Origin of the sequence: Pseudomonas sp. XWY-1 (assembly GCF_002953115.1) — a bacterium.
GTDB classification, from domain to species: domain Bacteria; phylum Pseudomonadota; class Gammaproteobacteria; order Pseudomonadales; family Pseudomonadaceae; genus Aquipseudomonas; species Aquipseudomonas alloputida.
On record NZ_CP026333.1, the window covers coordinates 1 to 57,671 of the forward strand.

General features: G+C 54.1%; 49 protein-coding genes (1 of these 49 running past the window's edge). 29 read left to right on the top strand and 20 right to left on the bottom strand.

Annotated elements, in window-relative coordinates; translation table 11 throughout:
• Positions 1-24: 24 nt before the first annotated feature.
• The 3 genes from PRJ_RS27605 to PRJ_RS27620 all read right to left on the bottom strand — a co-directional run bounded on the left by PRJ_RS27605 (position 25) and on the right by PRJ_RS27620 (position 2,905).
• A complete protein-coding gene (locus PRJ_RS27605) occupies positions 25-645 on the bottom strand; it encodes a thiol:disulfide interchange protein DsbA/DsbL (RefSeq protein WP_256597979.1) in 621 nt (206 codons plus the stop codon).
• Complete coding sequence (locus PRJ_RS27610) at positions 551-2,185, bottom strand: GspE/PulE family protein (RefSeq protein ID WP_104962929.1); 1,635 nt, start codon at positions 2,183-2,185, stop codon at positions 551-553. Before PRJ_RS27610 ends, PRJ_RS27605 begins: the two co-directional genes overlap by 95 nt.
• Before the next feature lie 288 nt (positions 2,186-2,473).
• Positions 2,474-2,905, bottom strand: a complete 432-nt coding sequence (locus PRJ_RS27620) for a lytic transglycosylase domain-containing protein (RefSeq protein WP_104962931.1) — start codon at positions 2,903-2,905, stop codon at positions 2,474-2,476.
• A gap of 48 nt (positions 2,906-2,953) precedes the next feature.
• Here PRJ_RS27620 and PRJ_RS27625 point away from each other — a divergent pair, with 48 nt between their 5' ends.
• The 12 genes from PRJ_RS27625 (at position 2,954) to PRJ_RS27680 (ending at position 17,244) form a co-directional block, all read left to right on the top strand.
• The gene (locus PRJ_RS27625; protein WP_104962932.1) at positions 2,954-3,913 is read left to right on the top strand and encodes a tetratricopeptide repeat protein; all 960 of its coding nucleotides are present in this window, start codon (positions 2,954-2,956) and stop codon (positions 3,911-3,913) included.
• 663 nt (positions 3,914-4,576) lie between these two features.
• On the top strand, positions 4,577-4,993 hold the full coding sequence (locus PRJ_RS27630; RefSeq protein WP_104962933.1) for a hypothetical protein: 417 nt from the start codon (positions 4,577-4,579) through the stop codon (positions 4,991-4,993).
• Positions 4,990-6,177, top strand: coding sequence for a hypothetical protein (locus PRJ_RS27635; protein WP_104962934.1), 1,188 nt, complete (start codon positions 4,990-4,992; stop codon positions 6,175-6,177). The genes PRJ_RS27630 and PRJ_RS27635 overlap by 4 nt, the downstream gene beginning before the upstream one ends.
• 63 nt (positions 6,178-6,240) lie before the next feature.
• Positions 6,241-7,872 carry a conjugal transfer protein TraN gene (locus PRJ_RS27640; RefSeq protein WP_256597980.1) on the top strand — a complete coding sequence of 544 codons (1,632 nt, stop codon included), beginning with the start codon at positions 6,241-6,243 and terminating at the stop codon, positions 7,870-7,872.
• Between the two features lie 272 nt (positions 7,873-8,144).
• Positions 8,145-8,609, top strand: a complete 465-nt coding sequence (locus PRJ_RS27645) for a hypothetical protein (RefSeq protein ID WP_104962935.1) — start codon at positions 8,145-8,147, stop codon at positions 8,607-8,609.
• A gap of 271 nt (positions 8,610-8,880) precedes the next feature.
• Positions 8,881-10,674, top strand: a complete 1,794-nt coding sequence (locus tag PRJ_RS27650) for a helicase-related protein (protein ID WP_256597981.1) — start codon at positions 8,881-8,883, stop codon at positions 10,672-10,674.
• A 101-nt stretch (positions 10,675-10,775) separates the two neighbouring features.
• The gene (locus tag PRJ_RS27655; RefSeq protein WP_177429919.1) at positions 10,776-11,330 is read left to right on the top strand and encodes a hypothetical protein; all 555 of its coding nucleotides are present in this window, start codon (positions 10,776-10,778) and stop codon (positions 11,328-11,330) included.
• 80 nt (positions 11,331-11,410) lie between these two features.
• Positions 11,411-12,313 carry a hypothetical protein gene (locus PRJ_RS27660; RefSeq protein WP_177429920.1) on the top strand — a complete coding sequence of 301 codons (903 nt, stop codon included), beginning with the start codon at positions 11,411-11,413 and terminating at the stop codon, positions 12,311-12,313.
• Between the two features lie 293 nt (positions 12,314-12,606).
• Positions 12,607-14,162, top strand: a protein-coding gene (locus PRJ_RS27665; RefSeq protein WP_371928160.1) for an IS3 family transposase whose coding sequence is annotated in 2 segments (ribosomal slippage) — positions 12,607-13,063 and positions 13,063-14,162 — 1,557 coding nt in all. Because the reading frame shifts where the segments join, the coding sequence is not laid out codon by codon here.
• Positions 14,163-14,219: 57 nt separating this feature from the next.
• Positions 14,220-14,816, top strand: coding sequence for a VWA domain-containing protein (locus tag PRJ_RS27670; RefSeq protein WP_177429921.1), 597 nt, complete (start codon positions 14,220-14,222; stop codon positions 14,814-14,816).
• A 126-nt stretch (positions 14,817-14,942) separates the two neighbouring features.
• Positions 14,943-16,007 carry an AAA family ATPase gene (locus PRJ_RS27675; protein ID WP_158682584.1) on the top strand — a complete coding sequence of 355 codons (1,065 nt, stop codon included), beginning with the start codon at positions 14,943-14,945 and terminating at the stop codon, positions 16,005-16,007.
• Between the two features lie 115 nt (positions 16,008-16,122).
• A complete protein-coding gene (locus tag PRJ_RS27680) occupies positions 16,123-17,244 on the top strand; it encodes a DUF3150 domain-containing protein (RefSeq protein WP_104962940.1) in 1,122 nt (373 codons plus the stop codon).
• A gap of 48 nt (positions 17,245-17,292) precedes the next feature.
• Here PRJ_RS27680 and PRJ_RS27685 read toward each other — a convergent pair whose 3' ends face one another.
• Positions 17,293-17,988 (bottom strand): XRE family transcriptional regulator, encoded by a 696-nt coding sequence (locus PRJ_RS27685; RefSeq protein WP_256597982.1) that lies wholly within the window; start codon positions 17,986-17,988, stop codon positions 17,293-17,295.
• 286 nt (positions 17,989-18,274) lie between these two features.
• Here PRJ_RS27685 and PRJ_RS27690 point away from each other — a divergent pair, with 286 nt between their 5' ends.
• From PRJ_RS27690 to PRJ_RS27700, 3 genes are all read left to right on the top strand, one after another.
• Complete coding sequence (locus PRJ_RS27690) at positions 18,275-19,267, top strand: hypothetical protein (protein WP_256597983.1); 993 nt, start codon at positions 18,275-18,277, stop codon at positions 19,265-19,267.
• Positions 19,268-19,408: 141 nt separating this feature from the next.
• Positions 19,409-21,943, top strand: a complete 2,535-nt coding sequence (locus PRJ_RS27695) for a DNA topoisomerase (RefSeq protein WP_104962943.1) — start codon at positions 19,409-19,411, stop codon at positions 21,941-21,943.
• Positions 21,940-24,474: a hypothetical protein gene (locus tag PRJ_RS27700; RefSeq protein WP_104962944.1), complete on the top strand. Its 2,535-nt coding sequence runs from the start codon at positions 21,940-21,942 to the stop codon at positions 24,472-24,474. Before PRJ_RS27695 ends, PRJ_RS27700 begins: the two co-directional genes overlap by 4 nt.
• 60 nt (positions 24,475-24,534) lie before the next feature.
• Here the strand turns inward: PRJ_RS27700 and PRJ_RS27705 are convergent, their stop codons facing one another.
• The 3 genes from PRJ_RS27705 to PRJ_RS27715 form a co-directional block, all read right to left on the bottom strand.
• Entirely contained in the window at positions 24,535-24,996 is a 462-nt protein-coding gene (locus tag PRJ_RS27705; protein WP_104962945.1) for a hypothetical protein, read from the bottom strand.
• Between the two features lie 109 nt (positions 24,997-25,105).
• Positions 25,106-26,134 carry a DNA-binding protein gene (locus PRJ_RS27710; RefSeq protein WP_104962946.1) on the bottom strand — a complete coding sequence of 343 codons (1,029 nt, stop codon included), beginning with the start codon at positions 26,132-26,134 and terminating at the stop codon, positions 25,106-25,108.
• A 439-nt stretch (positions 26,135-26,573) separates the two neighbouring features.
• Positions 26,574-27,146 carry a hypothetical protein gene (locus PRJ_RS27715; RefSeq protein ID WP_104962947.1) on the bottom strand — a complete coding sequence of 191 codons (573 nt, stop codon included), beginning with the start codon at positions 27,144-27,146 and terminating at the stop codon, positions 26,574-26,576.
• A gap of 720 nt (positions 27,147-27,866) precedes the next feature.
• Here PRJ_RS27715 and PRJ_RS30140 point away from each other — a divergent pair.
• The 4 genes from PRJ_RS30140 to PRJ_RS27735 all read left to right on the top strand — a co-directional run bounded on the left by PRJ_RS30140 (position 27,867) and on the right by PRJ_RS27735 (position 32,309).
• Positions 27,867-28,535, top strand: coding sequence for a hypothetical protein (locus tag PRJ_RS30140; RefSeq protein ID WP_177429922.1), 669 nt, complete (start codon positions 27,867-27,869; stop codon positions 28,533-28,535).
• Positions 28,532-29,683 (top strand): tyrosine-type recombinase/integrase, encoded by a 1,152-nt coding sequence (locus PRJ_RS27725; protein ID WP_104962948.1) that lies wholly within the window; start codon positions 28,532-28,534, stop codon positions 29,681-29,683. Before PRJ_RS30140 ends, PRJ_RS27725 begins: the two co-directional genes overlap by 4 nt.
• Before the next feature lie 470 nt (positions 29,684-30,153).
• Positions 30,154-31,275, top strand: coding sequence for a ParA family protein (locus PRJ_RS27730; protein WP_104962949.1), 1,122 nt, complete (start codon positions 30,154-30,156; stop codon positions 31,273-31,275).
• A 110-nt stretch (positions 31,276-31,385) separates the two neighbouring features.
• Complete coding sequence (locus PRJ_RS27735) at positions 31,386-32,309, top strand: ParB/RepB/Spo0J family partition protein (RefSeq protein WP_177429923.1); 924 nt, start codon at positions 31,386-31,388, stop codon at positions 32,307-32,309.
• A gap of 1,698 nt (positions 32,310-34,007) precedes the next feature.
• On the opposite strand, the gene PRJ_RS27740 is transcribed toward PRJ_RS27735, so the two are convergent.
• A complete protein-coding gene (locus PRJ_RS27740; protein ID WP_177429924.1) occupies positions 34,008-34,277 on the bottom strand; it encodes a hypothetical protein in 270 nt (89 codons plus the stop codon).
• A gap of 383 nt (positions 34,278-34,660) precedes the next feature.
• Between PRJ_RS27740 and PRJ_RS27745 the strand changes: the two genes are divergently transcribed.
• Together PRJ_RS27745 and PRJ_RS27750 are read left to right on the top strand one after the other, a co-directional pair.
• Entirely contained in the window at positions 34,661-35,128 is a 468-nt protein-coding gene (locus PRJ_RS27745) for a hypothetical protein (protein ID WP_104962951.1), read from the top strand.
• A gap of 1,836 nt (positions 35,129-36,964) precedes the next feature.
• On the top strand, positions 36,965-38,422 hold the full coding sequence (locus PRJ_RS27750; RefSeq protein WP_177429925.1) for a RepB family plasmid replication initiator protein: 1,458 nt from the start codon (positions 36,965-36,967) through the stop codon (positions 38,420-38,422).
• Positions 38,423-38,424: 2 nt separating this feature from the next.
• On the opposite strand, the gene PRJ_RS27755 is transcribed toward PRJ_RS27750, so the two are convergent.
• The 3 genes from PRJ_RS27755 to PRJ_RS27765 all read right to left on the bottom strand — a co-directional run bounded on the left by PRJ_RS27755 (position 38,425) and on the right by PRJ_RS27765 (position 40,977).
• Positions 38,425-39,372, bottom strand: a complete 948-nt coding sequence (locus PRJ_RS27755; RefSeq protein ID WP_104963128.1) for a hypothetical protein — start codon at positions 39,370-39,372, stop codon at positions 38,425-38,427.
• 116 nt (positions 39,373-39,488) lie between these two features.
• The gene (locus PRJ_RS27760; RefSeq protein ID WP_104962953.1) at positions 39,489-40,145 is read right to left on the bottom strand and encodes a hypothetical protein; all 657 of its coding nucleotides are present in this window, start codon (positions 40,143-40,145) and stop codon (positions 39,489-39,491) included.
• Between the two features lie 16 nt (positions 40,146-40,161).
• A complete protein-coding gene (locus PRJ_RS27765; protein ID WP_104962954.1) occupies positions 40,162-40,977 on the bottom strand; it encodes an HDOD domain-containing protein in 816 nt (271 codons plus the stop codon).
• A 306-nt stretch (positions 40,978-41,283) separates the two neighbouring features.
• Here PRJ_RS27765 and PRJ_RS27770 point away from each other — a divergent pair, with 306 nt between their 5' ends.
• Entirely contained in the window at positions 41,284-41,901 is a 618-nt protein-coding gene (locus PRJ_RS27770) for a hypothetical protein (RefSeq protein WP_104962955.1), read from the top strand.
• Positions 41,902-41,938: 37 nt separating this feature from the next.
• On the opposite strand, the gene PRJ_RS27775 is transcribed toward PRJ_RS27770, so the two are convergent.
• Positions 41,939-42,262, bottom strand: a complete 324-nt coding sequence (locus tag PRJ_RS27775; protein WP_104962956.1) for a hypothetical protein — start codon at positions 42,260-42,262, stop codon at positions 41,939-41,941.
• Positions 42,263-42,373: 111 nt separating this feature from the next.
• Here PRJ_RS27775 and PRJ_RS27780 point away from each other — a divergent pair, with 111 nt between their 5' ends.
• The gene (locus PRJ_RS27780; RefSeq protein WP_104962957.1) at positions 42,374-42,742 is read left to right on the top strand and encodes a histone-like nucleoid-structuring protein, MvaT/MvaU family; all 369 of its coding nucleotides are present in this window, start codon (positions 42,374-42,376) and stop codon (positions 42,740-42,742) included.
• Between the two features lie 82 nt (positions 42,743-42,824).
• Here PRJ_RS27780 and PRJ_RS27785 read toward each other — a convergent pair whose 3' ends face one another.
• The 8 genes from PRJ_RS27785 to PRJ_RS27820 all read right to left on the bottom strand — a co-directional run bounded on the left by PRJ_RS27785 (position 42,825) and on the right by PRJ_RS27820 (position 50,655).
• Complete coding sequence (locus tag PRJ_RS27785; protein WP_104962958.1) at positions 42,825-43,997, bottom strand: hypothetical protein; 1,173 nt, start codon at positions 43,995-43,997, stop codon at positions 42,825-42,827.
• 23 nt (positions 43,998-44,020) lie between these two features.
• Positions 44,021-44,305 (bottom strand): hypothetical protein, encoded by a 285-nt coding sequence (locus tag PRJ_RS27790; protein WP_104962959.1) that lies wholly within the window; start codon positions 44,303-44,305, stop codon positions 44,021-44,023.
• A gap of 704 nt (positions 44,306-45,009) precedes the next feature.
• Entirely contained in the window at positions 45,010-45,555 is a 546-nt protein-coding gene (locus PRJ_RS27795) for a hypothetical protein (RefSeq protein WP_104962960.1), read from the bottom strand.
• Positions 45,556-45,649: 94 nt separating this feature from the next.
• A complete protein-coding gene (locus PRJ_RS27800; RefSeq protein WP_104962961.1) occupies positions 45,650-46,651 on the bottom strand; it encodes a lambda-exonuclease family protein in 1,002 nt (333 codons plus the stop codon).
• Positions 46,652-46,851: 200 nt separating this feature from the next.
• Entirely contained in the window at positions 46,852-47,490 is a 639-nt protein-coding gene (locus PRJ_RS27805; RefSeq protein WP_104962962.1) for a hypothetical protein, read from the bottom strand.
• Between the two features lie 895 nt (positions 47,491-48,385).
• On the bottom strand, positions 48,386-48,910 hold the full coding sequence (locus PRJ_RS27810; RefSeq protein ID WP_104962963.1) for an RDD family protein: 525 nt from the start codon (positions 48,908-48,910) through the stop codon (positions 48,386-48,388).
• A 25-nt stretch (positions 48,911-48,935) separates the two neighbouring features.
• Entirely contained in the window at positions 48,936-49,625 is a 690-nt protein-coding gene (locus PRJ_RS27815; protein WP_104962964.1) for a hypothetical protein, read from the bottom strand.
• Positions 49,618-50,655 carry a ParM/StbA family protein gene (locus PRJ_RS27820; protein WP_104962965.1) on the bottom strand — a complete coding sequence of 346 codons (1,038 nt, stop codon included), beginning with the start codon at positions 50,653-50,655 and terminating at the stop codon, positions 49,618-49,620. Before PRJ_RS27820 ends, PRJ_RS27815 begins: the two co-directional genes overlap by 8 nt.
• A 224-nt stretch (positions 50,656-50,879) precedes the next feature.
• On the opposite strand from PRJ_RS27820, the gene PRJ_RS27825 reads away from it, so the two are divergent.
• The 6 genes from PRJ_RS27825 to PRJ_RS27850 all read left to right on the top strand — a co-directional run.
• Positions 50,880-51,407 (top strand): hypothetical protein, encoded by a 528-nt coding sequence (locus PRJ_RS27825; protein WP_104962966.1) that lies wholly within the window; start codon positions 50,880-50,882, stop codon positions 51,405-51,407.
• A gap of 2,125 nt (positions 51,408-53,532) precedes the next feature.
• Positions 53,533-53,820, top strand: a complete 288-nt coding sequence (locus PRJ_RS27830) for a hypothetical protein (protein WP_104962967.1) — start codon at positions 53,533-53,535, stop codon at positions 53,818-53,820.
• Positions 53,821-53,850: 30 nt separating this feature from the next.
• Entirely contained in the window at positions 53,851-55,722 is a 1,872-nt protein-coding gene (locus PRJ_RS27835; protein ID WP_104962968.1) for a UvrD-helicase domain-containing protein, read from the top strand.
• A 33-nt stretch (positions 55,723-55,755) separates the two neighbouring features.
• Positions 55,756-56,157, top strand: a complete 402-nt coding sequence (locus PRJ_RS27840; RefSeq protein ID WP_104962969.1) for a hypothetical protein — start codon at positions 55,756-55,758, stop codon at positions 56,155-56,157.
• Between the two features lie 356 nt (positions 56,158-56,513).
• Positions 56,514-56,999, top strand: a complete 486-nt coding sequence (locus PRJ_RS27845) for a DUF2726 domain-containing protein (protein ID WP_256597984.1) — start codon at positions 56,514-56,516, stop codon at positions 56,997-56,999.
• 51 nt (positions 57,000-57,050) lie between these two features.
• On the top strand, positions 57,051-57,671 hold the 5' portion of the coding sequence (locus tag PRJ_RS27850; RefSeq protein WP_177429926.1) for a hypothetical protein. It continues 45 nt past the right edge of the window; only the first 621 of its 666 coding nucleotides appear in the window; the start codon lies at positions 57,051-57,053; the stop codon falls past the right edge of the window.

Sequence of the window (57,671 nt, forward strand, 5' to 3'; positions counted from 1 at the left end):
TTGGCCGACAAGCCGCGGACTGGGCTATTGCTCCTGCATCACCTTGGAAATCATGCCGTTGGCCAGGTTCATGTAGAGCGCACTATCACCAGAAACATCATCAGGCGTGATCACATACTTACCACTGATGACCATGGACGGCGTGGCATCAACCCCATACGTGAGGAGCTTGGCAAATGCTTCCTCCAGCCGTTGCTGAGTGACGTTGTGCCAGGCTTCATTGAATCCCTCGACCTTTGCAATTGCTACAGCTTTCGTCCACGTATCAGGACTCTCCATCGGCATGCCATTCTGCTGGATCAATGTAAAAGCCGCAGACATGAATGCATCGAGGCGAGCTGGATCTGCATCCTGGACAGCGAAGAATGCACGAGCAGCAAAATAGTTCCCTTTATCGGGGACCGCTACGGGAAGAAACTCAGCGGACCAGCCAGGAGGCATCGTTTTGGCCCACCGAGCAAAGGTCTGATCGTATGAAGCACAGACAGGACACGCAAAGGAAAAGAACACGATGACTTTGTGACTGTCCTCAGCCTGGGCCGCAACCTCTCTATACGGCAGCGACTGCAGTGACTCCTGCGCTGAGGATAGAACTGGAGTTGCCAGAAGGGCTGCCATAGCCATCCACGCAATAAACTTCTTCATATAAACGTTCCTTGCTGATCAGGTTCTGCTCGATGAGCATGTCGAAGATTGACTCTTGATTTCGTTCGCTACGCCACAGCTCGACAGTTTCCTTCAGTGCCCTGAAGTTGATTTTTCGGATCGCAGCCAATTCATTTAGAAATTCCACAGCCCCCTCGGTGTAACCAAGAGCGTTCACCACATCATCTTGTGATACAAGGCCTAGATCAATTAAAGCTTGCCCAAATTTTTTAACCTTGCCTTCAATGGTGAAACGCAGCTGAAGTTCAGCTGCCTGATTTGCTTGTGTAAAGGTAATGAGACCCTGTGCAATGAGGACATCACCAATACGCCTTACAGTTGGCTTAACAGAATCATCTTTAATTAGCGACCTTACCCGAGCCATAGTGGTAAAGCCATCAGTCACCATCCTTACCGCAGATTGGCCCAACGTGTCGAATTGGTTTTGCCGAGCAGCCGCGTTCAGGACTGTCATCTCGCCACCGCCACTGACAATGGCTGTGCGTACGGACTTATCTGTTCTGATAAGTTCAATGATTGGACATTTACCTGAGAATGAATCTTTCGATGGCGCAACAGGTACCTTGCCCGTGATAGCCGGCAGCCCATTTTTCTTTAACCACATGCGTTCAATATCGTTAATGGCTGCCCATTCGTGAACAATATCAGGCCGCAGAGTTGGAACAAGTCTCTGCGCAATCACGCCAATCAGTACCGAAGCAAGGGTTTGGGCATCGACCCCAAGGTCAATGATGCGAGGGACAGCTTGCGCTGCACTGTTGGAGTGCAATGTGGCAAAAACAAGGTGACCCGTGTTCGCAGCCTGAATGGCAATCTGCGCGGTCTCCTGGTCACGAATTTCCCCAATCAAAATTACATCAGGATCTTGCCGCAGCAGGGCTCGCAGACCCAATGCGAAACTGAGTTGGGGCGTAACGTTGATTTGGACAAAACCCTTAACTACATACTCAACAGGGTGCTCGATCGTACAGATGTTGAGAGTTCCGTCGTTGATGGCATTCAAAGCGGCGTAAAGGGTGGTGGTTTTTCCTGAGCCAGTTGGGCCAGTGACGAGGATCAACCCTTGGGGTTCGTTTATCATCTCGCGGAAAGCATGCTCGACCAAGGGTGGCATTTTGATGCGTTCGAGACTCATCGAAGCGTTTTCTTGGTCCAGCAACCGGCATACGATTTTCTGACCATTATGACTTGGAACCAAGCTCACACGAACTTCCAACTCCAGTCCGGGGTATCTTAACCCGATGCGGCCATCGAGAGGGATTTGATGCTGCGAGAGGTCCATGGTGGCACGCGATCGAATTTTCGTATCGATCATTTTGCCCATAACTGGCTCTACGGTGTCAAAGTGTTTCAGCTTACCGTCTTCTCGCAACTGAATATTTACGTGACCTTGAATCCACTGGAAATGAATATCAGGAACTTTATTCTGGGCAGCCATCATGAACAAATCGTTCAAATATTCGGCCGCAGGCTTATCTGATGGGGAGTTGTAAATAAAAAGATCGGGTTCTTTTGCCACAGTCAGCTCCTATTTAGTCTGGCCGCTAGTGCATTTGAGTTCCGGGCCATAGAACAAACGCGAAATGAAATTTTGCACGGATTTATCAGCTGCAATGCTCCAGATCAGCAAGTCAATCCGCGAGTCTGTACTGAGATAGTTTGTGCCCGCCCAACGTACCGCGTCGAAAACTACTCGAACAGGTAAGGCGCCACGCTCTACTCGTTCACACGGTTCCTCCGGGGATACCGTGTACAAAATCCAGCCAAATAGAAGAACAGCAAAAAAACTGCTGAATAGCTGCTTCATTTACAAACCACCGTAGTTACTCATGACCTTCTGAATATATATCCGCTGACTTTTCTCATTCGGACTATTGTATGCACCGACCGCTTTCCAAACATGGCCATATGAGGCGATATTACTCGCTAGGATCCAAGCTCCAACATTCGCGCTAATACAACGATCCAATAGTTCTTTCTCACCGATACCGTATTTCGAAAGCTTTGGAAGCCAAGTGGAATTGATCTGCATCAACCCAATATCCCAGCTCCCATCGCTGTTTTTTGGACTCACTACGTCTGCTTTGCCCGGTCGGTTCTCAGTGACCTGGATGGCGCGGAGCAGCTTCTCGCTGACCCTATAGCGTGCAGCCGCCTCAGCAAAGCAGTCCGCGTGCCCGGCCGCAGGAAGCCCGGTCAAAGCGCATACCAGGAGAAAGGGTAGGGATAGTTTTTTCATGCGGTAAAGAATACATTACGCGTACCAATAAACAAGGTGTATCCGAAAATGCAATTATTGAATCGACTGCCGGCCATGTTGGCTCTCCCCCTTGCTTTTGCGAGCTCCGCGAGTGCTGCCGGCACCCCCCAAGACACCTCCGCAGCCGCATACTTCAGCAATCAAGCAACAGAAGGGGTCGATCTTCCCGACATTTCCTCCGCAATGAAGGGGATCCTTTCAACCGCCCGTGAGGGTGGAGACGTCCTTCGAACCTGGGCAGCCTACAAAGCTGGGGACAAAGCTGCATTGCCCAAGCTATTCGAGCTTGCCCAGGGCGGGAATAGTCGAGCACAGAACGTGGTGGGCTATTTGCTGGATCACGGAGAAGGCGTCAAACAGGATAGCTCCGCCGCGGCTTCATATTTCTCCGCTGCCAGCGCTGACTACCCCCTTGCTCGGTACAACCTGGGCGTCCTCACCTTGCTTGGCCGGGGTGTAGCGAAAGATGAAGCCAAGGCGATGGGGATGTTCGAGTCTTCTGTGAAGGACGCATCCGTCGACCTCGCAGCGGTGCGCCTCTCCCTCTATTACCTCAACAAAGGCGACCATGAAAGGGCCTGGACATGGGCAAACGAAGGTGCCAATCGAGGCAACGTGACAGCCTACTATTTACTGGGACGGATGCTCTATGAGCGCGGGGGATACCAAGAGGCGTACAACTGGCTGACGAAGGCAGCTCAAGCAAGCGAGCCCAATGCACCAGCCATCCTTTCGGCCATGTACAAGAATGGCCATGGCATGGACCAAAATATGAAGATGGCGGCATCCTGGTGGTTGATCTACGTCGGTCTGAACAAGGGGAAACCGGGCATGAACTCAGCTGGCTTGTCTTCCTTTGGACTCACCAACAAAGAGCAGAACGACGCAACCAGCTTTGCAACCAACTGGCTTTCGACACACAAGCACATGAAACGTCCCGACTACGACGCCACACTGCTCCAGGCCAATAGGACCGACAAATCTTGAGCCCAGACGTAAAGCGCCGCCGATAGCAGAGTCAGGCAAAGAATCGGCCACGAGATGAGGGCCAGTCGCCAGTCTGCCCTCGATGGCCAGCAGTGCAGGATGATTGGACCTGCAAGAGTCCATAGGACCAGATCCTGCCAAGTCAGGCCACCCGCATGGTTTGTGGTCCGCCAGATGCAGAGCGCGTAGAGGCCGGGCAACGCTAGCAACGGCGCGAGGGCAGTAGCCCAAGCGTTAAGCCAGCTCAGACGTTCGAACACCACTGAACCAAGGATAATTTGATTTCCATCCCTTCGGGGTATGAGGGACATCCTGACTGGCCTTGCCCTGACGAAGAATCCCACTGTTAGGTGAAGTGTTTCATGCATCAGCACTCCAACCACCCTGAGTACCGACGATGCTAACCAGTTGGGTGGCAACGAATTCACGACAACTGCCATTGCAAGCATCGGAACCAGGTAGCCACTTGAGCTGTTGAACACGAAATTCTCGAAGGCGCCATATAGCTCCCCCATTGCCACTACCTCACACAGTTACCCATCAGCGTTGATAGCAGGGCAGTGATCCACGCACACAGCTCACGCGAATCTACCAGATTGCTTTCGACAACCGAACTCACTTACAGTTACGTGTAATAATACTGTGAGTATCCGAGAGACCGAAATGCAATTCAAAACCAAACTGTTGTCCCTGTCCACATCCCTCATCGTCCTCGCCGCTGCCTCGGCCCCTACGTTTGCCAATACTTCAAAAGAAATTCTGATCGAAGCGGTCAGAACCGGCCACGCGTCCGCCGAGCTTACCGGCGATCAGGCTGACGTGTGGAAAGCAAAAACCCAATCACGCGAACCGATCATGGTAGAGGCCAAAGTCGTTGAACAGCTCAAGCAGCCAGGCTGTGCCCGGGTAGCCATTCAATACATCCAACAGCTGGTACCGAAGGTCACCGGTGGCTCCGGCCCACTTGAGGTTGGCTGGGGTATGAACGTCTGTGAAGACGGAGCCCCACCGGCGGACCCAAGCTTGTTTACTCAAGATCCGCACACCTCAACCAAGGTCAATGAGGTGCAATCTCAATGAAACGCAGAACTACTGGCCTTCTGACTTTCGCCGCGGCTCTGGTGCTATCAGGCGCCGTTGTAGCTGATCCACACTCAGAGGGGACGGAGCTCGGCAAGTCGAACCTCAGTAAGCTTTCCTCTAACGTGACTTCCTCCAACGCAAAGGCGATGCCGTTTTATACCGATACGCCTTCGCAGTCCTCGCAATTTGGCAGCACTTCACTCTTCAACGTAGGGACCGCACGGATAAACACCTGCAAGACAGAGACCGATGGTCCCGACCAGATCGCAAACCAAGAGTGCGATGCGGTCAACTTCCTAGCCAAGAACCCTTACGAGCGGGTAAAGGTTGATGTAGATGAGAATGATCCAATCATTAGCGGAATAGGGGATATTATAAATAATGCCAAACCTGGAGACATTACCGAAAACTGCGGGACAAAAACCACTACTACTCCTGACATCTACTCGACGGAGGTATGTAACGAGTATAATCTGAGCGAAAACAACAGCTGCACAATGGGTCAGGTAGTTAATGTCGACACAAAAGCAAACTTCCAATGCAACAAAACATATAATTCTCTTGAAAACGTGACCTGTGATAAGTTTCTTGCCGTTGTGTGCGAGCCTCCAGTGGCCGGGTGCGATAATGGCGGGATTATCCCCGGAACCACCCAGGCTGACATGTACACAAGCTGGTCGCTCGCCAATGCAGCTTCTGGCACTTATGCGCTTCAATTTGGATCAATAGGCGACAACTACTGGAGCGAAGGTCTTTACGACCGCTCATTGCAATTTTCGATTAAAGACCCTGCATTGATCACTGATTTTGTCTTAGCATCTGTTGCCTATGACGACTATATCCTAATAAAGATAAACGGACATACTGTATTCAGTGGACCTTTCGGCGGAGCTACACTCGATTGGATTCTAACAACCTGCAACAAAGGCCGAGCTTGCTATCGAGTTGATGTGGGTGATGGCGTATTGCGGGATCCGGAGAGAGGCGAAAGCAATGAGACCAGGCCCAACATTGATCTAAGGCCCTATTTGGTCGCAGGCAACAATATCTTAGAGACTCGAACAGCAGTCGGGGGCTCTGGTGAAACTTACATCACGATGAATGCGCGAATGGTTTGTCCAGGTGCTTGTACTGAAACGTGGACAGACCAGTGCACATCTCTTCAGGCTAGATCTCAGTGACAAACCCGTAATTGCCCAAACTGAAAAACCAATCAAAACACTGCTCTGACTTGGCGGATATGGATGTTTAAATTACCAGAGACTCATCGAATAACTGCTGCATACGCGCTGTTATCACTGAAGTCAGTAATATTTGTTCTAGTATCTTTCTTTGCTTTGTCTACCGCTGCGTTCGCGGCAGATTGCAGAATCACAGGCCAAGCATGCGTTGAGGGCCCTGAGACCCGAAACATTGCCGGCAATATGATTTATAAGGAATGCTGGCGCTATCGGTCCACATACGAGTGCATCAAGCCCGATTCAGTTGATTATTGTGCAGCGATCTCGAAGGTGGCGGGCTGTTATCAAACGTCGACTTCATGTATATCAACAGCTTGGAATGGCACTTGTTTGGTTGAGCAGCGAACCTATCGTTGCGATAACCCTGCGACTCCGAAGCCGTCCGATACTGTTCAGCTGGACGATACCCATACAATTATCAGAGACGAACTCGATACCAGTCAGTGCAATCCTCTTGCCACGAACCCTCTGTGCTACATCGCAGCACACACCTGCGTTGAGGGGCCTGAAACACGTGTTATAAACGGATTACCTGTCTACAAGGCATGCTGGAAATACAAAGACGACTATTCCTGCATCAGTCCGAACAAAGAGAATGACTGCCAACAGTACGAGGATAAAGGGTGCAAAAAAATCGACCAGACCTGTATCGAGAGCACCGACCCGATCGGGTGTGTTATGTCCCAGGTCACCTATAGTTGCATCACCAAAAAAGGGGAGACCACGACTACTGAGGATTGCAGCACAAAGGTTTCCTGTTACCAAGGAGTCTGCTGGGATACAAGTTATCCATCAGATACTGATTTCGCCAAAGCCGTTGCAGCTAAAGAGGCTGCACGTGAAGCCGGGGTGTACGGTTCTGACGGGGAACTTTTTGGGGGTGAAGATGAGTCCTGCAGAAAAGGATACGGGGGAATCAAGAACTGCTGCGGCAAGAGTAGTGGAGCAGAAACTAACTACTCCATCATGGGGCAGGCTGTTTCTACAGTAGGAGGGGGCTTAGCCAGTTATGGCTCGAAGTATATGTACGATTTTGCGTACAACAACGTAGAGTGGGTTAAACAGGGCGCGTCTGCTTTGGGAGCCGCTGCACCCTCTGCCCCAACGCTGAGCTTCAGTGCCTACGGCTTAAGTTATGCAGTCGGCGGGACAATCCCTGCCACCGGAATGCTTGGAGGCCCTGTGTACGGGCTTGGCGGCGGATTCTACTTCGATCCGTACAGTTTCGCGATTGCTGTAGCAATTCAAGTCGTAATGGAACTTAAATCCTGTGAGCCAGAGGAGCAGCAGTTGGGGATGCACCGTGGTGCGAATCTTTGCCATTTTGTCGGAAGCTACTGTTCCAAGAAAGTCTTCGGCGCATGCCTAGAGACCACAGAATCGTACTGCTGTTACAACTCTGTGCTTGCGAAGATCATCAACGAACAGGGCAAACCACAAATAGGTAAGGGCTGGGGAACGCCCAAAAGCCCTAGCTGTGGCGGCTTTACGGTTGAAGAGTTCCAGCAAATTGACTTCTCTGCACTTGATTTGTCTGAGTTTATAGATGACATCATGAATGCGACCGTCCTACCGGAAGTCAAAAACATTCAGGATGATATCTCTCAGAAAGCCAGCGACAAAGCATATAACTAGCACCGATTAATTTTAGCCCGCCTCTTTGGCGGTTTTTTTTTGCATGGCGTTCCCCATGCCATGTACAAAGAGCATTCCATTTAGTTTGAGAAAGCATCGCATTAGAGATGATCTACACGGTTCAATAAACGTCGGAACGATTTTCTCCTGCGTTTTACAAACGCGTGTTCTACATATCGAGAGTGTGAAGCTAACTAAAACCATACGGCCAAGGTCGTACTATGCGCTCAATTTCGCACTAAAAAGCGAACCATTTCTCAAGGATGCTAACTATGAAAAATATCTTCGCAACTCTGCTGATCGTTACTACTGCAGCAATGTCGGGCTGCGCATCGAACATGACGAGCCGGGATTACTCTCAGGCAACTGCCATGCAGAAAATGAAGGTTGAATTGGGTGTCGTCGACTCTGTTCGTGATGTCAGAATTAATGGAAAGCCTTCGCCAATCGGCGGCATGGCTGGTGGTGCCCTGGGCGCTATCGCCGGCAGCAATGGCGGTGGTGGTCTGGGACAACTGGCCGTGATGGTCGTCGCAGGTGCTGTTGGCGCCGCCATTGGGGCTGCTGTCGACAAAAAAGCCCACGATGCTGATGGGATCGAGATCACCGTGAAAATGACCAGTGACGGTAGCTTGCAAGCCGTCACCCAAACCAAAGATCCAGCTGAAACCTTCGCCCCTGGTGATTCGGTTCGCTTGATCACAGGCCAAACCGGCGACTCTCGGGTCAGCCACTAACCCAGCCCTAGACGACATCCATCGTCTAGGGCTTTTTTGTGCTAGTCAGGAGGCAGTGCGACCGCATTTCGATTCTCTTGAGTTATAGTTACGCGTGACTATCCCTATTCGACTTCAGCCACGAAATCAGATTATGCATGATATAGGTCGACTCACACGCCTGGGGTTTACATCGCTGCCCGAGTGCCTTCTAACAGTACCGAAGGAATACAGGGATTTTCACGACCCCATAGTGGTGCTTCCCTTGCCTGATACTGGCGAAGCTTCGTACATGGCGCTCACCCTAATCGAGCGATCGATCTACGATCGCACCGGTGCGGTCTTGCGAGAGGCCAAAGGGGCGTTCCGCGGATTCGTCAAAGTGGTCGACGGGCGAGGTCAGCGCTTGCACATCAGCTTGATTGGTAAGCCTTCGATCGAACCCTGGATGGGGTACGACTTTGGCGCGACAGTGCACACCTACGGCGAGGTGGTCACCTATGAGGGCCGACTCTCCATGTCGAACCCAATGGTCATACCCCCTGCGATGATTGGCCGTGTGATGCCCGTCTACCAGGGAAAGCAGAATCAGGTGAGTGCTGAAGTTCTTGGTGAGGCCATCACCGCAGCGATGGCACACATCAACGAGGCAGCCTGCCTGCTCCTGGAACAGGCCCTGATGCACGAAGATGACTTTCGGAAGCTGACAGGCCTTGTCGACCCTGCTGACTTGCTGCGTAACCTGCACAGGCCTTTGTCAGTGCGTGAGGGAGACGAGGCGGTGAGGATTGCCAAGGCGGTATGCATACAGGCGCTTGTTAATCGCGTTGAGGCTCATCGCAACCGACCAGCGGTGAAAGGGGCCCTGCTGCGAATCGACCGAGTCCAGGTTGCAGATCTAATCAAGCGTGCTCCTTTCTCTCCGTCTGCCGACCAGCTACAAGCCATCGACGAAATCGTATCAGACCTCAGGTCGCCGTATCCGATGCAGCGCATCCTGTCGGGTGATGTCAGTACGGGTAAGTCATTCACGTTCATGGTTCCAGCTGCGGCAAGCTACCTCGCGGGGGCAAAGGTTGCGATCATCGCGCCCGGGCAAATCTTGGCGCAGCAATTGGCGGCCGAGTTGAGCAGCCTCTTCTACGAAATCCCCGTTGTCACTGTTGTCGGTCCGGTGGGCAAGGCCAATATTGACCTGTCTGCAGGGATCGTTGTCGGCACCACTGCTGTGCTTTCAGCCGCCAAAAAAGCGGGGATAGTCTTCGACCTGGTCATCGCTGACGAGCAGCAACGATTCTCTGTCGCTCAACGGCAGAAGCTCATCGCGGCCCATACCAACTTTCTTGAATCAACGGCAACCGCAATTCCCCGAACGGTTGCACTGGTTAAGCTCGGTGGTCTGCCAATCTCAATTCTGAGGACCACGCCGGTACCGCGGGAGATCGTCACAAGGATCATCACGCACAACGCCAGGCAGAAGTTGCATGATCTCGTTATGCAGATTATCAAGCAGGGCGGACAAGCAGCGTTCGTCTACCCGGTGGTCAACGGGGAGGCGGACACTCGCAATGCCGTGGAAGCCGCCTACGAGCGCTTCCGGAGGACCTTGGGAGACGAAGTAGGCCGGGTCCATGGGGGAATGACGGATGACGACAAGACTGACGTCATAAACAAGATGAAGGCCGGGCAACTCAAACTATTGGTTGCTTCTACTGTGATCGAGGTTGGCGTTACCTTCCCCGGTCTGACTTTGCTAGTTGCAGTGAGCCCTGAGCACTTTGGTGTGGCTCAGTTGCACCAGCTTCGTGGTCGGGTCGCTCGTAAGGGGGGGCGTGGGTTTTTCATCATGTATCTGCCGAGCCCCATCAAACAGTCAGCGTCATCGCGCTTGCGACTTTTGACAGCCTGCAATGATGGGTTCGTGCTGGCCGAGAAAGATGCGGAGAGTCGCGGCTATGGTGATCTCAGCCTAGAGGGTGAAAAGCAATCTGGTGCCACGCGACCGTTGTTCTATGGTTTGCGGCTTGAACGTGGTGAAATTGAGGCTGGCGCAGTCAAAGCGGGCCTCATACCGGCTCAGCAATAGGACAGGGGGACAAATTGGCCGCGAAATCCACACCGCTCGCTGTCAAGGTAGCGATATACCAGCGACTACTCTCTGGGGACATAGCCCGCGACGTCGGCCGCATGTATGTCATCAGTATGCCGACCATTTGGAAGTACGCGAATGATGCGATCGCGGAGCTGCGCCTGCTTGAAGCGGTCGAGAGCTCTCCCATCCTCGTGGGCTTCTTAAGTCGCACCGTTAAAATCCAGTGCTACCAGTATGTGGATGACGAGGTAGTACGAGAACTGATGGCCCCGATCCTGGAGCCCTACCTGGGCCAGGCTGAGAAAATCAACTTCGCAAGCCGGGAGAGCGCTGATCAGCCGTTGTCGACCCGCGTAAGCCGTACAACTGAAGAAGATTTTCAAGCGATCGTAGCTGAGATGTCGCAGTCATCCCACCCAGGCCTCACATCGTCGGCACTCCTACGTGACATTGTTGAGGATTACATTGCCAGGTACAAAGCCAACGGCCGGACCCTACCACCCTCCTTGGCCCAACAATCACGGACGCCGGCGCCAGTTGAGCCTTCAGCACCAGCCCTCGACGGCATAGCTCTCATGAAGGACCTGGAGGGCGCTCTTCGTGACCAATTGCAGAAGCATGGTATCCAGCTTCCACAGGGTGACGATTAATTTTCTAGTCACGTGTCAAGCATTCCCCTTCGTAAGGCAAAGGCATCGCCGCAGCCATCATTCAATAGAAGGGGATATCCATGGGTCACGCTCAAGCGCAGCTTCCTGCAACGTCCAAAGTCTCGATGCGTCACATTTACCTCTACACCCATCTGCTGATCGCGGAAGCGAACAAGCTGGGGCGACGGGTGCGTGTCATCTGGGCCAACATCAAAACTGCGTCGATTGGCCCGGATCAAAAGGCTGCTGGTGGGTTAGTTCTGACCTTGCCTCTGACCGCTGCCATGGGTACTGATGAAGATCTCGAACTGATCCAAGGTCTACTCGACCATGAAATTCTTTGCCACGGCCTGCACACGGACTTTTCTGTTGTGATGAATCCAGATATCTCCGGAACATTGCTGAACGTTTTAGAGGATCCCCGCGGCGAGCTATTGGCAAAGCCACGCTTTCGTGGTGCCAACGCCAACATTCACAACACCTTAAAGATCCTGGTGAAGAGAGGAGTTTTTCACGGTCCGGTCGCTGGCCAGGAAACACCTCAGTCAATTCTGGTCGCCTGGTTGGTCACTGAGCTTCGTAGCGAGCTCCTTGAACAAACCTGCCTGAAGGACTTCGCTTTCGCGTATCGCGCACTGGCTATTGAAACATTCGGTGCAACTTTGGTTGAGCAAGTGAAGGCGATTGCTGTAAAGGGTTGCAATGCATCGGACACTCAGGGTGCGAACCTAGCCGCGAATGAAATTGTGGATCTACTCCAACTGACTAAAGACCAACAGAAGAGCCCCCCGGAAAAAGGATCTGCTAGCCACAACCAGCAAGGTGAACCTGGTTCTCCAGGGCAACCAGATAGTAATGGCCAATCCAGTACTCCCGGTAAAATCTCCGACGCCATCAACCAAGTGCTGAACGCAAGCCAGAGTGATTGTGGAAGCTACGCAAAAGGCTTGGAAGATGTCACTGTTCCAGTCTGCCTGGTGTGAGTCAGAATCGATTGGGAGGCTATCAGCCAGACGCCTCAAACGAGATGAAGGAATTGAGTCTTTCAAAGACTGGCGGCTCATTTGAAAATCGTAGCCTTCTTCGGGCTGGCGCTCAGAAGACAGCTGCAATACTCTCAGCGACTTTCGAGGAACTCATAGAAACTATCACCCAAAATGAGGTATGGGCTGCAAGTGAAGGAAGACTCAACACTCGTAAGCCCCCGGTGTCAGGATAGTTGTCGCCTCGCCAGATTTACCTGAAACCAGACCCCGGGGGCGGAAAGAGAGCCGTTGTGCCGTACTATTCCTCTGAGCGCAAAGCCGAACTGCTCAAGATGCTGGGTCCTCCACTCAACCTGACGATGGCCGAAGTCGCTAGGCGCGAGGGCGTTACTGAAATGTCGCTGTATACCTGGCGCAAACGAGCCAGTGCCGAAGGATGTGTGGTGGTGACCGATCCCAAACACCCGACCGAGAGTTGGTCGGCAGAAATGAAATTCGCAGCTGTAGCCGAATGCGCCAGCTTGTCCGAGATTGAGGTGGGTGAATACTGCCGTCGCAAAGGCTTGTATCCCGAGCAGCTTGCTGCCTGGCGGCAAGCGTTCCTGAGTGGGATGGCCCCTCCAAAAGCGCAGCCTAAGGTTGATCGGGAGCAGGCCCGTCAGGATCAGAAACGCATTAAACAGCTTGAGCGCGAACTGCGCCGCAAGGATAAGGCGTTGGCTGAAACAGCCGCGTTATTGGTGCTGCGAAAAAAGCTCAACGACTACTGGGGAGTAGACGACGAGGACAATTGACTGCTCTGCCGGAACGGCAACTGCTGGTGGCTTGGCTGACTGAGGCGATTAATTCCGGAGCTCGGAAATTGACGGCATGTCAGGAAGTTGGCTTGACGCTCAGAACGTTGCAGCGCTGGACTCAATCGGAAGAAGTGGCGGCGGATGCACGTACAACTACAGTTCGCGCAACCCCACCGAACGCGCTGAGCGAGCACGAGCGACAAGCGATTCTCAACCTGTGCAACAGCGCTGAATATGCTCACTTGCCACCTAGCCAGATCGTGCCGAGGCTGGCCGATAAGCAGCTCTATATAGGCTCGGAGTCGACCTTTTACCGGGTGCTTCGGGCTGCTGGACAGCAAGAACGCCGAGGGCGTGCTCAACGCCCTGGGCGTCATGCCGAGCCGACAACGCATGCAGCCTGCGCACCTAACCGGGTGTGGTCGTGGGACATCACATACTTGCCGTCTTCGGTGCGTGGAAAATACTACTACCTGTACCTGATCGAAGACATCTACAGCCGCAAGACTGTGGGCTGGGAGGTACACGAGAACGAAGACGGCGCCAAAGCTGCAGTGTTGCTGCAGAGGAGTGTAATCAGCGAACAGTGCTTGAGAGAGCCGTTGGTGTTGCACTCGGACAACGGCACGCCGATGAAATCAGCCACTTTGCTGAGCAAGATGTACGAGCTGGGCATAACACCGTCCCGCGGCAGGCCGCGTGTCAGTAATGACAATCCATACTCGGAGGCGCTTTTCAGAACACTGAAGTACTGCCCGCAATGGCCGACCAAGGGTTTCGAGACCTTGGATGCTGCACGATGTTGGGTGCGTGATTTTATCCGTTGGTACAACCACGAACACCGACACAGCCGAATCCGCTTCGTCACGCCAGCAGAGCGTCATCGAGGTCAGGACAGGCAAATCCTTGCCCTGCGCCACGAACTCTATGAGCGCGCTCGAAGCAAGAATCCGGAGCGATGGTCAGGACGCACTCGCAACTGGGAGCCGATTGGTACCGTGCTGCTGAACCCTGATCGAGAACAACAGCACGTGAAGCAAGCCGCATAGTTGGATGGTTGACGCGACAACTACCTTGAAAAACGCCGTAAGCTTTGGCGATACGCGGTGGGCGACGACCTGATCTTTACCAGAAGAAGACAAGCGGAGGAGATTGATACCTGTTTTTACCTGTTGGGCGATGAAAGCTCTTCCATGAATAATAAGTTCGGACCAATTCCGAAGAAGGATGAGAATGACGATCGGATCACAGCTCAGGAAGCTTGCAACCGGGTTTCGGTGGCAGTAGGTGAAGTGCTGAATAAATCTGATATTCCATTTGGAATTGCAACCTACAACACGGTAGTTCGTGAATGGCATGGATTTGAGGAAAGCTGGGCCGGTACATTGCAGCGGTACAGCCCTGAGCCCAAAAATGGTACGAAAACTCACCTTGCTGTGGTCTGGGCGCTCAAGAAACTCATAGATCGTCCGGAGGCCCGCAGAATTCTGATTGTGGTTACTGACGGGGATCCTGGGAACAGCGAGGTACTGCGCTCAGCCGTTGATGAAGCAATGCTGATGGGCATCGAGGTACGCTTCGTCCTGATCGGTGATGGGTATCATAAACGCTACGCTGACCTAGGTTTGGCCTGTGGAGTGGCTCAATCCGACAACGACTTCGCGGCAGCCGTTTTTGCAGCGCTGAAGCAGGGTATCGTATAGAGCCAAAACGAAAGACCAGCCGGACTCCTTGGGGTCCGGTTTTTTTATGTTTCTACTCGCGTGTTAGGCATCTCCCTGTACCAGGCCTTCGCAAGAGGCCATCCATTGCCTATTGGGGATTTGACCATGACTGCTTTTCAACACATCAACAACCCTCAACTCGACGCTGGAATCGACACCCTTAATCCGATAGATGTCCGTTTAGCACCACAGGTTTTCGGTACCACAGCACCATTTTTTAATGGGATGCAGACCAAGATCTTTGCTGAAACCCGCTTCACACCAAAAATCGTACCCTATAGCTTCGACGATGAATTGCTCACGCGCCTGATACTTTGGGCAGCTTCAGCGGGGCTCCCTCAGGACTTTTTCAAGGCGTCCATCAAGAAAGCGACCTACATCTACGGACCAACCGGCGCCGGCAAAACCACGTTAGTCGAGGCCTTTGCGGCCCGTACAGGCAGGTCGGTTTTCACCGTTCAATGTTCCGAGGAAACTACGCTTTCTGACCTCTTCGGCAGTTGGAAATTGTGTGGCCCCGAAGGCATGAAGTGGATCTACGGGAAGGTCTGCCAATGGGCTAAAACCCCGAACTCCATACTGCTTTTGGATGAGTTCGATCAGTTACCGCCACAGATCCAGATGGGTCTCAACGGTATCCTGGATGGCAAGCCGATCTTTCTTGATCAGACCAACGAAGTGATTCCGATTGCTCCTGGATGCTTGATCGCCGCTACCGGTAACACGAACGGCCAAGGGTCTGCTGGCGGCAAAGGCGGTAGCGCCACTGGCTACAGGGGCACTAAGAAAATGAACATCGCGACGATGGACCGCTTCAATTCAATGTTCTGCACCTACATGGATGAGGGGCGTGAAGCCAACCTCATTGTGGACCAGACGAAAACTGACCCACTGATAGCAAAATCCATGGCAACACTAGCAGCCAAAGTTCGAGCGAATTTCATAGCTCTCAACGAGGATGCTGGGGCAGGAGGCATGGCCTTCAACTTCACGATCACCACCCGAAATGTGCTGAACTGGGCGATGAACTACAAGCTCCTCGTGCAAATGGGCAAAACCACAGAAGAAAGCCAGAAGCTTGCTCTGCAAGTGACGGTTCTGGACTTCGCACCGCACGATGAGGCTGCCGCGATCCTGAGAACCTGGTCGACGATCGTCGGAAATGTCTAACGCTTCACCATACCCCGGCTCGCCGGGGTTTTTTCGTTTATGGGTGCCTGTGAGGCATCTCCTGTCACTGGGTCTTTCGCAAGGGATCCGTTCTTTCAATTTCAGGAGAACCACCATGAGCACTACCAAGCAAACCGATGAATTGGGCATCAGCATCCTTCAGGATGTAGTGCTTTTTGACGTCATCATTGGTGGAAGCACCGGTGAGAAAACTGTTGATGGCGATGACTTCATCCGGGAGGTCGGGCGCATGCTGCCGTCGGGCGCATTCGCTTGGGTTAACAAATACCGATCGGAAGCCAAGCGAGAAATCCTCAAAGTAGGGGTTTCTCGAAAGGTAAACAATCGTATCCGCGGATACTTTGTACCCACCCAACACGCAGACGAGCTTGCAAAAGTGCTGCATGCGATCAAAGGAAAATATCTGGTTGAGAAGGCTTCCTTCCTCAACACTTTACCGGACCTGGTGGAGAAGTGGGCTACCTCTCCGGCAAACGCGGTTACAACACCAGGTGGTAAGTCCCGTGCAGATTTGATCCGCCAGCATGCTCCACAGGCACAAGTGCTCGAAAGACTGTTGACCTTTGACACTTCGGCGATTCGTATCAGCAACACCAGCTACTTTGGCGAAGAAGATGCACTTCAAACGGAAGTTAAAGGTTTAGTCGGCCAGGCCGCTTTGGAGATCGCGGAAGATGTAAATCGCTCCTGGACTCGCAAGGGCAACGGCAAAACGACGTCGAGAATCCTGGGTTTGATCCGTCGGGTTCAGGACAAGGCTGAGGCTATGAGCGTTCTTTCAAGCAAATTCTCCAACTTGGAGAAAATGTGTGCATCGGTGTTGGCTGCTATACCGAGCGGACCGAGCATTGAAGGGGTTGCTTACATCCAAGTATCTGGCCTGCTGTCCTTCTGCATGGATCCTGAAAAAATCCTTGGAGAACATGCTTCCGAGTTTGATCCATTGAATGTAGGGGCTGCTGATTCAGCGCCGGCTGTTGCTGACGATAAGGTCTTCTTCAGTAGCTCAGCACCTGCAACTATTCTTCCTCAAACAGAACAAAATGAAGTAACTATCGTTCCTGAGGTCTCTGTGGTTCCGCCACTTCCAACTGGTCGCAAGACTGAAGAGAACCTCTTCTTTGCGACTGAACCTGAAAAATCCGTGATTGAGCCCGAAAAGGCGGAGACAACGGACACCACCTCGCAGCCACCATCGGCTCCGTTCATCTTCTAACCCACAAAAAACCCCGGTCAATGACCGGGGTTTCTTTATTCCTGCAAATTAAGCTACCGGCGGAGGTTGCACACCAGGCAGCTCGATTTCAGCCTTAGCCAACAACTGGCGTCCAGAGAGCTGCTCATACAGTAACACCATGGTCATACGAACGGAGAGAGGAGTCTGTTCCCATTCGTCCTGCTTCGGGATATAGCCCGCCCAGGTCGGATCGCTACCCATCTTCTCGATCGACAGCCAGAGTTGCTCATCAAGATCTTTCTTGTATACAAAATCTTGTGGCGTGAAGAAATCAGCCAGGTTGTAAACCTGAATGAGGGGCAGACCAAGGAAGTCAGCCACCAGTTGCAGCTTTTCCTTGCCCAGCGATCGTATCTGGCGGTTCCCGTTAGCCAGGGAGTTCCAGTAGATGACCGTGATACCCATGACATCGGCGATTGCACGATCAGGCAGCCCACGATCAATGATCACCTTCTTGATCATCTTGACGAGGCGGGACCCCGGCATAGTGTTGCGAGTATCGATCGCTGCAACTGCCTTATCTTCTGGGGCTGATGTTTTGGCCTTGGCAGATGCACGGGGTCTCTTAGTCGTAGCAGCTTGAGAGGCTTGAGTTTGTGCAGCAGGCTTTTTGGCTGCCGGCTTCGCCGCAGCTTTAGCAGCTGGTTTTGCTGGTGCTTTGGCGGGCGCTTGAGACCGCCGTCCTGTCGATTCACTTGCGGTCTTGTCGCTAGCTTTGGGCATTGTGCGGCTCCAGGTTGGTCGCGGCGTCTAACACGATTCAGGACGCTCCCTAAACAAATAAAGCAGAGAAATCCAGTATAAATTTAAAAAAGATTCTACACAGTTAACAACAAGATTCAAATCTCTTGTTCCGGTGGAAAAAGAGACTTTTTGGCTAGATGTGTACCCGTGCTAGTAGCTCTGTGACCTTGGAGCACCCTTCGAGTGCAATTCGATTCACCTTGTATTATTGGTACGTGTTGCGTATTCTTGAGAAAACCAAGCCATTCACGTATCGAGGTACTCAATGCTGCCCCAGGACGCAAAGCGGAAGCCTGACTCCTATTCGTATCCAAACGGGATGCTTAACTCTGGCTACATCGCCGGCGTCCTGCGGTTGAATGACCCGGTCAAAGGGATCTGCTACATCCAGCAGACCCGGTCGGAAAACCACATGCTCCCCATTCACTACGACCCGAAAAAATCGCCGATTCCCAAAGACATCAAAGAGTGGGATCTCATCATGGCGTTCGTTCACACCGATGGCGCCAAGCAGGGGGAGGACCGCGTAGCCCGGGTGAAGAGCATCCGTTTCGAAGCTCCAAACCTGATGCACCTTGGCGGGCGTTTTCGAGACGACTTCATGCGGAAGTGGGATGCTGTTGTGCATGCCGCCGCGAAGGACTCAGGTACCCCAGATTCTGTAGCCCAGTTGGAGCAACAGCCCGGTGCTGGCACTGAAGAACGGCTCGACTCGTTCGATTGGAAGGCAATGGACCTCAACAAGAATGCCTCGAACCAGATCCGTATCGCGGGGTTCATTCAGGCCAAGTCTTTGGAACGCAACCGCAAACATCCTGTAGACGGCACCCCAATCAACGACCGCCTGGTCGTGCTGATTCGACAGTCGAAGGACACCGATGCCTGCATCCCAGTTCGTTGGTACGGCCGTAATCTGCAGCCGTTGTCTGAGAAACTCGCCCGCGGCATGCCCATCATCGTCAACGGCGAATTCCGTATGGACGTAAAGGCCATCTCCCTGCCGGACGGTCAAACTGGGATCGCAGAAGTGTCCAAGATCCCGTTCATCCAGGCCAAAGACATGCCAGGTCCTGTTACTCCTGACTCTGGCCACATCAAGATCGTACCGGGCTGGGCTGCTGAACTCTTCAAGGGCCACGGCAACCAGGCACCTCAACCGAAGCAAGACAATGCAGAGCGCAGCGCCATGTTCGCCTCCGCCTTTGGTTCCGACTCTGCAAGCAAGCCTGCAACACCCGGTGAACAACAGGGCGCATAGCAGCGGCCGCCTCACCGTGTTTCGTGAAGCCATCGAGATCCAGCACTGGAGTCGATGGCTTTTTTGTTTCTCATCCAGCAGCCGTCTGGCTAGGCCGGCAGCTTGGAAGAAATGTAATTCTGCACTGGAAGGCTAGTCCGCATGGGCAAGACACTGATCATCACTGAAAAAGCAACCGTAGCGGTCTCAATCGCGCAAGCGGTCGGAGGATTCAGCAAGGTGGAATCATGGCTGGAGAGCGAGAACGCAATTCTTGCTCCCGCTGCCGGCCACCTGGTTGAAATCCATTCCGAGGAAATGGCCAAAGGTGGGCGGGACATCGGCTACTTGCCTGTGATCCCAGATCAATTCGACCTGAGGGTCATCGAGCCAAAGGCTAAGTTCTATAACGTGCTGCAACGCCTAATGCGCCGGCCTGATGTCACCGCTGTTGCGAACGCGTGCGATGCCGGCCGCGAAGGCGAGCTGATTTTCAGGCTCATCTACAAAATGGCTGGATGCACTAAGCCAATGCTTCGCATGTGGATGAGATCCATGGTCGATGACGCCATTCGGCAGGCGTACAAGAACATGCAGCCTGGCGCTGACTTCGACAACCTGGCCATGGCAGCAGAGATTCGAAGCGAGGGCGACTTCATCATCGGGATCAACGCGAGCCGGGGTATCTCCCGTCTTTATGAGCGAGAAACTGCTAAAGCCGAGATATTCCCTCTTGGCCGCGTGCAGACCCCAACGCTGTCCCTGGTTTGTGCTTTGGAGCTGGCAATTTTGACCTTTCGGCCGGTGCCCTATTGGGAGGTTCACGCGAGCTTTGGGGTAGCTGCCGGTAAATACACCGGCAAATGGTTGGCACCACAGACGCCTGAGCAGAAGGGCGGCTCTCAGCACCGGATCATGGATAGAGCAAAGGCCGATGCGTTGATCAGCAAGTGCTCTGGAGTAGCACCGAGCAGTGTGGTGGATGAAGTCAAGCCAGCCCAGACGGGCCCTGGCAAGCTGTACGACCTCACCTCGCTGCAGCGAGAGGCGAACCGCAAGCTTGGGTTTTCTGCAGCGTACACACTGGAGATTGCCCAGAAACTTTACCTGGAGCTCAGCCTCACTACTTACCCGCGGACTGACTCTGCTTATCTTCCCGATGACGCAATCAACGACACGAAGAAGGTCATGGGAATGTTTGGTGGAACCCCATATGCAGATCACGCGCAGCGCGTGCTCGATGAAGGCTGGGTACGACCCAACAAGAAGATTTTCGACTCGACGAAGGTGTCGGACCACTTCGCTATCATTCCAACCGGTAAGCGAGCTGGGGATCTGGAGCCGGACGTTCAAAAAATCTATGACATGATCGTCAAGCGCTTCATTGCCGTGTTCCATCCAGCGGCTGAGTATTCGGTGACCGTCCGGCTTACGACGGTGGCTGACGAGCTCTTCAGGTCGACAGGTCGTGTGCTTGTGTCCCCAGGCTGGATGGTGGTTTACGGAGCCGGGATCGTCGAGGACGCAACCGATCGAGATGGTGACTCCGACGACAAGAAAGAGCTCGCACGGTACGTAAAAGGAGAATCAGTCACTCCGCAGGGCATCGAGCTGAAGATGCTCAAAACTAAACCTCCAGAACGGTACACCGAGGACACATTGCTGGGCGCGATGGAGACGGCAGGGCGCCTGGTAGAGGATGAGGACCTTCGTGAGGCGATGAAAGAGCGGGGTCTAGGTACACCGGTCACACGCTCTGCAATGATCGAATCGCTCCAATCCACCAAGGACGGCGCCGGCCGAAAGAAAGAGCCCTATCTCATCCAGCAGAAGAAGTACTTTGCTCCCAGCGCAAAGGGTATGACTGTCTACCGCTTCCTGGTCGACAACGGTATCGATGCCCTCACGTCGCCAGTCCTCACCGGGGAATGGGAGCACAAGCTCCGTCAAATGGAAAAGGGCGCGTACAAGCGGGATGAATTCAAGGCCGAGCTTGCAGAGCTGACGACAGAAATCCTCGACACCATCAAGAACAGGTACGCAGGTGTCCAGGTCAAGAAGCTGAGCGCCCCTTGCCCAACCTGTGGCGGTGCGGTTGAGATCCAGGCCAGAACCTTCGCTTGCGAGCGCCAGTGCGGCTTTTCCATATGGAGAGAGATCGCCAGTCGCATGTTGAAGGTATCTGAAGCCGAAACCTTGCTTCGGGACACGGTGGTGCTAGGGCTCAAGGGCTTTGTCAATCCGAAGAAATCCACCAAGTTCGAGGCCGGGCTGAAGCTGCTCGACACCGGCAAGGTCGAGTTTTACTTCGACCCGACGGCGAACACCCGGGACTCCAAAGGTAATGTCGTTTCCTGCCCTAAATGCCAAGGTGGCATGCGCAAAATCAAAGTCCCAAAAGGCCACTTCTGGGCCTGCGTCGATCGAGAGCAGTGCAATCACACCATGAACGATCGCGACGGCGATCCAGTTGAGCGGCCGCAGTCATTTCCATGTGACCTCTGCGGCAAACCCATGTACCTGCGAAACGCCGGCAAGTCGCCTTTCTGGGGGTGCAGTGGCTTCGTGAAAGGGGGCGGAGGGTGCTCTAACACCCTGAAGGACAATAACGGGACCCCGGTACCGAAGGAACAACCAGCCAGTTCTGACGGGGCGCCGCCACCAACGACCCAGACAGACAGCGGAGCTTTCCTGTGAACGCTAACAACAAGGTCATTCGCGCAACGGCAATCGTGTTCGGTTTCTGGTGGCTTTTGCTCACTGCCCGGGCCTTTGGCGGTTCTCCGATGGAGTTTTTAGAGAACTGGCCGCTGGTGGGCTACAACGTCTCACACTGGATCCTGGGCGTTGTTTCCGGTCTGATCATCGGTGTCTGGTTCATCTGGTTCACCAGGTTGTCAGCACTGAACAAGCTATACGCCGGCAAGAAAGGAAACATCCTCAACGGCGCACGATCGACCCTCGGCAAGGTTCCCATGCCCACCTCGGCACTACCGCGCATCGAGGTGCCGTCGAAGCGTCTTCCCATCGACAGTAAAAAGGTGCTGGCTTGGGTTGCGGCTAATGAGAAGAAGTGGCCGGCCCATGTAGCGTTTTTTTGGGCCATTTGGGATACCTATTCCGCACATGCACACTTCCCCGCATCGCATCGCAAGGGAGGGCACGGAAATCGCCGGCTTTGGGAGCATTGTCTGGCCGTTGCGGACACCGCACTGGAGGATGCTGGCGCTTACGTATTTGACGGGGTTTATGTAAAGGCCCGGGGCAAGCCCAAATTCAAAATCATCGACCTGAAAAACAAGGAATACCGGTTTGACGCCGCTGATCCGCTGATCCCGATTCTTGGCCTGGCGCACGACATCGGTAAGCTTGAGGCCTATGAGCTACTACCAGACGGCAGCGTTAAGACTCAGGAGGAGGGTGGAGCGCTGACACCGCAGGATGACAACCGCATCTCGCACGATGCCCTGGGCGCAAGAATTCTTGCACGCTTCCCTGAGTTCTGGGCCCTGCCAGCACGTGATCGACAAGCAGTGAATCTGGTCATCGCCCATTACCACCATCCAAGCGATTTCCCGGTTGACCGCAATGGCCTCAGCCTGGACGACCGCATGACGGCGCTCATGGAGTTCCTGATACTCGTTGACAAAAAGACCGGCATGGCCGAGTCGAGCATCACCGAGACGCTGAGTGATCACGAGATCTCAGAAGACGAGTCCAACTCCATTTATCACAGCTTCGTCGAGATCATGACGGAGTACGGCAGAGTTAACGGCACCGGCGACCAGGCCAAAGATTCCACGCTGAAGATTGCTCAGAAACACGATGGACTGATCGTCATCCGGGAAAAGGACCTTCGATCTCTCATCTTGGCCAAAATGGGCTGGTCGTTGGAGGAGGGTGATGGTCGGTACCGAATGACCCTCAACCTGATGACGACGCTCCAAGAGAAGGGGCTGCTGTACTCGCGACATAATCACGCCGACATGAGCAGGTTCCTGCCGATGTACTCGGTATCGTTGCGCAACGCACAAACGGGTGCTCACCTGACCACGTGGGAACCTTGCATCATTGTCGTGCCAGTTGCCACAACCCCAGAGCTTGCGGGCCTCAGTGGTTTACCCAACATGGGTACCAAGCTGGACATCGAGCGCCCATTGTTCACACACAATCTGGGAATTACTGAAGCAGATGCGCTTCGGGAGATCGTTGCCCGTGGATTCAGCGCTGAGATCGCCGCGAAGATGAACATCGCCGGCAAGCAAGAAGAGAAGGCGAAGCCGCAGCCGCAGCCGCAGCAAGCACCAGCACCAGCACCAGCACCAGCACCAGCACCAGCACCAGCACCAGCACCACAAGCTCAGGCTGAAGAAGGGGTTAGTAAACCCGCAGCTGATACCGCAAGCGTTCCTCAACCGAATGCTCCAACAGGCAACCCTACCGAGCACGCAACTTCGCTTGCCGGCGCCGCAAGGGCTGAGCCCGAGCACAGTGACGTTCCAGAAACGCAACCCGGTATGCCCGCTGAAGCGCTAGCGGCGCAGGATGATGATGACCCGCTCATGAGTGGTGGTGCAGATGACGACTTGCTAGATGAGGACCTGCAGAGCTTGTCGCTCAGCTCATTCGGTCCCGGGCAGGTGGTGGAACTGGAGGAAGATTTTCTCGCCATAGAACCTGGGCACTCAGGAAGCGATGACGTCGATGATGTGGATGATGTGTTCGGCGCATTCGCGCTCAGTGAATCCTCGATCGTGGACACAGCCGAGCAAAGCGTGAATTCAACTGCAGGAGAAGAAGGGCCGGTTGCTTCGCTCGTACACAATGATGGTGATCTAGGCGTACCGGCGCCGGCACCTGTGGCGGTAGCCATACCTGATCCTGATGCAACCCCAACGAAAAGGATAAGCCCTGCTGCCGAATCCGCAGCGCTCAGAGCTCTTGAAGAGGCGGGCGCCAACTTCACCGCATTCGTTGCACCCAGGAAGAAAAAGCCAGGCCCTGCTGAGCAGCTAGAGGGTATCCGCGCAGCAGTAAAAGCGGCAGAAATACCGATTTGTGGGACAAGGGATGGGTTTGATTACGTGTTGGAGTCAGACCTGATGGTCCACGACCCAAAACTGAAATTGAGCACGCTGATTCGGGCGGAGAAGTTGCCTACTGTCGAGGCTAAGCCAGGCGTGGTTATGGTGGGCATTCCGGTGGCGCCGTTGCAGCTGGACCTTTGATGAGCTGCCGGCTCTGATCATGACTCCCTGGCTGACATCAAGAAAGCCAGGGAGCCATGATCATTCGTTCATTTCAGCAAATTGCCGCTCGTTCATGTTGCTGAGCAGTTTGAAGTATTGCACCCGGGACACCTGGTCAAATTCTTTAATTTGAACCGAAAGCATCACATCAGCAGCAACGGCCGCGGTTTCATGCGAGGTGAAAGGGATGGGTTCCGGTGCAAAGTACACCTTCCCGGCTCCAGCCTCCAAGGCAGCATCCAGCACCTGCTGAACCTCAAGGTAACGGTGGTGGGATGAGGCAGTCAAAAACACACCATCGTACACGCCTAGGTTGCCTTCCGAATCCTCAACCAATGCCGCCATCAATGGCCAGGTAATGGCCGAGCCATCAGTCCAAGAGCCGCCCGACTTACGACTGCCGTAGAAGATAACCTTGCGAGTAGTCTTGTCTTCAAGGTTGTTGAGAATCGAGCTCAGATTCGAGCCGCTGTCCGTTTTGGTCATGCGCTTAGCAGACATAAATGTTCCTCTGTAGTAGGGCACCAGGGTGGTGCATTGCTACGGTAACACCCTTCATCCGAAAGGCACAAGAAATACTTGACAATTGACAAAATGTCAATTCAGCAAACTATTCACCCTTGTCTGACGATCCCGCCTTACCACCTCTGAAGCCTTCTAGGAGGGCGGCCTGCAGGGTGCTATTCCGCTCACGCAGCTCCTTGTTCTGTGCCTCTAGAGCGCTCAGGCTCTGCTGGGTAACCTCCAGACGACCGCGGGTCTCAGCGGCATCGTCAGTGGCCTTCGAGCGCTGGATCCGCAGCTGGTCGATGAGCGTCAAAGCTTGCTGCAGCTCCTTGCCGACCTTCTCTGTTTTGCCTCTCTCTTCATCCCGAACCCTGGCGGTCTCCATCATCAGGTGGTTTTCGGTTTTCTCAAGGTGTTGCTCTGCGGCAACCCGGGCAGACTCAGCCTTCGCACGCGCAGCCTCTGTCGCATCGTTCGCTGCTTGGAGCTGCTGCTGAAGGCGTTCAAGCTCGCCGCGATGCATGCCCTGGGCACGCTCAATTGCTCCGTTGTGCACATCCTGCAGGCGCTTGATTTCCTCGCCATGCGCCTCGCTTGAGGTAGTGAGCTTTTTGTTGAGACCTGCAAGCTCTGCCTGAAGCTGGCGAATATCAGCACTCGCCTGATCCAGCTGATCGGTCAACCGCTCCTTGTCTGCAATGAGCCCGGCCAGTTCTCGGCGCTGAGCCTCAAGGGCTGACACAGCAGTTAGTTCATTCTCACGTGATTCCTTGGCTGCCGCTTCAGCTGCAGCAGTAGCCGCCTCAAACGCCTTGCGCTCAACCTCATGAGAGCTGGTGGCTGCATTCAGGGCTACATCCCAGATCTCATCGAGCTTTTCGCACACGGAGTCTGGAATACCTGGCCTGCGCAGCCTGGCACTCAGCACAGGCCCGATCTCGCTCCAGAATTTTTTGATCTCTTCGTTGACCAGGTTCGGCGAGGCTTTGAGGTCATGGTGGATAAAGATGCACTCACGAATATCTGCCTGGCGAACCTCGCGGCCAGCATCAAGCAATTCCTTCGCGTAACGGTGGACAAGCTCACGCGTGCCCAGGCGCTTCTCAGGTTGAACTCCGTCTGCGGTCGTCATGGCTCGGATCCTTGGTATGTGATGGCAGTAGCGGGATAACCCAGCGGCGACGGCATTTTTCCTAGCGCATCGCCGGCGCACTGCGTGCTGCATGGGAAATCGCAGCTTAAAACCGCGCTGACAAAAAATCAATTTCTTATCGAATATCATACGATTCTTATTAGAAAATCTAGAAACTCGTGAATATCTCCGATTATCACGAATTTTTTAGATTGAATAAAAACACCTCTCCAAAAGCCCGCCATAATCAGTAGCTGGCTTTTCAGAGAGGCGTTATGGATTATTCGTTTACCCCTTATGAGCAAAGGGTTTGGTTAATTTTGCTTGCGCTGGAGATCAAGTATCTTCATCAGCTAAAAATGCGCACCGCAGTCAGATATGCGTTACAACGGCTATTCGGTACACACCGGGCCGTAGATGGGCAGATCTCAACACAGCTTCACGATGGATCAGGCTGCATTCCAGCTTTGGCCTGAATATCTGCCGGCGTCATGCCATAGCAAACTATGAAGAGGTCACGGCAGCCTTGCTCTCGATACCACTTCACAACGTTCTCGATCATTTGGCCAAGTACGTAGACCAGCGTGTCACTGTAGCCCATCGGTGAGTTGGCCTCGTATGGATACCGAGCGTTTGTGAAGACGTTACGGTAACGTTCAATCCATTCTTCCTCCTGGTTGAATCGAAGGCGCATGCGGATATGCGCAGGGACTGCGTGAAAAAGCGTGAGCAGATCGTGCTTGTCGACGCGCTTGTCAGCCGAAATCTTGCCGGCAAGCTGCAGCTCGCGATGTGCATCCTTGATCAATTGGGCGTCAAGATCGTAGGTTTCATTGACCTGGCCATGATTGCCATTGGGCACAGCGACGAAGCTTTTCAGCAAAATCTCCATGCCGATCGCAGCGTTTACCTGGGCAACGGCCATCATGTCGTGTCCAGTAAGCAGATGTTTGGCGGCTTCCCAATAGCGATAAGCGCTTTCGATCATCCAAGGCGAAAGGTGCTGCTGCATCAACATTCTCCGTCAGTTGTGCTGAATATACTCAAAATGGATAACTAAACTAAATATTGATTTAGTTTAGTTATAACCAATTACCTTGATTGCGCTTAATAGCAACATTTACGTCCGCCTCCCGGTGAGGCTAGATCTGATTGCCCCCTATGTTACGCGACGCCCGGGCTGCTGCCAGTCATCCGGACGACGTTCAACATGAGGTCTGTGCAATCCAAGGTTACCCCGTAAGGGCTAGCACAGTGCTGCCGTGGCCCGCTCAGTGCCCGTCCACAGTCTTCCCCGGATGACACACGACGCACCGAAGGAGCTGGGGAGCCTGCTTGGGCATGGGTGCGCCTAGGTGCCGTCTGATTCGCGCCGGCAGCGATACACACGGCCGGGGCGCCATGCAAAGGCCGAGTGGACTCGGAAGTACAACGCTGCGTTCTGGAGCTTAGTTCCGGGCATCTAGCAAGATCACCCTTCCCTTTCGCCTTGCTCATGAAGCTGCTGGCGCGAACCAAGGCCAGTTTGAACGCCGGTGATCCCGCTCCTGCTTCGATTCTGATGAGTTCGCAGGGGCTAAGGACACCAGATTTCACACAGGAGCGCGTAAAAAACCGGTCTTTTGCGCTCGTTTCAGTGGGGCTTGAGCACAGCATATCGAGCTTACCCTCCTACTTGATTTCATCTTGAAAGCCCCTAAAATCAAGGCTTTCAACACAAAAGACTTGCGCTGTGGATCAAGCCAAAAACGCAAAGATTTCTCGCGGGCTGCTGCTCTTGCGCCCAGGGAAACTGCCCCGAGATGACTTCAAGCAACTAATCGCACAGAAAGGATGGCGCATGGCAGATGTGGCTTGCCGCTGGTCAATTCGCCCAGAACACATGAGCCGCATTGCTGCAGACGAGAATCGAGACTTTAAATGGGATGACCTAGCCCGGGCGCTACCGACATTGAGCCCTAACGAACAGGCCGCTGTGAAAGCAGCTCGCTTGGTGCTGGTGCCACCGACGAAACGACAGCGCAAGACAACTCATGTGCAGGAGACGTCGACCGAGACGCCACAAGCGGTCGCGAGTTCAGCAGCCGCTACTAAACCTTTCAGTTGGGATCATGACGACGATGATGATGATGATGATTTCTCTGGGGTCGGCATAGATGGCTATCGGTGGAAACGGTACCTAACCCGCGGCGCCGAGCTAGTCGTCGACAGAGAGATTGATAACTTTGCAGCGTACGGGGCCATCCTAGTGGTGATCGCAGTACGGGAAGGTGTCGATACGGCTGGAGGTGCGCAGGAAGAGTACCAATGCGAAGCACCGTCAGGTGCGCAGCGTTGGTTTGAGCCCGATGAGATTGATGACTGCCTTGTCTACAACGGCAAAACGCGAGACATACGATGAGCCCGATCATTCCAGCCCCACACGGAATTCCTTACCTCCAGGCCAAGTCGGAAATTGCGCTGCTCGATCGCGAGCCTGTCGACGTCCTTGACCAGATCGATGTGATCCAAGCGGATAACGACATAGAGGCCGCCTGGATGTGGCTCCATGCCAAAGGAAAGAACCCGAAGACTAAACGCGTGATGCGGAAGGAGGTAGAACGGTTCATTCTCTGGGCAATGCACACCCTGGGTAAACAGCTCTCTCAAATAACGGTGTTGGATATCACCCAGTACATCGACTTTATGGCTGATCCACAGCCAACTGAGGTTTGGGTATCGCATACAAAGCACAAGCGCTCGCACCCAGACTGGAGGCCGTTCGCTGGACCGCTTAGCAAAGCGTCCCAGCAGTACGCTCTGATCCAGATCGGCAGCATGTACAAGTGGATGATTAAGGGTGGACGCCTTAAAGCGAACCCAGTGTCGCTCGTGGCCAAGCCCCAGGTCGACGTCGACTTAACGATCAAACGGCTGCTTCCCGAGGCAGCCATTGCCCTGGCATTTGAGGCTATCGCAGCTACTAAAAGCCCACGGAAACGGGCCCGCGACCATTTCATGCTGAGCTTGTTTTACATGACCGGGGTGCGAACGTTCGAAGCGACCGGCGCTACCATGGGCAAGATCCGGCGCTCAGCTAGTGGGGCTCTGTGGCTGGAGGTCCTGGGCAAGCGCAACAAGATCAGAGATGTGCCGATATCCGATGATCTCTATGAGGACCTACTGCAGTATCGTCAGGCGTTCGGCCTATCACGTGAGGTACCAGTAAAGGACACAACCCCCCTCCTCCTGGCCTCGAATTCAAAGCTCAAGCGCGCCCATAACGACACCATTTTGAAAGCGGTCAAAGAGATCATGCATCGAGCAGCAGCCCTCGCGGTACAGCGCAGCCAGTTCGATTTAGCCGATCGACTTGAGGAGGCCTCAACGCACTGGCTCCGTCACTCTTGCTTCAGCCACCTAGCCAAAGCAACTGGTGACCTGGTGATGATCAAGGCGCTTGCTGGCCACAGCAAAATCGAAACCACCAGTAGATACCTGCACACGGAGGACGACGCCTTGCATGCGGGTGTCGTCCAAACACTAAGCACACCGCGACTGCAGCGGTAGGCCCTCCCTGGCCAAGTCCGCCGGCATTGAGTTAAAGAGTCTTGGCTATGCCCGAGGTCACTACTACAGACCTTCTTGTTGAGTCATGGGCGTCGGCGGCCCACGCTATCAAATCGCAGATAACCTGGTTATACGAGAGGCCATTTGTTTAACCCAGAGCACTCATCAAAAATGAGGAGACCGGGATTCCGCGTCGGAGCCTCGCTCATGTACCTGCTACAGGTACGTCTTTTGTTCTGTGCTCTACCGTAATCGATACTTGACCACCCTCCCCTCATCATTTTTCCCCACTAAATCAGCAGATTACCCCCCATTCATCTGGTTGACATCGCTTTTTTCCAGATCGGACCCAATGACAGACAACTGGGCTCTGGCTATCTCTATCTGGTAGAAACGCATTTCTGCTTGTCTGACCGTATGGATTCGTATGAGAATGCGGTCATCCTACTTACCTGGAATTGGTAAACCACATGACTGCAGCTGCTGCGCCACTCGATCAGTACACCTTCACTGATTTCACTCAGCTAACTTTTACCCCTCAATTCGTGGCTGAACGCTTGATGATAAGCACTCAGACCCTGAAAGCTATTGAGAAGGAACACGATCTCAACATCGCACGTGTGGCCCGTGGATCCGTAGAGGTCCGCAGCTACACGCTCGCTGACATGTTTCTGATTGCATCGATTCGCCGTGCGAATGGGAACACCAGAGGATTTTCGAGCCCTATCACCTGCTCGACCTACGTTCAGAAAGGTGGGACAGCGAAAACCACCACTACCTGCAATATCGGTATCGAGTTCGCTTTGGCGGGTTTCAAGACCCTCATCATTGACAACGACCCTCAAGCCGACGTGTCGAGCATGCTGGGCTATGATCCTGACCAAACGACCGAAGAGCTTGTAGAGCTTGGCCTACCAGCTGACAGGGCTGTTGAAGGGCATCTTGGGAATCTGATCCGGCTCGGCAACTTCCCAGAAATGACGCTTGACCAGGTGATCAAAAAGCCTTTCGGCGAGCACGGCCCTCACCTCATCCCAGCTTACGATTCCTTGGACGATATGGACGTAGTGCTTCGGAACGCACAAGGCGCCGACTTCCGATATTCGCTCTTTATCGAACGTGCTCGCAAAGGACTGCTCCCGCACTGCGACTTGTCGAGCTATGATGTGATCATCATGGATAACGCACCTTCTGGGACAATGCTTTCTCGAAACAGTCTTGCCGCTGCAGATTTCCTGCTGTGCCCAATCCGTATGGACAAGTTCTCCTTCCGTGCGCTATCCCGCCTTGCGCACAAGATCAATGAGATGAGCTCCGATTTCGGTCGTGCACCTGAGATCGTCGCCATTCCCACCATGTACATGCGCAACCGCCCACGCCTGCAAGCTAACCTCGCTCGCTTGTCCAGCTTGTTCCCAGGAAAAGTTACGGAACAGCCATTGTTCCACTCCGAGGACTACTCGAAGAGCCTGGAAGACGGCGTACCCCTTGCCCTCTGGAAACAAGGAAATGAGAACTCTCTGGGCGCGTTCCGCCATGTGTTCGAAGAAATGGTCGGCCGTATCAAAACGGTCCTGGAGAAGGGTAAATGAGGAGCTCTAGCCCGATTGGAAAGCCCACTGTAATAGCGCCGGCTGAGAGTCCGACCAGCATCCAGGGTGTACATGTTCCGAAGGTGATTCCGGAGGCCAACCTCCGGCCAATGAGCGAGGTACTCAGCTCTCTGCATCTTGATGACGATGGAGCCAGCTCGGCGGAGCCGCTGGAACGAGCGCCAGTTTCTGACGCCGATCACGTACACCAGCCGGGCCTAGATGACATTTTCCTGAGCGGTGAGCGCTTGCCAGGCGAGGCGAAGTTTCTGCCTTTGGTGCTCATACGCCGCGGGAAGTATCAGCCACGCCGCAAATTTGACCCCGAGAAGCTCGGCCTCCTCGCGAACACGATTGAGGATAAAGGCCTCAACAACGCGATTATCGTTCGCCCTCTTGCTGACGGCACTTACGAGCTTATTGCCGGCGAGCGCCGGTTCCTAGCTCATGAGCTGCTCCGCAAAGACCACATCTACGCCCTCATTCGGAATCTGTCGGATGCCGAAGCGGCTATCTTGTCGGTCACGGACAACGACGCCCGGGAAGACCTTACTGAATTCGAGCGTGGTGCGAGTTACAAAAAGCTTCTCGATGACAAGGTAGTACATTCCCAAGCGGAGTTGTCCCGCCGTGTCGGTCGAAGCATGGCCACGATCAGCCGCTGCCTTGCTTATTTCAAGCTGCCTGAGGGTGTCATTTCACTGCTGGAAGAAGATCCTGACCTGATTGGTAACAGGGTTGTCTCCGATATGGTTGCTTTGGCTGACAAGGGACATATTGAAACCGTTCTGGCCGCCGCAAACCGTATTAAAGAAGGTGCATCCCAGGACAGCGCAATCAACTGGGCCAAAGGTGAGATTCGGCGCAAGACATCACCTCAGGCCCCTGTTCCTCCGCGGCAAATCAATTACAAGGAACGCACCCAGCTGGATGCCCGTATCGATGGGCGCAAGTTGATTCTCACCCCTCCCAAAGGCATTGATCCCGCAGAGGTCCTCGCGTACATCGAGGAGATGCTCAAAACGCGTAGTTAATATCCCTTCCGCCGCCGGTCCCTCCGGCGGCAAGGCGCCCTCGCCTTTCCCTTTTTAATCTACTGATATTGTTGAGTTTTTCGTAGTTTCACTGTGAAAAGCTCGGTCCTGGTTCACATCACTTCTTGTCCTCGTGGCTATTTTTCACAGTGAAAATTAACGCCCCCTCCTTGACGTTTCACTGTGAAAAAATAGCCACTTTTCCCATGGCAACTATGTAGCAGCTTCCTCTATCAGCGCTCACTGCCAACTGCGCACTGTGCACTGTGCACTGTTTACTATGCAGTGCACACCTCACACTGCTCACTGCGCACCGCATAGCCCATTTGCTGCATGAGTGAAGTCACGCCGTCATGCTTTTCACTGTGAAACGCTCTATCTGCCCTTCTCCTAGCCAAACCATTTCACAGTTCGACGCGCTCCCGCCGATTGCTGTAATACGGGTCGTTTCACAGTGACAAGGTAATCGGCTTCCGCCTGCTCTCTTCCTTCTCCGAGTCGTGCCCAGAAGTCTCGTTCTGCTCCTTGGATCCTGACATCACTGGCGCAGCTGGCAAGTTGCCGAGCACCGACTCATTCCCACTTTTCATGGTGAAAAGTGTGCTCGGGAACTTGGACGGGACTCGTTACCAAGACGGGTGCTACCGGACATCTTCTAGGAGATCCAGGTTATACGGAGCAGCCGGCTGCCGAGTTGAATTGCCAGCGTCCAGGAATGTGCATGTTGTGAATGCCCTAGATTTCCGCCTCCCTTTTCACGGTGAAAAGACTACGGGTTGCTGGTCTGGGGTAGTGCCTGCAGATCCAAAGGATGCGCGTTACAACTTCGATGACCACGACATCAACTGCTACGCAGAACGGAGAGTCATCCGCTTTTCACAGTGAAAAGGCGCTCCCTGCTGATGAGGCAACTGGCAACAGGTCCCACTAAGAACCGACCAGGATCTCAGACCATTAATGGACATCAGTGATCCGACTCAGCGCGTCTGGCTTCAATCTGGCACCGAGCTTTTCACGGTGAAAAGCCTCGGTCCCCTTCATATACGGACAGGTTCCGGGTCTCTATTTCACTGTGAAAAGCTTCACCTCTATGAGGGAACGCATGGGTTCAAAACGCAGCTCAGTACGTAAACAGGAATCGAACTGTCCTGGCTTAATCAGGTCCGTGGTGCAATTGGCGCCACTGGCGGCATTCCGACGTTTTCACAGTGAAAACCCGCGGAGTGGCACCCCATTTGGAGCTACCGCGAACTGCTCTCCAACATGCCCCACGGCCATTGGGATGCGAGGACCGACAGGGTTAACGGCTGTGCAATAACTCCGTGCCGGCTGCTGGATCAAGCTGTGCGTTTCACAGTGAAAAGACTCACAACCAAGATCCCAGATAACGGGCTAGCTTTGAGAACCTGCTGCTTTTAGATCCAGGCAGCGAGACGCCCGAGTCGATGGTCATGCCATTGAGCTGTGCCCCGCAGCACGCGTTTACTACCACCACGCCCGTAGCGTACTGCCCCAGGCAACGGCGGAAGAGGCGGATCACCGGCTACTTTTGATACCGGGGCGGGTTCGGTTTGAATCAAGGCCTGCGACATGATGACGACTCTCCGGGCAGGATCAGGCGAGGCGGTTTTTTGGCGCGGTCAGGGCAGTGTTCTGCCTTGGTATTCCTAGCGGAAGCGGATCCGGCCGGCGGCGAAATCAGGGGCAGCACGTACTCGACGAAATCATCGATGCCATGGGTAAGTGAGTGGGCGCGATGTTGACGCTATCGGCGGGTTCCTCATCGACCCAGGCCTCCATCTTGTCGCCCACGTCTTGGCCAGTGCCGACAATGGCCAGGTGCTCCAGGGCCATCCAAGCGATGCGCTTGTACAGCTGAAGAATGCTCAGGCCTTTTCGCTGGGAGGTCTCGTAGTACATCTGCGCGGTGCTGCGCAGCCCTACGTTCTCCAGGTTCGGTTCCAGCACCGACCGGGCCGTACATCAACTCACGTGATCATTTCACTGTGAAACGAAAGGATGAAACGAGCTCATAATTTAGCCATTTCACAGTGAAAAATTAGGCCCCCGGTCATCGAGGACTTTAGGTGAAGTGTATATATGAACCGCCCAATCGCTCTCGCCTTAGCCCCCAACGTAACCAGTACGTAGACGTTACGTATGCTTGGCCTGGCATGGGGTCCTCATTTGATTTGTAGAGTAGAGGGCGTGGGGGCAAGCAGATCAATCTGTTACCATTGGATTCAATCAAAGTACGTTTACGTGTTATGCGTCGAATACAAAACCATGTGCTGCATAACAGCAGTGCAAGCTATGGCGCATACGCCGCCCCAACAGATCAGGAGAAACGCATGTCTATTGCATTGGTATTGAGCGAAGGCTCCGGAACCATCTTCGAGAACAAAAACCGCACATCTGATGCAGCACCCGTGATGATCGGCTATATGGAGTTCCCGCTGAACAAGGAGCGCAACCAGAAGCTGAAGCTTGAGGTAGCGGTCTGGCTCAAACAGAAGAACGGCTCGAACGAGAAGTTCTACTCACTGTCAGTAGGCGGGATCAATGCCAGCCTGTTCAAGGAAGCTGACAAGAAGGAAAAAGGTCCCGACTACGCGGGTAGCTTCGGCTTCAACCACGAAATGCGCATTGCAGGCTGGCGAAAAGACGGTGTGGACGGTGGTGCACCATTCATCAGCCTTTCGGTTACACCAAAGGTAAGACCGGTGAGCCAGCCGTTGCCAGCAGCTGAAGCTGATGCGCATGCAAACCCAGCTCAGGATGGTCTAGTGGATACAGGTGATCCTCGGTTCCAATTCTGATAACCCCCAGACCCCGCTTAGCGGGGTTTTTTTTTGCCTTTTCATATCCGCAGGCAGCTTCGAAGTCGAAGCACGAGGTACAGGCCCTTCATCACAGCTGCAATGGACCTCAAGTTACTACCCAGGCTTTACCGCTGTAGGAGGGTGACCTCCGCGAAGCGGTCGAAAGCTCAAACTCTGACTGCCGTTGGGCCCTCACAGCGTCATCGGCGCTCACTGCCATTGTGACCAGGCCGCCCACATTATAGAGCCCACATAATCATGCAGCCCTTCATTACTGGACTTGGGTACCGTGTAGGCAAGCACTGCCGGCGCAAAGCTTGCCAAGACTGCAACCGATCAAGTCCAGGGCCATACTGCCCATACCCATAGAGAGAGAGCGATCCGTGCACCTGATTACCGCCACGGGCTTTAGCTGCGGGCGGGCTCGCTCGGTCCGACTGCCTTTTAGGAGGCCTGGCCAGGCCGAGCAGCTACATTATTCCCGCCAAGTTGGCCGGCAAAACGGATGTTCCCGATAAGGCCGCACTCTGGAAATGGTGTCCTATTCCGCCGTTAGCGCCCATGCTCGTTCCATCAGACGCTGCCAGCTCGCCCGCAGGCGATCGATGATGACTGCGACGTATCGATGATGGACAGATACGGCCAGGCACCGCGTATCAGCCTGACATCTTGTTTCGTAGCCTGGTCGACTCGATCGCACCCCTTTTCTCTCTGCCATGGCTCAAGCACCGCAGTTCTCTTGATCGATGGGACCTGCTGAGCCCGCCAGCAATGTTTTCACGTGAAAACCTGACGCAGCCAATTGTGCCATGGCTAGAGGTGGCGCCCTTTGGAGGCGTGAACCTCCCTGGACCTGGCTGGCTGATCACAGGGCGAAACAGCGAAATGTGCCATCCCTAGAGGCGAGACAGCTCGAAATTGCCAAATGTGCCATGGCTAGAGGCCGAAATTGGGAAGCCGACCGAAATGTGCCATCTCTAGATGAGGATGGGCCAGTGGCCACCCAGCCAAATGTGCCACGCTTCGAGAGCCTCCCCATCAGTCTTATGCCACTTTTCACAGTGAAAACTATATCAACGATGCCGACCGCGGGCTTCGTTCAACTAGTTCAAAGAGGTTGAGTCATTTTGCGTCGTGGCAAGCCACTACTTGGGGGGGCTAAGGGGGGAGTCGCACCTCCCATGAACATCAATTGTGCCATCGTCAGGGGGATGAGGGGTTCTGTAGGTGTCTGATAAGGCTGAAGAAACGAAATGTGCCATTGTTAGAGCACTGCTAAAGCAATTTCGGCAGATCGCTCCGTTCGCGTGCCACGAATCGTGCTGAAGAGTGCCATCGTTAGGGAGGGTGCTGATGCGAAATCGATCTTCAGTAATGGCTGGAAAGCCCGTATTTACTGGGGTTGGCCCAATTGTGCCATCGCTAGTAAGCCACATGCCTACCAGTGGCACAATTCACGAGATCGCCTAGCGATGGCACAGTACGGTTCTAAAGGTGGCACATGTTTCTAAGGATGGCACCAGACCCATCTACCGCCGGCACATTAGTCTCGGAGGATGGCACTGTTTCCCCTGGAGATGGCACAGAAAAATGGCTAGAGCCCTTGTGTATCAAGGGTTTGAGGGAATCACTAACAAAGCTTTAAAAAAGCAGTGAAAACAGAAACAAGCTGTTGTAGGTTTTTTGCTATCGCTTTTTTGAGTCAAAAGCGAAGGGCAAAAGCGGTCCCTAGGGATGGCACAATTGGGCACTGACCTTGGAACCGTATTTTCGTTGACCAGAAGTCATACGTTCGAGTAATGTGCCACCACAGTCACCGATGGCACAATTCACATGGACTCAGAAACCCCCACACCGCGAGCTCCGAGAGCAAAGCGTACAGCCGGAGCGACAACGGATACCAGTCCAGCGAAACGCAAGAGGGCACCCAAGCTCCAGGTCGTTCGTGATGTAGAGCCATCCAAAGCCGTAGAGCTGAAAAAGGCAACCGAAGCCCTCTCGATGCGAAACGTCTCTGCCGCCAGTGACTTCACGTTTCTTCAGCGAAAACTCTACAACACCCTCCTTCAATTCGCCCAGCAGCGGCCGAGAGAGGAGATGGTTCATGAGATCCCGATCAAACAGGTCGAGGACAACATTGGACACACCACATCGAACAGCCGTGATTACCTCAAGAAGGTACTCGTGAGCATGTCTCAGACACAGGTGGAGTTTGACTACAAGGGTGAAAGCCCGGGGCGGAAGAGCGAATGGGGCATCGCAAACCTGATCGCTGAAGCCTACATCTTGGAAGATGGCCAGACCCTTCGCTTTTCGTTCCCACCGGATCTGAAACGCCGGCTACTCGACCCAGCGATCTTCAACTTGATCGACTTGCGGATGCAGTACCACTTCTCCAGCTTCTCTGCTCTCACTCTGCACGAGATCACGTCTCGATACCTGGGCTCACCTATGGGAGAGACGTACCGTGCACATTGGTCTGATTGGAGCGTTGTGCTGTCCGGATCTGCTACGCCACATGCCGAATTTCGCGACTTCAACAAAATGCTGGGTCGCGCAATCGACCAGGTCAACAGCATTGAACGCAGATTCCGCATCACACCGCACGTCACTAAGCTAAATCGGAAGATGGACAAGCTTTGGTTCAAGCTGGAGACACTGATTCAGCCTGGCCTAGACCTTGGACCATCACCAGAGCTGGTCAGCCAGGACGTGTCAAAGCGCCTTAAAGCACTGTCGTTGAGTCAAAAGGATATTGATGAGCTTGGCATGACTCACGATGAAGAGTACCTGCTTGCGCAAGCTGACTACACCGAGGCACAGATGCGCAAGGAAGGGGCTAACGTTGCAAGTCCAGCGGCATATTTCAAGGCTGCAGTAGCCAACAACTACGCCAAGGCGCCAACTCAACAGAAGGCCGCGGAACCAGGCAGAGGCAAAAAGCCAGCCGCCTCTAAAAGCGGTGAGAAGTCGAAGCCGGCGCCATCGCAAGCGCCGAAAGCAGCACCATCGAACCAAATGGCAGACCTACTGGAGCAGTGGGGAGCAGCTCAGCGTGAAGCTATCCGCGCCCAGTTCATGGAACTGTCGGATGAGCAGAAGAAAGAGCTTGCGGAGAAATATGAGACCGAGCTGCTCAAAGACGATCTGGCCTACTCGCAATACCGGTCGAAGGGTTTGAACACGATGGTGATCAATTGCTTGGTAGCGATCCAGTTCCAGGAGCGTTTCCCTGAGCCCCCAAGCTCGGAAACACTCCTGCAATTCTTGCTAGGTGGAGCGAAGATCTAAAGCTATCTGTGGCCGTTCGAGGACGGCTGCGGGGCTATCTGAGCGGTGCGCTGGACAATGTTCAACAGCGTATCAGCGGAGAGGAAAGGGGAGTTCTTCAGCATCTGCTCAATGAGCAGCGTCACCACGCCGAAGCAGTCCCCCGGGCCAATGGGTACCGATCGCGTTGTCCGGCCTTTCGTATTCACTGAGAGAAATACTTTCCCTGGCTGGTTCTCGATCGTGAACCACTTTTCGTTTTGCGCACCATGCCCTTTCCCATCGAACTTTGTCTGCATTTGCATGAAGGTCGCCAGCACGCCGGGCAGCTCGCGTCCAGATAGCTGAATGCTGATCTTGTCAGACCAGTTGAATCTCTTGGATGCGGTCGACTCCGCGGCTTCGATCCTAATCGTGTGCTCACCACCCCTGGTCATATCGGACTGGAAGCAAACGGCGACCTTTCCGCCGTACACATGCCGAGTAACAAAGGTCTTCTCGCCTGCAGGCTCGCAGGCATTGTCGGAAGTGACAGGCTCCTCGGCAGCCTCAATATCCGCAGCCTCGATCAGCACCTCTGGTTCCAAGGATGCACTGTGCTGCGAATGAGCGTTCCGGTAGATTTCGCACAGAGACTGACCAACATCTGAGTCTACGTAACCACCATTGGCCCATTGTTTGAGATCTTGAGAGAACTGCGGGCCCTCGGATTTCCCAATGCTGATCAGCACTGGGAGGGATGGTTGTGGGAGCTTGGCCTGGAGGATGCGCTCGGCACACCCTGGTAGAATCGTGAAGAAAACTCCACGAAGATAGTGCAGGGCTGAGTTGTCGCCGGCTTTTGCCCGATCGATCGCGTCGGTGAGGTCATCACCCTCTGATTTGTAAACCTCATCGAGCACTTCGATGTCGGGTGCAGGAATTCGCAAACTAGAGAGCTTGGCAGATGCAGATTGGGCATCGAAACGCATAAAGAAGAACCCTTGGCTCAGTAAAATACCGTTCTTAGCCTTACGGATACTAGCAATAGAGTTTTTTCTTATCAATACGTGTTATATGCCTTTTGGGAATAACTACGCAAGAGATACTACAGGATGTCTATATCGAGGGCTTTGTTTAGCTCATCTTCAATGTCGACGGAGCAACCATCCAGCTGGAAATCAGATTTCGCCAGTACGCCCAACGCCATCATGATCACTGGGGTTCCGAGATCAATACGCTTCGCTACGATCCTGATAGCAGCAAGATCGCGGAGGGAGGGCTTAGGGCGACCCGTGCGCCATGAATTGAGTGTCTCAAACGGTACGTCGATTTTCTCGGCGGCCTCCTTAAGATCTTCTGACCAAGTGGCTGCGATCAGTTCATCCAGGATGAATATCGGGGATGAGGCGACGTCTGCCTTCGTGACCTCCTCGAAATAGGCCGCGGTCTCATGGCTCTGGTTGACGGCTTTCGAATTGAACACAGCTGACTGCTGGATCAGGCAGTAGTCAGACCATCGAAAAACGTCCGCCATCTGCAGAACTCGGAACCCCGAGCAATGAAGAAATGCTGCGATGAGGTCGATTCGTTTTCGATCCAGTACATCGTGGAGGGCACGCGGCTTGGCTTTAGATTCATCCCCAAAACAACTAGCCAGCGTTTCTGCGGTGAAACCACAGGCCTTGCTAGCCTCTTGAAAGGGGAGCGATAGCAGTTCAGATCTATCGATTATGGCCTGATACAGGCGGAGCCCTGGGTTCACTAAAAATCCTTCTCTCTTAACTGATCATCAGCACTGATTCAGACACACGTTGTCGGCAGCTATCCAACAAATCATGAGAGAGTCCAAGAGATTTTGCTATCTCTGGGTCCATCCAGTCTGCGTGTGATGATCTATCCAACCCCGTAACCACACCATAAGCATAGGTCGAGGATACTGATAGCAATTGGCCAAGGATATCGGGTAGGGGGGACCTATTGGAATACGTGAGCAAAGCTTTTTGGATTGGAGCCGGGAATTTCCAGCGCTTCAGCAGCTCTGCTCCAACCTCAGCATTGTCAAATCCAAGCTGCGCCTGCTCGACAGGACGCCGGCCGGCAAGGTCGAATGCATCAACGGATTGAATTACGGTACAGGCTTCAACGGGCATTACCAGGTGAATGAGTAGAGCGCCAATGCCTTGCATCAAACCAGTTGTGAAAGCGATATCACGTTCTGCACCGATGCTCTCTGCCAGGGCAGATGCCATGAACGCAGTATGCAAACCCATCTTCCAGTAGGTCGGCATATCAATGCCTGGTGCATCCGCTAGCGCCTTCAGTAGGCCTGTCGTGATGATAGTGGTACGGAAGTTGTGTATGCCAATTATAGAAATGGCATCGTCGAGACGGGAAACAGTTCCGCTGCGTCCGAAATAAGCAGAGTTGGCCGTGCGTAGTACCTTTGCGGCGAGAGCCTGGTCAAGGCTCACTGCTTTCACAATGCTGGACAACGGCACTGAGGGATCCCTAGACATCGCTAGTAGCTCCATAACCACCGAAGAAATCGTGGGTAAGGCTGCGGGGTTTTTGAATATTTTTGCCAGGGCTTTCATAAAAATTCTCAGTGAAATTTTGAGCCATCTATCCGTAGGTAGAAAGTCAAATTGTAACGTCTTGAACAGGCATGGTCATTAATGATTAAAGAATTGGATTCCTGCGCCGATAGTGTCAAATGGCCCCCAAAAAGTAATTTTAGAAATATGTAACGCGAAGCTATACGCTATCTGTATTGATTTGGCGTCTGCTTGTATATTTCGTTATTGGTTCATGATTTCATCTTACACACCCATGTGACACATCCCCTGAGGCAAGGCAGTTAGGCGAAAAGCCTCAACAGCACACTCTTTCAGGAGACCCACATGATTTCGTACCCACAACATAATCAAGCGCAAACTCGTTCCCTGCTGATTTCCGGACTGTTCCCCAACGGGGAATCGTTCGCGGAGGAGGTCCAAGCCGATTCTTCCTACGAAGCCCAGATCAAGGTGCTCGCCCAGTGTCGCTATAGCGACCTGGGTGGTGACCTGGATGTCACTGGGCTGACGGATGCTGCCACTGGGTCATCTGTACAGGACTCGCTACTGTCGGCCGGCCAGGACCTCCTCAGCGAAGTAGAGGCTGTCGAGTATGTGATTCACACCGTTCAAAAGTCCCTCAGCAATGGCCGCACGTTCTCAGCTGGTTCCACCAGCGAGTTGAGCGCTTACGTTGAGTTCTTCGACCTCCTCCTATCGGAGGCCCCTCATGCGTTCGACGGACTATGCTCCGGTGATCGGGTGGCAGATGATGAGGAAATCACCCTTGATTTCGAAGATTCCAGTTCCGCTGAATTTGCGCTCGTGCCGGCAGATGCTCTGCTGACGCTGGCCACCGTGGCGCTGGTGGAGGGGAGGGCTGCTGCCGCTTATCAGGTACTTACGATGGCGAGCATCACCCGTGTTGCATTGAGCAAGGCCTGCATCCGGGCCTTGGTGTAAAAAAGACCTTCTGGATACCCTCCAGAAGGTCTTTTTTTTACCACTGCATTTTCAGTTGGTGTAGCTCGCTGATGCGCGCATGCAACTGATCTTGATAGTGAATTACCTGGCCTGTCAGAAGCACCCGAATGCTGGAAAAGTGTTCACCCTCTACCCAGCCTACCCGTGCTGGATCAACGATGCAGTTGATGCTGCCCGTGAGGTCGGATGCGATGAAGCTCAACCAAGCTACCCCCTCAATGCATGCGGTCTTGGGTGGTTCTGAAATCAAGTAGACGCCTTCGAAGTAACGGCCGGCTAGCAGTGTTGCAATGTGGTGGTGGCGGCCGCTTTCTGCGTAATCATCAGCGTTGCATATCATAGAATTTCCGTCGAGTCAGTAGAAAACCATCAACACCTAGGGTATAGTGATTTTATATGCAAATTAGTTATAGATGCTTGTTTGCCTAATTGTAAACTATGAGGAAGACCCATGAGCAAGTTGGCTGAATTTCGTGCCGCAGAGAAAGCACTGCAAGAACAACTTTCTGCTTTGGAAGCGCTGAAAAATGATTCAGGGCTCCAACGTGAAATTGAGTTCGAAAATAAACTCAAAAGCCTGATGCAAGAATACGATGCGAATCTGGGCAAGGTCATCGCTATCCTCGACCCGGCTTCAAGTCTGCGCAAAATCAATGTACGGCCAGATGGCGATCGTCAGCAGCGTAAGCCACGTGAAGTCAAGGTCTACAAAAATCCCCACTCCGGTGAGACTATCGAGACCAAAGGTGGCAATCACCGCCTGCTGAAAGAGTGGAAAACCCAATATGGTGGTGACGTCGTCGAATCCTGGAAAAGCTAAGTCATCTAGCTCTTCACAAAACCGGCTTCTGCAGCCGGTTTTTTTTCGCCCTTAAAAAACCCGCATAAATGCGGGTTCATGTTTAAGAGCGCTCTGCTTGAAGCCGCTGCTCGACGGCTTTCTTGATGCGATGCTCGTAGTCGTCGATCCATTGCTCGTAGCGAGCCAGTGCAGTTGCATCTGGTTTGGTTTCGTTGTTGCGCCACCGGTAGATGGTCATTTTGGTCACCCCAAGTATGGTGGCCATGTCTTCGTCTCTCTCAGCGTCGATGGAAAGGCGAGTCATCCACTCAGCCAAGATGACGCTCATGTCCCGGTCGAAACGCTTAAGGCGTTCCCTCCGGTGCGGCTCCTCTGCCAGAAGTCCCCGAGCCTTTTCCATTACCTCCATTGGCACCGACGCAGTCCGACCATAGATGTAGGAGGAGAGTCGAGGGAGACCAATGCCCAGGGCAAAGGCATAGTCTTGATTGCGTAGGCCCAGGTCAGAGCCGATCTTCACCAGTTCTTGCTGATCAACCGAAAGCTCGGCCCGGCTACCGCCGCGGGGACGCTTCACACCAGCATCAGCTGGTTTGTCTCGTGATGAAGCGTCCGTATCGTTTTCTTGGTCGTCCGTAGGCTGAGGTTGTACAAGGCGCACCATTGGATCTTGATCCATGGCATAGATGCCGGAACTGGCCACTGTTTGTTCTCCGTTGATCACCCGTTTAAGTGCTGCGGCCATTTTAATGGTGGCAGCTTCTGTATCGATATCTCGATCGTGGTCTACTTCTATCTGGTCGGCAAGACCGACTTGCTCCAGCTCCTCACCCTTTTCTTGCATGTCCTCGATGGAGCGATGATTGATCATCAGCTTCTGGCGATCTCTTAGGACTTCTCGGCTGACGTTGTGCGCCACAGCGTAGACAACCGCATAGACGGCATCTTGATCTTCAATCTTAGCCAGCATAGAGCCGAAGAAGACTTCCAGCGTCCTTTGCAGGACCTCTTCAAAATCGCTGAGTTCGCACTTGTTTTGACGGAGCTTGACCCTGCAGATCTTGCGAACGCGTTCATCGCGATCCATCTCGAAGGCCAGACGGTTCACAAGTGTGCGTGAGCGGTCTTTATTCGAGATGAAAGTCCCGCACAGCTTTTCAAAGGTCGAGGGGGGGCCGGAAGGCTTGGAGGAGGGGAGTAACTCGATGTCGGTGTCTTGCACAAGCCCTGAAACAGTCTCTTGCTCCAGGGCATCAATCTTTTCTACTGCCATAAAGGGCTCGTTGATTATCAAACCTACGCAGCCACGGTATCCACAGATCGGTCCAGTTGAGGGAGAGCGACACTCCTGAACTGCGCCAGCGAACTGGACACATGGAGGAGGACATTGATGCCGGCGGCCAAGATCTCAGTCTTGATCTCAGGGTAGGCACTCATCGCGTGCTCGATCCGCTCACCTACTTTTCGGATCTGGTCCGCTTGGCTTAGATCATCCACCCCGAACACTGTGCTGGGGTTCTGACCAGGTTCAACACCAAGGGCGTCCAGACCGATTTCCATTGGGGAGTACTCGTGGATCATGAAGCATTACCTCTGGTAGCGACCGCAGAAGGCCGCTTTTATTGATTATACGTACGTGACAGAGAACGTCAATCAAATCCATAACGCGTAAGTGGAAGACTGACCCGTTTCAAATCGTAGTACTGTGCATTACGCAGGCATGTGATTGGTGATGCAGGGGCGAGTGATCAGATGCAGGTCGCCTGGATTGCCCGCTCGAAGCCGGACAATGCTGCGTGAACCTCAGTCATATCTGATGCAAATGTTGACGCGATAACGACGCCAGCCAGGAGAATTTCAGTCTTGGCTTCTGGGAAGTCTGTCATTGCTTTGAGCATGCACTTGGATGCGCACTTATTAGAGCAGCTTTTGTTGAATCGTGGGCAATGCGGTTTGCCATCGGTTGAGAGGCAACCCAGCGACGAAAGACCGATTTCCGTAGCTCCCTGGTATGTGTCAAAGCTGTAAGACATGCTGTGTCCCTAGTTCCTATCTAATCCGTTGATTGGCGGTGCAGGACAAATTATAGGGACGTGTTGTTATGAGGGTCAACAAATCGGCGCCAGAAAAGTTCCCTGAAAAGTACGCTTTAATGTATGCAAAATTTGGTATGCACGATTTTTCGTATGCAAAAATGCCGCTAGGGTTGGAATTGTGAAAGTGTAATCCATTTGATGAATAAAAAAACCAGCACCTTGAATAAGGCGCTGGTTTATGTGATGCAGTTAAAGAAAGACGTCTCCATCAGGAACAACGAGGATGTCTTCTGGAGTGTCTACTATGCGGGTTTGATCCTTGATCAGGTCGTCCACGGATCCAATAGTAGGGGCTGCATTTTCCTCGATCGATTGCTTGGCCCTTTTGGCTACGAGTGCGCATTGCACGGTTTTTGGCCGCTGTTTACTGGTGGGTGGAGTGATGCCGTTGCCTTGAGGAAGGTTCTTGAGATGTGCATCGTTTCTTCTCTTTGGTGGGTGCGGAATGTCGCTAAGGTCATATGTCTTTGGTGTATCCCGCTTGCATTGAGTCTGTCCTGCGCGTTGGTGCTCGTAGGTCCGTTGTGGTTTAAATGAAGTATTGTCACTTTTGGTATTAATAACTGGCCAATATGTGAAGCTTCCTGTTTTCCACCATGCGATCACAGGTACACATATAAGGAGAGTCAATGTGAAAAGCGCTAGCTTATGCGCCACCTCCGTAACCACTACCAGCGCAATGTAGATACAAACTACTACAAGCCATGCCGATACATGCCCATTGATACGTTTCATTCGGTCTCCCAGGTTCGCTTTATGAGAGGGTATGCCGCACATGCCTGTGCAAAACGAGCAAAAAAAACCCCCGTTTCCGGGGGCTGGTGTGGCGTTAGAAGATGAACTCCTTCCTCAGGGCTTGTGCCGCTGGTTTAGGAGCGGGCTGTCCAGTTTGCACTGATGGCAAACCAGGTTGAGGCAACTGTGCCGTCGGTAAGGCGGGCACGGTCAGGGGGACGCTGAGCTGATCTCGAACTATTGCATTCTCGGTAGAAGCTTTCCTATAGGCATCGATTTGGCTTTCGGTCAGAGTAATACCGTGTGCACTGAGCAAGGCACGCCAGTCGACTTGACCTTTACGTGTGGAGAGAAGTACAGATACGCCGTCGGATTCATGTCGTTTGCGACCTGGCGGCATCTGCGATAACAAAACCCCCCGGGCGGCTTCCTCTCGCGCTGCCGCTTCCTGAAGCAACCGGTTTGCCTGTTGCCAGGAGGCCGCTGCAGCTTCCCATTCATCCGTACACCATTTCCCCGTTTGTAGCCGGTGCCAGAAATCATGCTCACCTCTTAGGATTTGATCGATCCGCTTCTGATTCCGCAGGACCTTGAGCAGCACGCCCTTAGTTCCATCAAAGGAGTAGTAGTGTGCAAAGGGGGCTTCAGCAACGAAGATCTGGTGCTGAACCTGGTCCACGTACTCCGGTGGGATGATGCCTTTGAGCGCAAGCTCATGAGCAGTGGCTCCTGGACATTTAATCTCGACCGGGATGCCCAAGAAGGGATTAAACCCGTCTAGCGATGCCCGGATAAATGGGATCGAAGCACTTTCGGCAATGATGGGAGTTACCGTGGCACCGGTGTGTCTCTCATATGCCGCCCTTGCTATAGGTTCCAGCTGATGACCCCTGGCTCGGATCCGATCTACAAAGGGGGTCGGCGGCGGGGGAGGCCCGATGCCTAGCCTGAGTCTGAAAAGCTCATAGGAACTGCGGAATTTTGAAGTGCCCATGATCTGGGGCGCCTCACTAGCTCCGATTCCTTCACTACGCCATGCGAGCCAGGCGGCGGAGTTTTGCTGAGCAGCTGGACCCGTGATGATGCGCATTGCCATATCGCGATCTCCTCGAAAAGTGACCTGCACCGGAACGGTGGACGGCCTGATAACGGGAGATGCTTAACGTTCAAGCTGAAACTGGATGCCATGGACTGGCGTCACTGGGAGGGGAAGGTAAAGCAGAAGAGAAGGGGACTACGATGGGCGCTAACCCAAAAGACCGGCTGTTTGGCAGCCGGTCGCACACAGCATTGGTGTTACTCGCCGATCCTCATCGTGCGGGGAAGACCCAGCATGGCGTTCTGCATACGAAGATCATTCAGCGAGATCGAGGGATCTGATGTCGCTGCAGCTGAACTGGCGCAACCCCGGCCGGTTAAGCAAACCGTGTGAATCACCAGGTTCGTCCCCGCGAGTTTGTCGACGTTCTGGCCGTTGGTGGTCTGTGCTGCATCGGATGCTGCGGTTAGGCCCGAGGCGACGTTGTTCCCAACCATTCCAGAGTCGGTGCAATTGTTCAGCAGTGAGCACGTCGCGAGGGATACAGCCAGAGAGGCGCCCGTGGCCACAGTGTTGCCCACTGCTGTGTGAGCTTCCTTGTACTGTGAGGCCGGGCCCGCATAGACCTCGCTGATGGTGTACGTGACCTTGGCATCACCCGCAGTCTGGTTGTAGCCAGCTTTCTTGAGAGCGTCATTCACATACGCAGTCATGTCACCAAGGGCGGCGTCCTCGGTGACAGCCTTGACAGGTACACCCTCCACCAAGCGCCCATTAATCTGTGCCGCTTGAACGCGCACCGGGCCTTTCTCAACGGTGATTGGCTTCGCTGCACAACCAGGTAAGCCGATGATGACGCAGGTTGCAGCTAATGCTGCGATTGCTTTTTTGATCACTTGAGGGCCTCAGGGGTCTGGATAACATGTAGCAATAATACTGAGTGAGGCACTTTCAGGCTAGTGGCCAGTTCAAATCACAGGCACAAAAAACCGCCACTGGGGGCGGTTGATTTGGCAATGAGGTTTGGAAGACCTCACTGGCGACTTGATGACACGTTCGACACAGGCAGGATATAGCGAGACGCTAGGTCACGCAACATGCCAAATGGATGCCCTATTCAGTGAGGGAGGGGGCGTGTTGACCTACACCCGGGAAAGGACACGAAATCGAAGAACGGCGTAGCAAAAAAAACTGGGCCTTTTGATATACAAAAGAGCCCAGTCCTGGTAACCACAGCTGCCGCGGCGCTGTAGGTGGAGAATCCACCGTTACCAAGACTGAGCTCACCTCTTTATCGCCATTAGGATAGTCGACAGCAGTACGACGTCCTGCTTGGCTAGCTTGCGAATCCCCACCAGTTGCACCTGGCTGCTATGTGAAGGACATACGTCCGGGGAAGTCATTTGCGCTGCTCACGTAGTGGTGAGCGACCTGAGGGATAACCGCTTCGACCTAATCGTCCAGCTGTGTTGTTAGTTCCTGGGAGACGCCCGGACTCAACGTATTGTCTGATCTCAGAGACTGGCGGTGCATCACCGAGTCGAGAACACAGAGGCAAACACAGGGGATGCATTAGGGAGCGGAGATATCAGGCGGTATGTGGGTAGTGCGCTAACCCGTTACCGTGTTGCTGACTACAAAGGAGGCTTCGCGACCTCGGACCTGACTGGCTTCTCCAGTGGGAGTATCCGTTAACTTTGCCTCAGGTGATGTTCAACATGGGCTGATAAACACCATTTCAGGACCAAAAAAAACCGGCCCTGAGGCCGGTCATGCATTTGGTGCGGGTGGTCACGTGCACCTTTTAGCCACGGTGGTGGACGCCATGAGGTCGAAGATGAACTGGGATTTCACAGTGAAAACCGGAACCGCCACGAAGGCTGCAAGCACAATGGCCAGCACGAGCGGATGACCAATGCTGAGCAAAATCAAGACGGACATGATCTTCAAGGTGGTGCGCAAGATGCACTGCCAGGTGGACAGGTTGCCCTTGAGAGAGATCGTCCTGACACGGAACAACAGCTTGCCGGCAGTCGTGCCCCGCCAGGTCTTGGTCAGTGTCGCTTCGTAGATCAACCACACCAAAGGCAACAGAACAAGGAAGTACGGCGCCAGGCTCAGCGCAGCGCCTTCAGTCCAGCTCAGGCCAGGTGTAGCAATGTCGAATGGGCCCGACGTATCCACATGGGCGTTATGAGCCATGACCCAAGCCAGTAGTGCGAGCGATCCTCCCAGTACCAGCGATACCAAAACAAAGTCAGTCGTGGTTGCCGCTATGCGCTGAGCGACGTTCAGCAGTTTGGAGCCAATTTTCATCGTTCACCTGATTGTTTGTGGAGGGCTAGAACATGGTGCCCAACGCATCGAGTGCTGCTTTTTGCGCGTTTGTAGGTTCGGCCGGTGTCGCATCTTGAGAATCATGCGATGAGCTGCCTTCATCAAGGGCATCTGCACCTGTGAGCAGCTGAGGCTGTTGGTTGATGAGTGAGTCCTGAACACCCGTACCGTGTACAGGTGGTGTGGCGACAGGTACTGACTCTGGATGAACCTCGACAGAACCATTGTCCAAGGGAGCACCAGCAGTTTGGCGACCCATCGGCTCAGGTTGCAGGGGAGGGCGAACCTCCTCGACAACCAAGGCCGGCTCCATCGGTTCAGGGGGAGCTAGGGGCACGGGGGAAGGCGCGACTACCTGAGCTTTGACAGCTCCAGGTTTTGCCGTGATCTCTCGCTGCCGTGGTACCCGTTTTTTTCGCGTTGGCGGAGTAGCACTATCACGCTTGGATTGGCGGCCCGTCGCAATCATCCCCCCTGGGCCAGCAAGAGCGTGGTTCAGAGCTGTGTCTAGGGTGCCTGCCGCACTGTGGCTCAAAAACCACTGATAAAAGACACCTCTGATAAGAGGCGTGTCTTTACCGTATGGCAGTTCGGACATGAACTCCAGCAAACCTGGGCAAACGTCCTCTGGGATATTCAGATTGATTTTGCGCTCAGTTTCATTAGGGTCATATACACGAATGAGCTTAGCCATTTACAGCAGACACTCTTTTGGCATTCGCGTTTACGATGCTCCGGATAATTTGTCCAAGGGCATAGCGAGCAAAACCGTCAGCAACAGCCCAGCGAGGATTTTCTACAAGAATGCTGTGTTGCCATACATCTTTGGCACGAGCATAGATTGCTTCGGCGCTTCCACCCGCAACCAAAATCCCATTGAGCGACCGTGCATCGTCGGAAAACAACGAGTTACCTTTAGAGATAACCTCCTGAACCACGTGTTGTTGAGCTTCGGTCACTTGCTCTTGAATGTTTACCTCTTGACCGTACTGGAAAAGAGATTTGGTGCTGAACGATTCCTCACACTCCACCAGGCTTGCTTGGATCTCGCGCTTGCCCAGGATACGTCGCAACTGCTCTGCAGCTGCACTCATTCCAGCGCAGGAGTCAGCGCCCCGTTCAATATATTGACCCTCCCTCATCAAAAGAAAGTCAGTCGAGTAATGCCCGCCCTCGATGACGCCATAGGACTTAGGCCTTCCGTTAGCACCATTGATCAAATTCTCAATGGGCATGCCTGACTGATCCAGGATGTAGTCACAGTAAGCGCCCATTGGCTGAGGAAGCGCTTTCAACTCGACAGTTTTTGGGAGTGCTTTCTTAGTGCGCTCGACCAAGCTGTCCTTGCGAGAACCGAACAACTTGGACGGCGTGCCGATGATGACAAATGCCTCATCAATTCCTTGAACACCCTTGGCACGGAGCCTGGTGAAAGCCGACTGAATAAGCGCTAGGTATTCAGGGGTATCCGTCCAGTTGTCGTTCAGCCCGATAGAGGAGGTTAGGTTGCCCTGGAGGCGAGCGGTATCGCCAGTGAAGTATGCCTTGCCATCGACAACCTCGGTCTCGGCCTGGGCGCGAGCCGCAGTCGTCGGGTCGGTGAGTTCGACAGCTGGAACCGCCAGAGTGGGGTACATGATCTCAGTTCGTTTGCCGTCGTGGTAAGCGACGACTTTAATGGCGCTACGACCCGCATCCAAACCGATTGCTACGCGACCTTTCATGAAATAAAACCTCTATAAACCAGTGACTTAGACGGGTTAACGATGCGCACTGTGCAGTGTGCAGTACCTACAGTGCAGTGCGATGTAGCTACTGCGCTGTATGCATTGCAGTAAGTCTAAGATACATAACACGTATTGACAATACTGGATGATGGCAAAGAAAATTCGCCAGAACGTGCCTCCTCGGCGCGGCTATACACAACCCCCCGGCGAACGCTTAAACAATGGCTATACACAACCCCCCCTCCATCGACGATTTCGAAGAGCTTCGGCGCAAAGGCAAGGAGTCGGTCGACACCGCCGTCGACTACCTGATTCGAATCGATCACCTCCTGGTTCGCATGGGCGAATTGCTCTACGTCATGCAGCCGTTCCAGACGGGGCGCATAGGGATCGATTTCAACCAGCACCGTGGCCAGTCGAGGCCATTCGTACGGGTGTACCGAAAGCTCAAGGCCGGCAAGGGGAAATGGATGTCTACGAACGTGAGCCACAAAGGCCTCACGAAAAGAGTGAAGCGAGCCCGAGAATTCGAGCCCAACCACAAGCTAGTTCTGAGCCTTTGCGAAAGGATTTCTAAACTCTTTGACCTCAGAGCCGAAATGCACGAGCGGGTACGAAATATGAGCCATGGCGTAAAGCTAACGCTCAAGGCCAGGGAAGATGATCTGGCATCTCTTGAGACTCTGGTGGGCAGCATGCTGGACCAGGTGGAAACGAAATTCGAAGGAGAGCTCAACGTGGATGAGTAATTCCTAATCAGTTTCGCGAAGGCCTTGTCGATCAACGTCGGCAGGGCCTTTTTTGTGGCTGAGGGCGACCAGAAACAGCTCGGTGTCAGGCCAAGTAGGAACTGGGCTACGGGTAAAGCGGACCAGAAGCAAATCGGTGTTATGCGATGTGTGACTCTGCGGCTTTGGCGAAGCTAACTAGAAGCTGACCGGTGTTATGCGCAATGGGATCCCGCGGCTTTGGTAAAGCGGACCAGAAGCCTACCGGTGATTTGGCGAAGTCATATCCAGGCTCTTGCTAAGTGTTGTGAGATCCGGCCGCTAAGAATTGCTTTTGCATTCGGTGGTGAGCTGACTTCTATCCGGGCCTAGCGGTGTTTGACCCGAACTGCCTCGCGCCCATTCCCTTAATCTCATTTAATTATCTTCATTAGTTTTCTCTTATTCCGGTCGCACCATCGACCTCATTCCGGCGCCGGCACTTGTGTCGGATTCTCTTTTTCCGCTGCTTGTTGTGCCACTCCTTGTTGTGCCACGCCTCATTCTGCACGTTTGGTTTGGGTGTCTGTCGTGGGGCTGGCAGTTGTAGATCTACCAGTTCTTTCTATGCCGCTTGTGCCTATACATCTGCCCGTTCTTTCTATGCCGCTTGAGCCTCTACATCTGCCAGTTCTTTCTATGCCACTTCTGCCTCTGCATCTGTCGGCTCCCTTCTTCCGCTGAAGTATTGGACTCATTATCCTGCTGTAGATTCTTTTCTCTCATCTCTTCTCTTCTCTTTATCATCTCCATTATTTCACTGCGGCTTCTACGTCGTCTTCTGTTCGCGAGAGCATGCGTTGCGAGCACTAGGCTCTGGGGGGCTGGCGCGTTCATAGAGCCCTTTTTCAGGTGACTTCTTCTCCCGCTTGGGCGGGACCATGTTGTTCGCGCGACAGTTCTAAATGTTGAATTGTGCCATCGCTAGTTTGGGCTTCGTTGTTGCGCTGCCGCATTGGCATCTCATTGTGCTGGCGCTTGTTCTGCTGCGGCTGGTTTGGCGCTTTTTTGCTCCCGCCGGCAGCATAACCATTTGTGCCTTTCGCTGCGCCCGAGGGCGAGCCCGGCGGTCGACCATCATTCCTTGCAGGTTGCGTCAAGCGAAACAGCCCGCCGGCTGCCGGTGGTGACCCCAAGAAGGATCTGACGGGGGAGGAGAGCGACGGGCTGAGAAAGATGCGACGGGGTTACAGCGGCTAGCTGTGCAGGCGCTTGATGTTGTCCTGCAACTGGCCGCCTATGATCGGTCGCGGTCGGTGGTAGACGGTGTGAGACCTGTTGCTGCGGTTTGCGATCCTGGGCTTGGCTGGCAGGGTGCGGTACCCGGCGGTCGGTGGTAGACGGTGTGAGACCTGTTGCTGCGGTTTGCGATCCTGGGCTTGGCTGGCAGGGTGCGGTACCCGGCGGTCGGTGGTAGACGGTGTGAGACCTGTTGCTGCGGTTTGCGATCCTGGGCTTGGCTGGCAGGGTGCGATGCCCGGCGGTCGGTGGTGGTTGAAGCTGGATCTGTGCGGGCGGTGCTCGGTCCGGCTCGCAGCGTGTGATGCTTGGCAGGCGGTTGACGGCTTGTGATCTGCCTGGCAATGACGGACCCGGTTGCTCTCCTGGTACCGGTCGTGACCGGAGAGGCAGGTATCGTTTATTGGCTGGCGGTAGTCAGCGCCTGCGTGGTGGTGCTTTGGCTTGATCGGATTCGTCTCTGCTCAAGCTGCTTGTGACAGCTTTTCTCTGATCGGTGTCCTTTGGGTGGGAAGCACTTCATTGCCTCCATGATTCGCAGCTCATTGCAAGCGTGCGTGCCCATAGGCGATTGCGGCCCGGGGTTTCTCTGCAGCGAGCTTCTCCCTTTTCGTTGCTGGGCGGCGTATCGGCGCCGACGGGGGCGGCTTTTATGGCTTCGAATGAGCATAAATGGTTGTGCTCTGGCTTTCCGCTTTTGTCTCCCCTCGGACATAAATGGTTGTGCTGACGCCCGACGCTTTTTATCGCTATAGAGTCATAAATGCTTATGCCTATATTCGTAACACGTAACTATAATTTGTCTTGCATCAATACAAATCTATAGGTATCGTTGAGTCATAAATGGTTGTGCCAAGGAGCCGCCGAGATGAACAAACCCTTTATGTTGAAACAGGTTGGGAAGGGGGCCGGGTCGATCGCTCTGGCTGCTGCAGCTTGTCTGTTTGCTGCATACGTTCGACAGGCCTTCGGTGGCTGGGCCTTCGCAGGCTCGTTGCTCTTGGTCATCGCAGCCAGCATTCCGATGGTCCTGTTCTTCAATCTGTTTGCTGATCCAAATGTGAAGTTCAGAAAGAAGGAACGGCTGATGGATCAGGAAGACCCTCACTGCATCTTCAACGACAGCATGAACATGTTCCGCAAAGACGACGATTGATTCACTACTCGCACCTCAAGGAGGCCGGCAATGGCCGCGAAAGCTTTCACCCCAAACAAAGACCAGGTTGTTGCCCTGGGCAGTACCGCCAAGCGCTTGCTGATCCGCGCCAAGGCGGGTGCTGGTAAGACCTCGCTGCTCATCGAGCACGCCCTGCGGTTCCCAGCCCTGCGTCTGCTGTATGTGACCTTTGGTAAGGCCAACAAGGAAGATGCAGCTGCTCGCTTCCCTGGCAACGTCACCACCAAGACCAGTCATGGGCTTGCTTGGGAAGTCGGCGCCCAGTTCAAGAAGGTTGGCAAGCAAGATGATCTCCATCCATCCCAGTTGGCCAAGCAGTACGGCATCCCAATGGCGTTCGCTCGCCACCTCTACGTCACCCTGCACAACTACATGGTGTCGGCTGACCAGGAGATCCTGGCAGCGCATGTGCCTGCACAGATCGTTGGCGATGACCGTGAGAAAGCTGCGGCGTGGGCGAAGGTTGTTTGGGAAGACCTGCAGCGCCTGCGCCAATGGTCTCGTGGGTGCGGCGAAAGCCAAGCCGAGCGTGCCGAGTTTCTGGAGACCACCCACCTGCGAATGCCGCATGACGGTTACCTGAAACTGTGGAGCCTGGGTGACCCTGATCTGAGCTACCGCTACGACCAGATTCTTCTGGACGAGTACCAGGACACCAATCCTGTCTTTGCTGCGGTGATCCTGCGCCAGGACTGCCCGCTGCGCTTGGCCGGTGACGACTTCCAGGCAATCTTCGGTTTCCGTGGTGCTTACAACACCTTCGAACCGTCGCAGTTCGACCAGGTCGTTTCGCTGAGCGAGAGCCACCGTTATGGCGCCGGCATCGCCGATCTGGCCACCATGCTCTTGCGTGAGTTCGCCGGCGAGCAGGATCCAGTGCGCAGTTCACGCCATGAGCTGACTACCCGCTTCGCCGTCGACCGCACCAAGCCGTACGCAATCATTGGCCGCACCAATGCGAAGCTGTTCGCTAGTGCTGTCCAGTTGCTGGAAGGCCATCGTCTTCACTTCGTGGGGGGCGTCAACGAGTACCCGTTCGACAAGCTGGTTGAAGTGCACCACCTGCGAGCCAACACGGGGGTCCGTCTGCGCGATCCTTTGCTCAGTGCGTTCCGCTCTCTCCAAGATCTGGAGGCTTATGCCAACGACACCGATGACAAAGAGATCCACGCCCTCATCAGTGTTGCCAAGCAGTACGGCGATCAAATCCCGAGCCTGGTACAGCGGATCAAAGATGCTTGCGTCAGCGATATCGATAACGCGACCGTCATTCTGTGCACTGCCCACCGCTCGAAAGGTTTGGAGTTCCCGCAGGTCGTTCTGCTGAGCGACTTCCTCAACCTGATCACCGATGCCGGCCTGCCGCTGGTGCTGGATACTCCTGAGCTGCGCCAAGAGCTCCACCTGCTGTATGTGGCGCTGACCCGTGCGATGGTATCCATTGAGGTGAATGAGCAGATCCAGGCAGTTTTGCGTTACTGCGAGGCCGCTGGGATGGTGGGTGAAGCGGTACGACCTGATGCCAAGCACACCGAACAAGCGGGGGGGCTGGTGCTGGTTGTGAGCCCTGAACAAGAGGCCGAGGCCTTCTCCGCGATCACCGGCGTGGGGGCGCTTTCCAAAGTGGCTGACCTTGTCGGCGCCGACGCTGCCCTGCTGTTCGAGGGCGATGAAGTTGAGTCGCGCATCGAGCTGGCCATCCTGCGTCATGCGGCACTGACTGCTACGGCGATCGCGGGCGTAGTGGGTGTCTCCGTATCCCAGGCGGCCGATACCGTGGCCTCGATGGTGCGGCAGGGTCGCCTGCATGGTGGCCTGTTCTTCGGTTGCCCAGATATCACCGGGCGCCTGGTCAGTGACCTGCATCTGGAAGTGGCCTGATGCACTACCTACTGATCGGAGCAGGGCGCGAGCATGGCTGACGATTTCATCCGGATTTTCTACCGCCGGCAAGCGGGTGGCGTATCCAAAAAGTCATCCGTCTCCATTGACCCGTTGATGTTCCAGATCTTCGTCAAGATCAAGGGGAGCATCGGTGAGGCCCGGGAGACCTTGAAGGAATGGGCAAAGGCTGCGGATACCGAGCGCACCGACGCGAACTACCGCATGGGGAACTCCCGCATTGTGCAGCAGCGGATGTCCCAGGAAATTCTGGACATGGTCAATGAGGGCATGTCTGCTCGGGCGGTGAAAGAGGCGACAGCCGCGGGCGAGGGGAAAGGCCGGGGTTCTCGACGGGGCAAGCGGGCCGTGGGTGTCGAACCTTCGCATCAACTGCCCGCGGTCACCGGGCATCTCTCGGACGACCACGTCTAGCGACGTTGCTGGCGCTCATGATCGTGCTAGGCGGGGCAGGCTTCGAATGGTTCGTTTGTGTGATTGGTCAAGTCAGCGCGCATGATTGCTGGACGGTGACTTGCTTTGGCTACGGGAGGTTTGGAGAGAGGTGTTGCACGACACGAGCGTGTCGCTAATAGGAGATGAATCACCCTAACGGTTCCACGCCCAACGAGCAATACCCTGGGCAGGTTTGTTGATCGGCGTAGGCGGCGTGCTCCTTCCGAGCTGGAAGCGAAATCACATTTACTTGACCAACATCACAGGCGGGCTACACGCCATTTTTTAACCAGCGTGCGTATTGGTACGCGTAAAGAATCCAAATAGGAGTAAGTATGTCAATTCTCAACGGCATGGACGGAGTGCTTGTTCCCGCCCTGGTGATCTGCGCCTTTGCGTATTTCGCCATTGCGATGCTGAAGCGCCGCAAGGGCTACTCGACCAAGCATTACCAGTGCATCCCCCTGCTCACCGAGCGCGAGCAGGACTTCTTCTGGCGGCTCAAGGAGGCGGTACGCGACGACCTTGTCATCGCGCCCCAGGTGGTCTTCGGCGCCTTCATCAAGGTGAAGGCCACCGCCATGACCGACAAGAACCACGCACGGCATATGGTCGCCCACAACCGCTGCGACTTCCTGCTCTGCGACAAGCAGCTCAAGCCGGTAGCGCTGGTCGAGGTCGACGACTCCACGCACAACAGCGCCAAGGCCAAGGCAAAGGACCGACGTCGTGACGAGCTGATGAAGGCCGTGGGGGTTTCCGTGCACCGGTACCGCGGAATGCCCACGGCCAGAGAGATCCGGAAGGACTTGAAGCTGTAGACCCGAATCCTTCCCCCGATCCCTGATTAACGAAACCAGCAGGTGAGCATCATGAGTGACCACGATTCATCCAATGACTACTTCGATCACACGCCGGGGACGGCCGGCGAGGGGTCTCTGATCTTCGCGAGCGTTTTCTTGGCCGCGGTGGTGGGGTACGTCGTGTTTGCGGCAATCAGCACCGCCGTCCTGAACTTCAAGGCTCCCGTGAGCGCCGAGGACCTGCACCTCGCTTCCTGGTTGGTGGTTCCGCCATCGCTGTCGTTCATCTGCGCATTTTTTTGCTTCATCTGCATCATGGGTGGCGCTCTGCAAGCCTTCAGAGGCAGCGCGTTGGGTCTGATTCTCATCATGTTTGGTGTGCTTGGTATGCCAACTATCTTCCCCAGCGTCTCGTTCCGCAGCGCCGTGCTGGCAAGCGAGGCGAAGGTCGGCTGTTACGACTACACGAGCCTTGCCTGCACCAAGATGCTTGGCCTCCCCAGCAGCGCGACCTCCGATCAGTCGAGCAAAGTCGAACGCAAGACATCGGCGCCGATCGAGGTGATGGCTTTCCTGCGAGCACCTTTCGATGTGTACAAGGCGGACCAGCTCAACGAAATGCTCGATGCCCAGCGCCTGGAGCTGAAAGAAGAGATCCGCAAGGGCTCGCACAGCCAGGAAAGCACCCAC

What these genes read in the sequence shown, in the direction of transcription:
- PRJ_RS27605 (WP_256597979.1), bottom strand. Translation starts at nt 645, where the DNA reads ATGAAGAAGTTTATTGCGTGGATGGCTATGGCAGCCCTTCTGGCAACT.
- PRJ_RS27620 (WP_104962931.1), bottom strand. Translation starts at nt 2,905, where the DNA reads ATGAAAAAACTATCCCTACCCTTTCTCCTGGTATGCGCTTTGACCGGG.
- PRJ_RS27625 (WP_104962932.1), top strand. Translation starts at nt 2,954, where the DNA reads ATGCAATTATTGAATCGACTGCCGGCCATGTTGGCTCTCCCCCTTGCT.
- PRJ_RS27630 (WP_104962933.1), top strand. Translation starts at nt 4,577, where the DNA reads ATGCAATTCAAAACCAAACTGTTGTCCCTGTCCACATCCCTCATCGTC.
- PRJ_RS27635 (WP_104962934.1), top strand. Translation starts at nt 4,990, where the DNA reads ATGAAACGCAGAACTACTGGCCTTCTGACTTTCGCCGCGGCTCTGGTG.
- PRJ_RS27640 (WP_256597980.1), top strand. Translation starts at nt 6,241, where the DNA reads ATGTTTAAATTACCAGAGACTCATCGAATAACTGCTGCATACGCGCTG.
- PRJ_RS27645 (WP_104962935.1), top strand. Translation starts at nt 8,145, where the DNA reads ATGAAAAATATCTTCGCAACTCTGCTGATCGTTACTACTGCAGCAATG.
- PRJ_RS27650 (WP_256597981.1), top strand. Translation starts at nt 8,881, where the DNA reads ATGGCGCTCACCCTAATCGAGCGATCGATCTACGATCGCACCGGTGCG.
- PRJ_RS27655 (WP_177429919.1), top strand. Translation starts at nt 10,776, where the DNA reads ATGTATGTCATCAGTATGCCGACCATTTGGAAGTACGCGAATGATGCG.
- PRJ_RS27660 (WP_177429920.1), top strand. Translation starts at nt 11,411, where the DNA reads ATGGGTCACGCTCAAGCGCAGCTTCCTGCAACGTCCAAAGTCTCGATG.
- PRJ_RS27675 (WP_158682584.1), top strand. Translation starts at nt 14,943, where the DNA reads ATGACTGCTTTTCAACACATCAACAACCCTCAACTCGACGCTGGAATC.
- PRJ_RS27680 (WP_104962940.1), top strand. Translation starts at nt 16,123, where the DNA reads ATGAGCACTACCAAGCAAACCGATGAATTGGGCATCAGCATCCTTCAG.
- PRJ_RS27685 (WP_256597982.1), bottom strand. Translation starts at nt 17,988, where the DNA reads ATGCCCAAAGCTAGCGACAAGACCGCAAGTGAATCGACAGGACGGCGG.
- PRJ_RS27690 (WP_256597983.1), top strand. Translation starts at nt 18,275, where the DNA reads ATGCTGCCCCAGGACGCAAAGCGGAAGCCTGACTCCTATTCGTATCCA.
- PRJ_RS27695 (WP_104962943.1), top strand. Translation starts at nt 19,409, where the DNA reads ATGGGCAAGACACTGATCATCACTGAAAAAGCAACCGTAGCGGTCTCA.
- PRJ_RS27705 (WP_104962945.1), bottom strand. Translation starts at nt 24,996, where the DNA reads ATGTCTGCTAAGCGCATGACCAAAACGGACAGCGGCTCGAATCTGAGC.
- PRJ_RS27710 (WP_104962946.1), bottom strand. Translation starts at nt 26,134, where the DNA reads ATGACGACCGCAGACGGAGTTCAACCTGAGAAGCGCCTGGGCACGCGT.
- PRJ_RS27715 (WP_104962947.1), bottom strand. Translation starts at nt 27,146, where the DNA reads ATGCAGCAGCACCTTTCGCCTTGGATGATCGAAAGCGCTTATCGCTAT.
- PRJ_RS27725 (WP_104962948.1), top strand. Translation starts at nt 28,532, where the DNA reads ATGAGCCCGATCATTCCAGCCCCACACGGAATTCCTTACCTCCAGGCC.
- PRJ_RS27730 (WP_104962949.1), top strand. Translation starts at nt 30,154, where the DNA reads ATGACTGCAGCTGCTGCGCCACTCGATCAGTACACCTTCACTGATTTC.
- PRJ_RS27735 (WP_177429923.1), top strand. Translation starts at nt 31,386, where the DNA reads ATGAGCGAGGTACTCAGCTCTCTGCATCTTGATGACGATGGAGCCAGC.
- PRJ_RS27745 (WP_104962951.1), top strand. Translation starts at nt 34,661, where the DNA reads ATGTCTATTGCATTGGTATTGAGCGAAGGCTCCGGAACCATCTTCGAG.
- PRJ_RS27750 (WP_177429925.1), top strand. Translation starts at nt 36,965, where the DNA reads ATGGACTCAGAAACCCCCACACCGCGAGCTCCGAGAGCAAAGCGTACA.
- PRJ_RS27755 (WP_104963128.1), bottom strand. Translation starts at nt 39,372, where the DNA reads ATGCGTTTCGATGCCCAATCTGCATCTGCCAAGCTCTCTAGTTTGCGA.
- PRJ_RS27765 (WP_104962954.1), bottom strand. Translation starts at nt 40,977, where the DNA reads ATGAAAGCCCTGGCAAAAATATTCAAAAACCCCGCAGCCTTACCCACG.
- PRJ_RS27770 (WP_104962955.1), top strand. Translation starts at nt 41,284, where the DNA reads ATGATTTCGTACCCACAACATAATCAAGCGCAAACTCGTTCCCTGCTG.
- PRJ_RS27775 (WP_104962956.1), bottom strand. Translation starts at nt 42,262, where the DNA reads ATGATATGCAACGCTGATGATTACGCAGAAAGCGGCCGCCACCACCAC.
- PRJ_RS27780 (WP_104962957.1), top strand. Translation starts at nt 42,374, where the DNA reads ATGAGCAAGTTGGCTGAATTTCGTGCCGCAGAGAAAGCACTGCAAGAA.
- PRJ_RS27785 (WP_104962958.1), bottom strand. Translation starts at nt 43,997, where the DNA reads ATGGCAGTAGAAAAGATTGATGCCCTGGAGCAAGAGACTGTTTCAGGG.
- PRJ_RS27790 (WP_104962959.1), bottom strand. Translation starts at nt 44,305, where the DNA reads ATGATCCACGAGTACTCCCCAATGGAAATCGGTCTGGACGCCCTTGGT.
- PRJ_RS27795 (WP_104962960.1), bottom strand. Translation starts at nt 45,555, where the DNA reads ATGAAACGTATCAATGGGCATGTATCGGCATGGCTTGTAGTAGTTTGT.
- PRJ_RS27800 (WP_104962961.1), bottom strand. Translation starts at nt 46,651, where the DNA reads ATGGCAATGCGCATCATCACGGGTCCAGCTGCTCAGCAAAACTCCGCC.
- PRJ_RS27810 (WP_104962963.1), bottom strand. Translation starts at nt 48,910, where the DNA reads ATGAAAATTGGCTCCAAACTGCTGAACGTCGCTCAGCGCATAGCGGCA.
- PRJ_RS27815 (WP_104962964.1), bottom strand. Translation starts at nt 49,625, where the DNA reads ATGGCTAAGCTCATTCGTGTATATGACCCTAATGAAACTGAGCGCAAA.
- PRJ_RS27820 (WP_104962965.1), bottom strand. Translation starts at nt 50,655, where the DNA reads ATGAAAGGTCGCGTAGCAATCGGTTTGGATGCGGGTCGTAGCGCCATT.
- PRJ_RS27825 (WP_104962966.1), top strand. Translation starts at nt 50,880, where the DNA reads ATGGCTATACACAACCCCCCCTCCATCGACGATTTCGAAGAGCTTCGG.
- PRJ_RS27830 (WP_104962967.1), top strand. Translation starts at nt 53,533, where the DNA reads ATGAACAAACCCTTTATGTTGAAACAGGTTGGGAAGGGGGCCGGGTCG.
- PRJ_RS27835 (WP_104962968.1), top strand. Translation starts at nt 53,851, where the DNA reads ATGGCCGCGAAAGCTTTCACCCCAAACAAAGACCAGGTTGTTGCCCTG.
- PRJ_RS27840 (WP_104962969.1), top strand. Translation starts at nt 55,756, where the DNA reads ATGGCTGACGATTTCATCCGGATTTTCTACCGCCGGCAAGCGGGTGGC.
- PRJ_RS27845 (WP_256597984.1), top strand. Translation starts at nt 56,514, where the DNA reads ATGTCAATTCTCAACGGCATGGACGGAGTGCTTGTTCCCGCCCTGGTG.